The organism is Leclercia sp. 29361 (genome assembly GCF_011290365.1).
Classification (GTDB): Bacteria; Pseudomonadota; Gammaproteobacteria; order Enterobacterales; family Enterobacteriaceae; genus Enterobacter; species Enterobacter tamurae.
In genome coordinates this window covers 3,322,457-3,380,127 of record NZ_CP049786.1, presented here as the reverse complement: position 1 = coordinate 3,380,127, position 57,671 = coordinate 3,322,457, and the positions used below count along the sequence as shown (strand labels likewise).

Annotated in this window: 56 protein-coding genes (2 of these 56 running past the window's edge); 45 read left to right on the top strand and 11 right to left on the bottom strand. The window is 56.9% G+C overall.

The features are described from left to right. The 15 genes from pdxB to hisP form a co-directional block, all read left to right on the top strand. On the top strand, nt 1–785 hold the 3' portion of the coding sequence (gene pdxB, locus G7090_RS16135) for a 4-phosphoerythronate dehydrogenase PdxB (protein ID WP_106994720.1). The gene continues 352 nt to the left of window position 1, outside the view; 785 of the gene's 1,137 nt are visible here — the last part of the coding sequence; its start codon lies off the left edge, out of view; its stop codon occupies nt 783–785. A gap of 67 nt (nt 786–852) precedes the next feature. Further along, complete coding sequence (locus G7090_RS16130) at nt 853–1,866, top strand: aspartate-semialdehyde dehydrogenase (RefSeq protein ID WP_166183074.1); 1,014 nt, start codon at nt 853–855, stop codon at nt 1,864–1,866. After that, nucleotides 1,866–2,678, top strand: a complete 813-nt coding sequence (truA, locus tag G7090_RS16125) for a tRNA pseudouridine(38-40) synthase TruA (RefSeq protein ID WP_166183072.1) — start codon at nt 1,866–1,868, stop codon at nt 2,676–2,678. The genes G7090_RS16130 and truA overlap by 1 nt, the downstream gene beginning before the upstream one ends. Before the next feature lie 27 nt (nt 2,679–2,705). After that, on the top strand, nt 2,706–3,365 hold the full coding sequence (locus tag G7090_RS16120; protein WP_106994723.1) for a DedA family protein: 660 nt from the start codon (nt 2,706–2,708) through the stop codon (nt 3,363–3,365). 142 nt (nt 3,366–3,507) lie between these two features. Then, nucleotides 3,508–4,413: an acetyl-CoA carboxylase, carboxyltransferase subunit beta gene (gene accD, locus G7090_RS16115; RefSeq protein ID WP_039030948.1), complete on the top strand. Its 906-nt coding sequence runs from the start codon at nt 3,508–3,510 to the stop codon at nt 4,411–4,413. A gap of 68 nt (nt 4,414–4,481) precedes the next feature. Then, nucleotides 4,482–5,750: a bifunctional tetrahydrofolate synthase/dihydrofolate synthase gene (gene folC, locus G7090_RS16110; RefSeq protein ID WP_166183070.1), complete on the top strand. Its 1,269-nt coding sequence runs from the start codon at nt 4,482–4,484 to the stop codon at nt 5,748–5,750. Continuing rightward, nucleotides 5,740–6,435, top strand: a complete 696-nt coding sequence (gene dedD / locus G7090_RS16105) for a cell division protein DedD (protein WP_166183068.1) — start codon at nt 5,740–5,742, stop codon at nt 6,433–6,435. The genes folC and dedD overlap by 11 nt, the downstream gene beginning before the upstream one ends. 185 nt (nt 6,436–6,620) lie before the next feature. Further along, complete coding sequence (gene cvpA, locus G7090_RS16100) at nt 6,621–7,109, top strand: colicin V production protein (protein ID WP_106994725.1); 489 nt, start codon at nt 6,621–6,623, stop codon at nt 7,107–7,109. A 33-nt stretch (nt 7,110–7,142) separates the two neighbouring features. Continuing rightward, complete coding sequence (gene purF, locus G7090_RS16095; RefSeq protein WP_106994726.1) at nt 7,143–8,660, top strand: amidophosphoribosyltransferase; 1,518 nt, start codon at nt 7,143–7,145, stop codon at nt 8,658–8,660. Between the two features lie 88 nt (nt 8,661–8,748). Further along, nucleotides 8,749–9,318, top strand: coding sequence for a UbiX family flavin prenyltransferase (locus G7090_RS16090; RefSeq protein WP_106994727.1), 570 nt, complete (start codon nt 8,749–8,751; stop codon nt 9,316–9,318). 297 nt (nt 9,319–9,615) lie between these two features. Continuing rightward, nucleotides 9,616–10,398, top strand: coding sequence for a lysine/arginine/ornithine ABC transporter substrate-binding protein ArgT (gene argT / locus G7090_RS16085; protein WP_166183066.1), 783 nt, complete (start codon nt 9,616–9,618; stop codon nt 10,396–10,398). A 242-nt stretch (nt 10,399–10,640) separates the two neighbouring features. Further along, nucleotides 10,641–11,423, top strand: coding sequence for a histidine ABC transporter substrate-binding protein HisJ (gene hisJ / locus G7090_RS16080; protein ID WP_032612831.1), 783 nt, complete (start codon nt 10,641–10,643; stop codon nt 11,421–11,423). A gap of 88 nt (nt 11,424–11,511) precedes the next feature. Further along, nucleotides 11,512–12,198, top strand: a complete 687-nt coding sequence (locus G7090_RS16075; RefSeq protein WP_106994729.1) for a histidine ABC transporter permease HisQ — start codon at nt 11,512–11,514, stop codon at nt 12,196–12,198. After that, a complete protein-coding gene (gene hisM / locus G7090_RS16070) occupies nt 12,195–12,908 on the top strand; it encodes a histidine ABC transporter permease HisM (RefSeq protein ID WP_106994730.1) in 714 nt (237 codons plus the stop codon). Before G7090_RS16075 ends, hisM begins: the two co-directional genes overlap by 4 nt. An 8-nt stretch (nt 12,909–12,916) precedes the next feature. Then, nucleotides 12,917–13,690, top strand: coding sequence for a histidine ABC transporter ATP-binding protein HisP (gene hisP, locus G7090_RS16065; protein ID WP_106994731.1), 774 nt, complete (start codon nt 12,917–12,919; stop codon nt 13,688–13,690). 98 nt (nt 13,691–13,788) lie between these two features. Here hisP and G7090_RS16060 read toward each other — a convergent pair whose 3' ends face one another. From G7090_RS16060 to yfcG, 4 genes are read right to left on the bottom strand one after another with little or no spacing between them, the layout of a single operon-like run. Next, nucleotides 13,789–14,298 carry a GNAT family N-acetyltransferase gene (locus G7090_RS16060; RefSeq protein WP_166183064.1) on the bottom strand — a complete coding sequence of 170 codons (510 nt, stop codon included), beginning with the start codon at nt 14,296–14,298 and terminating at the stop codon, nt 13,789–13,791. A gap of 57 nt (nt 14,299–14,355) precedes the next feature. Beyond that, nucleotides 14,356–15,249 (bottom strand): TIGR01777 family oxidoreductase, encoded by an 894-nt coding sequence (locus G7090_RS16055; RefSeq protein ID WP_166183062.1) that lies wholly within the window; start codon nt 15,247–15,249, stop codon nt 14,356–14,358. A 13-nt stretch (nt 15,250–15,262) separates the two neighbouring features. After that, nucleotides 15,263–15,631 (bottom strand): dihydroneopterin triphosphate 2'-epimerase, encoded by a 369-nt coding sequence (gene folX, locus G7090_RS16050; protein WP_166183059.1) that lies wholly within the window; start codon nt 15,629–15,631, stop codon nt 15,263–15,265. 51 nt (nt 15,632–15,682) lie between these two features. Continuing rightward, nucleotides 15,683–16,312 carry a GSH-dependent disulfide bond oxidoreductase gene (gene yfcG / locus G7090_RS16045; RefSeq protein ID WP_166183057.1) on the bottom strand — a complete coding sequence of 210 codons (630 nt, stop codon included), beginning with the start codon at nt 16,310–16,312 and terminating at the stop codon, nt 15,683–15,685. Between the two features lie 144 nt (nt 16,313–16,456). Here yfcG and yfcF point away from each other — a divergent pair, with 144 nt between their 5' ends. The 3 genes from yfcF to yfcD are packed head-to-tail and all read left to right on the top strand — an operon-like array spanning nt 16,457 to nt 18,295. Further along, complete coding sequence (yfcF, locus tag G7090_RS16040) at nt 16,457–17,101, top strand: glutathione transferase (RefSeq protein ID WP_106996037.1); 645 nt, start codon at nt 16,457–16,459, stop codon at nt 17,099–17,101. Between the two features lie 44 nt (nt 17,102–17,145). Next, nucleotides 17,146–17,697, top strand: a complete 552-nt coding sequence (gene yfcE / locus G7090_RS16035) for a phosphodiesterase (protein WP_166183055.1) — start codon at nt 17,146–17,148, stop codon at nt 17,695–17,697. 55 nt (nt 17,698–17,752) lie between these two features. Then, nucleotides 17,753–18,295 (top strand): NUDIX hydrolase YfcD, encoded by a 543-nt coding sequence (gene yfcD, locus G7090_RS16030; protein WP_106996036.1) that lies wholly within the window; start codon nt 17,753–17,755, stop codon nt 18,293–18,295. A 55-nt stretch (nt 18,296–18,350) separates the two neighbouring features. Here yfcD and pta read toward each other — a convergent pair whose 3' ends face one another. Both pta and ackA read right to left on the bottom strand, forming a co-directional pair. Next, on the bottom strand, nt 18,351–20,489 hold the full coding sequence (pta, locus tag G7090_RS16025) for a phosphate acetyltransferase (RefSeq protein WP_106996035.1): 2,139 nt from the start codon (nt 20,487–20,489) through the stop codon (nt 18,351–18,353). Nucleotides 20,490–20,565: 76 nt separating this feature from the next. Beyond that, nucleotides 20,566–21,768, bottom strand: a complete 1,203-nt coding sequence (ackA, locus tag G7090_RS16020; protein WP_166183053.1) for an acetate kinase — start codon at nt 21,766–21,768, stop codon at nt 20,566–20,568. A gap of 336 nt (nt 21,769–22,104) precedes the next feature. Between ackA and yfbV the strand changes: the two genes are divergently transcribed. The 4 genes from yfbV to G7090_RS16000 all read left to right on the top strand — a co-directional run bounded on the left by yfbV (nt 22,105) and on the right by G7090_RS16000 (nt 25,727). Continuing rightward, a complete protein-coding gene (yfbV, locus tag G7090_RS16015) occupies nt 22,105–22,560 on the top strand; it encodes a terminus macrodomain insulation protein YfbV (RefSeq protein ID WP_106996033.1) in 456 nt (151 codons plus the stop codon). Between the two features lie 91 nt (nt 22,561–22,651). Further along, complete coding sequence (locus tag G7090_RS16010) at nt 22,652–23,146, top strand: YfbU family protein (RefSeq protein ID WP_106996032.1); 495 nt, start codon at nt 22,652–22,654, stop codon at nt 23,144–23,146. An 11-nt stretch (nt 23,147–23,157) separates the two neighbouring features. Continuing rightward, nucleotides 23,158–23,817, top strand: a complete 660-nt coding sequence (locus tag G7090_RS16005; RefSeq protein ID WP_166183052.1) for a sugar phosphatase — start codon at nt 23,158–23,160, stop codon at nt 23,815–23,817. Between the two features lie 77 nt (nt 23,818–23,894). Further along, nucleotides 23,895–25,727: an SLC13 family permease gene (locus G7090_RS16000; protein WP_166183051.1), complete on the top strand. Its 1,833-nt coding sequence runs from the start codon at nt 23,895–23,897 to the stop codon at nt 25,725–25,727. A gap of 57 nt (nt 25,728–25,784) precedes the next feature. On the opposite strand, the gene yfbR is transcribed toward G7090_RS16000, so the two are convergent. Further along, entirely contained in the window at nt 25,785–26,384 is a 600-nt protein-coding gene (gene yfbR, locus G7090_RS15995; RefSeq protein WP_166183050.1) for a 5'-deoxynucleotidase, read from the bottom strand. 95 nt (nt 26,385–26,479) lie between these two features. Further along, nucleotides 26,480–27,694, bottom strand: a complete 1,215-nt coding sequence (locus G7090_RS15990) for a pyridoxal phosphate-dependent aminotransferase (RefSeq protein ID WP_032612793.1) — start codon at nt 27,692–27,694, stop codon at nt 26,480–26,482. A gap of 947 nt (nt 27,695–28,641) precedes the next feature. Between G7090_RS15990 and lrhA the strand changes: the two genes are divergently transcribed. The 14 genes from lrhA (at nt 28,642) to nuoN (ending at nt 45,153) form a co-directional block, all read left to right on the top strand. Beyond that, nucleotides 28,642–29,580: a transcriptional regulator LrhA gene (gene lrhA / locus G7090_RS15985; protein ID WP_106996028.1), complete on the top strand. Its 939-nt coding sequence runs from the start codon at nt 28,642–28,644 to the stop codon at nt 29,578–29,580. Between the two features lie 631 nt (nt 29,581–30,211). Beyond that, on the top strand, nt 30,212–30,652 hold the full coding sequence (gene nuoA, locus G7090_RS15980) for an NADH-quinone oxidoreductase subunit NuoA (protein ID WP_166183049.1): 441 nt from the start codon (nt 30,212–30,214) through the stop codon (nt 30,650–30,652). Nucleotides 30,653–30,667: 15 nt separating this feature from the next. After that, nucleotides 30,668–31,342, top strand: coding sequence for an NADH-quinone oxidoreductase subunit NuoB (nuoB, locus tag G7090_RS15975; protein WP_032612787.1), 675 nt, complete (start codon nt 30,668–30,670; stop codon nt 31,340–31,342). Nucleotides 31,343–31,431: 89 nt separating this feature from the next. After that, complete coding sequence (gene nuoC / locus G7090_RS15970; RefSeq protein ID WP_166183048.1) at nt 31,432–33,234, top strand: NADH-quinone oxidoreductase subunit C/D; 1,803 nt, start codon at nt 31,432–31,434, stop codon at nt 33,232–33,234. 2 nt (nt 33,235–33,236) lie between these two features. Further along, a complete protein-coding gene (gene nuoE, locus G7090_RS15965) occupies nt 33,237–33,737 on the top strand; it encodes an NADH-quinone oxidoreductase subunit NuoE (RefSeq protein WP_014071107.1) in 501 nt (166 codons plus the stop codon). Beyond that, entirely contained in the window at nt 33,734–35,071 is a 1,338-nt protein-coding gene (gene nuoF, locus G7090_RS15960; protein WP_166183047.1) for an NADH-quinone oxidoreductase subunit NuoF, read from the top strand. The genes nuoE and nuoF overlap by 4 nt, the downstream gene beginning before the upstream one ends. Before the next feature lie 55 nt (nt 35,072–35,126). Beyond that, nucleotides 35,127–37,850 (top strand): NADH-quinone oxidoreductase subunit NuoG, encoded by a 2,724-nt coding sequence (gene nuoG, locus G7090_RS15955; protein WP_166183046.1) that lies wholly within the window; start codon nt 35,127–35,129, stop codon nt 37,848–37,850. Then, the gene (nuoH, locus tag G7090_RS15950; RefSeq protein ID WP_142486547.1) at nt 37,847–38,824 is read left to right on the top strand and encodes an NADH-quinone oxidoreductase subunit NuoH; all 978 of its coding nucleotides are present in this window, start codon (nt 37,847–37,849) and stop codon (nt 38,822–38,824) included. Before nuoG ends, nuoH begins: the two co-directional genes overlap by 4 nt. A 13-nt stretch (nt 38,825–38,837) precedes the next feature. Continuing rightward, nucleotides 38,838–39,380 (top strand): NADH-quinone oxidoreductase subunit NuoI, encoded by a 543-nt coding sequence (gene nuoI / locus G7090_RS15945; protein ID WP_003861491.1) that lies wholly within the window; start codon nt 38,838–38,840, stop codon nt 39,378–39,380. An 11-nt stretch (nt 39,381–39,391) separates the two neighbouring features. Then, nucleotides 39,392–39,946: an NADH-quinone oxidoreductase subunit J gene (gene nuoJ, locus G7090_RS15940; protein WP_106996022.1), complete on the top strand. Its 555-nt coding sequence runs from the start codon at nt 39,392–39,394 to the stop codon at nt 39,944–39,946. Then, a complete protein-coding gene (gene nuoK, locus G7090_RS15935) occupies nt 39,943–40,245 on the top strand; it encodes an NADH-quinone oxidoreductase subunit NuoK (protein WP_032612773.1) in 303 nt (100 codons plus the stop codon). Before nuoJ ends, nuoK begins: the two co-directional genes overlap by 4 nt. After that, nucleotides 40,242–42,083, top strand: a complete 1,842-nt coding sequence (gene nuoL / locus G7090_RS15930; RefSeq protein ID WP_166183045.1) for an NADH-quinone oxidoreductase subunit L — start codon at nt 40,242–40,244, stop codon at nt 42,081–42,083. The genes nuoK and nuoL overlap by 4 nt, the downstream gene beginning before the upstream one ends. Nucleotides 42,084–42,159: 76 nt before the next feature. Further along, complete coding sequence (gene nuoM, locus G7090_RS15925; RefSeq protein ID WP_106996020.1) at nt 42,160–43,689, top strand: NADH-quinone oxidoreductase subunit M; 1,530 nt, start codon at nt 42,160–42,162, stop codon at nt 43,687–43,689. Nucleotides 43,690–43,695: 6 nt separating this feature from the next. Further along, entirely contained in the window at nt 43,696–45,153 is a 1,458-nt protein-coding gene (gene nuoN / locus G7090_RS15920; protein ID WP_106996019.1) for an NADH-quinone oxidoreductase subunit NuoN, read from the top strand. Nucleotides 45,154–45,246: 93 nt separating this feature from the next. On the opposite strand, the gene G7090_RS15915 is transcribed toward nuoN, so the two are convergent. After that, the gene (locus G7090_RS15915) at nt 45,247–46,251 is read right to left on the bottom strand and encodes a chemotaxis protein (RefSeq protein WP_166183044.1); all 1,005 of its coding nucleotides are present in this window, start codon (nt 46,249–46,251) and stop codon (nt 45,247–45,249) included. A 66-nt stretch (nt 46,252–46,317) separates the two neighbouring features. Next, nucleotides 46,318–47,235 carry a ribonuclease Z gene (gene rnz, locus G7090_RS15910; RefSeq protein WP_166183043.1) on the bottom strand — a complete coding sequence of 306 codons (918 nt, stop codon included), beginning with the start codon at nt 47,233–47,235 and terminating at the stop codon, nt 46,318–46,320. A 73-nt stretch (nt 47,236–47,308) separates the two neighbouring features. Between rnz and G7090_RS15905 the strand changes: the two genes are divergently transcribed. The 9 genes from G7090_RS15905 (at nt 47,309) to G7090_RS15865 (ending at nt 56,271) form a co-directional block, all read left to right on the top strand. After that, nucleotides 47,309–47,770 (top strand): GNAT family N-acetyltransferase, encoded by a 462-nt coding sequence (locus tag G7090_RS15905; RefSeq protein ID WP_166183042.1) that lies wholly within the window; start codon nt 47,309–47,311, stop codon nt 47,768–47,770. A 62-nt stretch (nt 47,771–47,832) separates the two neighbouring features. Then, the gene (elaB, locus tag G7090_RS15900; protein ID WP_106995417.1) at nt 47,833–48,138 is read left to right on the top strand and encodes a stress response protein ElaB; all 306 of its coding nucleotides are present in this window, start codon (nt 47,833–47,835) and stop codon (nt 48,136–48,138) included. Nucleotides 48,139–48,234: 96 nt separating this feature from the next. Further along, nucleotides 48,235–49,530 (top strand): isochorismate synthase MenF, encoded by a 1,296-nt coding sequence (gene menF / locus G7090_RS15895; RefSeq protein WP_166183041.1) that lies wholly within the window; start codon nt 48,235–48,237, stop codon nt 49,528–49,530. Between the two features lie 88 nt (nt 49,531–49,618). Continuing rightward, complete coding sequence (menD, locus tag G7090_RS15890; protein WP_166183040.1) at nt 49,619–51,289, top strand: 2-succinyl-5-enolpyruvyl-6-hydroxy-3-cyclohexene-1-carboxylic-acid synthase; 1,671 nt, start codon at nt 49,619–49,621, stop codon at nt 51,287–51,289. After that, nucleotides 51,286–52,062, top strand: a complete 777-nt coding sequence (gene menH, locus G7090_RS15885; protein ID WP_166183039.1) for a 2-succinyl-6-hydroxy-2,4-cyclohexadiene-1-carboxylate synthase — start codon at nt 51,286–51,288, stop codon at nt 52,060–52,062. The genes menD and menH overlap by 4 nt, the downstream gene beginning before the upstream one ends. Next, nucleotides 52,059–52,916: a 1,4-dihydroxy-2-naphthoyl-CoA synthase gene (gene menB, locus G7090_RS15880; protein WP_106995413.1), complete on the top strand. Its 858-nt coding sequence runs from the start codon at nt 52,059–52,061 to the stop codon at nt 52,914–52,916. Before menH ends, menB begins: the two co-directional genes overlap by 4 nt. After that, nucleotides 52,916–53,881, top strand: a complete 966-nt coding sequence (menC, locus tag G7090_RS15875) for an o-succinylbenzoate synthase (RefSeq protein WP_166183038.1) — start codon at nt 52,916–52,918, stop codon at nt 53,879–53,881. Before menB ends, menC begins: the two co-directional genes overlap by 1 nt. Beyond that, on the top strand, nt 53,878–55,245 hold the full coding sequence (gene menE, locus G7090_RS15870) for an o-succinylbenzoate--CoA ligase (RefSeq protein WP_166183037.1): 1,368 nt from the start codon (nt 53,878–53,880) through the stop codon (nt 55,243–55,245). Before menC ends, menE begins: the two co-directional genes overlap by 4 nt. Nucleotides 55,246–55,338: 93 nt before the next feature. Then, nucleotides 55,339–56,271 (top strand): Rpn family recombination-promoting nuclease/putative transposase, encoded by a 933-nt coding sequence (locus G7090_RS15865; RefSeq protein ID WP_166183036.1) that lies wholly within the window; start codon nt 55,339–55,341, stop codon nt 56,269–56,271. A gap of 41 nt (nt 56,272–56,312) precedes the next feature. Here G7090_RS15865 and G7090_RS15860 read toward each other — a convergent pair whose 3' ends face one another. After that, on the bottom strand, nt 56,313–57,671 hold the 3' portion of the coding sequence (locus tag G7090_RS15860) for a catalase (RefSeq protein ID WP_166183035.1). Its footprint extends 90 nt past the window's final position; 1,359 of the gene's 1,449 nt are visible here — the last part of the coding sequence; its start codon lies beyond the right edge, outside the window — the gene reads right to left on this strand; its stop codon occupies nt 56,313–56,315.

Here is a 57,671-nt window from a genome sequence, read left to right as displayed (position 1 = left end):
CCGTCGGTATTGTCGGGGTAGGTAACGTCGGCGGTCGCCTGCAAAAGCGCCTCGAGGCGTTAGGTATCCGCACGCTGCTGTGCGATCCCCCGCGTGCCGACCGTGGCGATGAGGGCGATTTCCGCAGCCTGGACGAGCTGGTGGCCGAATGTGACGTGCTCACCTTCCATACGCCGCTGTTTAAAGACGGGCCCTATAAATCCCTGCATCTGGCCGATGAGGCCCTGATTAGCCGCCTGAAGCCGGGCGCTATTCTGATCAACGCCTGTCGTGGCCCGGTCGTGGATAACGCCGCGCTGCTGAAGCGTCTGGATGCCGGTCAGGATCTCAGCGTGGTGCTGGACGTCTGGGAGCCGGAGCCGGATCTCAACGTGGCCCTGCTGAATAAAGTGGATATTGGCACCGCGCACATCGCGGGCTACACCCTGGAAGGTAAAGCACGCGGCACCACTCAGGTGTTCGAGGCCTACAGCGCCTTTATTGGCAAATCGCAGCAGGTGGCGCTGGATACCCTGCTGCCGACCCCGGATTTTGGCCGCATTACTCTGCATGGCCCGTTGGATCAGGCAACGCTGAAAAGGCTGGTGCATTTAGTGTATGATGTGCGCCGCGATGACGCGCTGCTGCGAAAAGTAGCGGGTATGCCGGGTGAGTTCGACAAGCTGCGCAAGCACTATGTGGAGCGCCGCGAATGGTCTTCCCTGTATGTGATGTGTGATGACGCTGCGGCGGCATCACTGCTGCATAAGCTGGGCTTCAACGCCACTCATCACCCGGTACGTTAATGTCTTCTTAATGCTCCCTGGCGGATAACCCGCCGGGGACGCTTTTTTATTTCTGGAGTAAACCACCATGTCTGAAGGCTGGAACATTGCCATACTGGGCGCAACGGGCGCCGTGGGCGAAGCCCTGCTCGAAACCCTTGCTGAGCGTCAGTTCCCGGTGGGGGAGATCTTTGCCCTGGCGCGTAATGAGAGCGCAGGTGAACATCTGCGTTATGAGGGCAAATCGGTACGCGTGCAGGATGCGGCTGACTTTGACTGGACTCAGGCGCAGCTGGCCTTTTTCGTCGCCGGGGCTGAAGCCTCCGCAACCTATATTGAAGAAGCCACCAACGCGGGCTGTCTGGTGATTGATTCCAGCGGCCTGTTCGCCCTTGAGCCGGACGTACCGCTGGTGGTGCCGGACGTCAACCCGTTCGTACTGGCCGACTACCGTAACCGTAATATCATCGCCGTCCCGGACAGCCTCACCAGCCAGCTGCTGACCGCCCTGAAACCGCTGATCGATGAAGGCGGTTTATCCCGCATCACCGTGACCAGCCTGCTGTCGGCCTCCGCCCACGGTAAAAAAGCGGTGGATGCGCTGGCCGGGCAGAGCGCGAAGCTGCTGAACGGTATTCCGGTGGATGAAGAGGACTTCTTTGGTCGTCAGCTGGCCTTCAACATGCTGCCACTGCTGCCGGATCGTGAAGGCAGCGTGCGTGAAGAGCGCCAGATCGTCGATCAGGTGCGTAAGATCCTGCAGGATGAAGGCCTGATGATCTCCGCCAACTGCGTGCAGTCGCCGGTGTTTTACGGTCATGCCCAGATGGTGAGTTTTGAAGCGATGCGTCCACTGGCGGCGGAAGAGGCGCGCGACGCCTTTGCCCGCGTCGAGGAGATCGAGCTGTCTGAAGAGAGCGAGTTCCCGACCCAGGTGGGTGACGCAACGGGCAACGCCCGTCTCTCCATCGGTTGTGTGCGTAACGATTACGGCATGCCGGAGCAGATCCAGTTCTGGTCGGTGGCCGATAACGTCCGCTTCGGCGGCGCGCTGATGGCGGTAAAAGTCGCTGAAAAACTGGTGCAGGAGTATCTGTACTGATGTCAGAAGTGGAACAAAAGCCGGTCCATAAAATTGCCCTCGGGATTGAGTACGATGGCAGTAAATATTATGGCTGGCAGCGACAGAATGAGGTGCGCAGCGTCCAGGAGAAGCTGGAGAAAGCGCTCTCTCAGGTGGCGAATGAGCCCATCAATGTCCTGTGCGCGGGGCGTACCGATGCCGGTGTCCATGGTACCGGGCAGGTGGTTCACTTTGAAACCACTGCGGTGCGTAAAGACGCGGCCTGGACGCTGGGGGTAAATGCGAATTTACCTGGAGACATCGCGGTGCGTTGGGTCAAAACTGTGCCCGATGATTTTCACGCGCGTTTCAGCGCCACCGCGCGCCGCTACCGCTATATCATCTATAACCAGCGCCTGCGTCCGGCTGTATTGGGCCAGGGCGTAACGCATTTTTACGCGCCGCTGGATGCCGAACGTATGCAACGCGCCGCGCAGGCGCTGATTGGCGAAAACGACTTTACCTCGTTTCGCGCGGTTCAGTGCCAGTCGCGCACGCCGTGGCGCAACGTGATGCACATTAACGTCAGCCGGTATGGCGCGTATGTGGTGGTTGATATCAAAGCCAATGCCTTTGTACATCATATGGTGCGGAATATTGTTGGCAGCCTGATGGAAGTGGGCGCCGGACACCAGCCGGAGAGCTGGATTGCAGAGTTGCTGGCAGCGAAGGACAGAACCCTGGCAGCAGCAACGGCGAGAGCGGAAGGGCTCTATCTGGTCTCGGTCGATTACCCGGATCGTTTTGACCTTCCAAAACCGCCAATGGGCCCGCTGTTTTTAGCGGACTGATAGCCGTGCAATAAAGGTTTAGACAATATGGATTTTATTCGCTTTGTAATTGATTTTATTCTGCATATTGATGTTCACCTGGCCGAGCTGGTCGCTGATTATGGCGTCTGGGTGTATGCCATTCTGTTCCTGATCCTGTTTTGTGAAACCGGGCTGGTGGTGACGCCGTTCTTACCGGGCGATTCGCTGCTGTTCGTGGCGGGGGCGCTGGCCTCCCTCGAAACCAACGACATCAACGTTCACCTGATGGTGGTCCTGATGCTTATCGCCGCGATCCTTGGCGATGCGGTGAACTACACTATTGGTCGGCTATTTGGCGACCGGTTGTTCAGTAATCCGGACTCGAAGATTTTCCGTCGCAGCTATCTGGATAAAACCCATACGTTTTATGAGAAGCACGGCGGTAAAACCATTATCCTCGCGCGCTTTGTGCCCATCGTCAGAACCTTTGCCCCCTTTGTTGCGGGAATGGGTCATATGTCGTACCGTCAGTTCGCGCTTTATAACGTGACGGGTGCGCTGTTATGGGTGCTCAGCTTTACCTACGCGGGCTATTTCTTCGGTACTATTCCCATGATTCAGGAAAACCTCAAGTTACTGATCGTAGGGATTATTGTGGTCTCCATTCTGCCGGGCGTGATCGAAATTATTCGTCACCGGCGCGCGGCGGCAAAACAGGCAAAATAAAAGCACGACTGCGGTTCGACCACTTTTTTATCCAAAGTTTCGGGCTGTTATGTTTTAATGTGCAACATTCATGGTCTGTCGGGGGCAAAAATGGCATTATGCGCCCCTTACAGCAAACCTGGTTCAGGCAGAAAGGTTATCAATGAGCTGGATTGAACGAATTAAAAGCAACATCACCCCAACCCGCAAAGCGAGTATTCCTGAAGGGGTGTGGACCAAATGTGACAGCTGTGGCCAGGTCCTGTACCGTGCCGAGCTGGAGCGTAATCTGGAAGTTTGTCCGAAGTGCGATCACCACATGCGTATGTCGGCGCGTAACCGCCTGCATAGCCTGCTGGATGAAGGTTCTCTGGTTGAACTGGGCAGCGAGCTTGAGCCGAAAGATGTGCTGAAGTTCCGCGACTCCAAAAAATACAAAGACCGTCTGGCCTCTGCACAGAAAGAGACCGGCGAGAAAGACGCCCTGGTGGTGATGAAAGGCACTCTGCACGAGATGCCGGTTGTCGCAGCAGCGTTTGAGTTCTCCTTTATGGGCGGCTCAATGGGTTCCGTGGTCGGCGCGCGCTTCGTGCGTGCGGTAGAGCAGGCGCTGGAGGACAACTGTCCGCTGATCTGCTTCTCCGCCTCCGGTGGTGCCCGTATGCAGGAAGCGCTGATGTCGCTGATGCAGATGGCGAAAACCTCCGCAGCGCTGGCGAAAATGCAGGAACGCGGTCTGCCGTACATCTCCGTACTGACCGACCCGACCATGGGCGGCGTATCGGCAAGCTTTGCGATGCTGGGCGATCTGAACATCGCTGAACCGAAAGCGCTGATCGGCTTTGCCGGCCCGCGTGTTATCGAACAAACGGTTCGTGAGAAACTGCCGCCGGGCTTCCAGCGCAGTGAGTTCCTTATCGAGAAAGGCGCTATCGACATGATCGTTCGCCGTCCGGAAATGCGCCTGAAACTGGCAAGCGTTCTGGCGAAGCTGATGAATCTGCCGTCGCCGAGCCCGGATGAGCCGCGCGAAGGCGTGGTAGTACCGGATCAGGAACCCGAGGCCTGATAACTGAAAAGGGCAGGGCCAATGGCGCTGCCCTTTTGCTTTCTAACCGTAACTGAAAAGCGCGCAACATGGAAAATATCACTCTTCCCCAAGCCACGTCGCCCCTGGCCGCGTGGCTTTCTTATCTGGAAAACCTGCACAGTAAAGCCATCGACATGGGACTTGAGCGCGTCAGCCAGGTAGCGGCGCGCCTTGACGTTCTGAAACCGGCTCCTTTTGTCTTTACGGTGGCGGGCACCAACGGCAAGGGCACCACCTGCCGCACGCTGGAATCCATGCTGATGGCGGCGGGCTACAAAGTGGGTGTCTACAGTTCGCCCCATCTGGTGCGCTACACCGAGCGTGTGCGGGTACAGAACACCGAACTCGCTGAATCGGCCCATACCGCCTCGTTCGCAGAGATCGAAGCCGCGCGTGGCGACACGTCGCTGACCTATTTCGAATACGGCACGCTGTCGGCGCTGTGGCTGTTTAAGCAGGCGCAGCTGGACGTGGTGATCCTCGAGGTCGGGTTAGGCGGGCGGCTGGACGCCACTAACATCGTGGATCCGGACGTGGCGGTGGTTACCAGCATCGCGCTGGATCATACCGACTGGCTGGGGCCCGATCGCGAAAGCATTGGCCGTGAGAAAGCGGGTATTTTCCGCGCCGGTAAAGCGGCGATTGTCGGCGAGCCCGATATGCCGCACACCATCGCTGACGTGGCCCGGGAGAAAGGGGCGCTGTTGCAGCGTCGTGACGTCGACTGGCGCTACAGCGTGACGGAGAGCGGCTGGCGCTTTGAAGATGCCAGAGGCGCGCTGGACAACCTGCCGCTGCCGCAGGTGCCGCAGCCGAACGCCGCTACGGCACTGGCCGCCCTGCGCGCCAGCGGTCTGACGGTGAACGAGCAGGCCATTCGCGACGGCATTGAGCAGGCAATCCTTGCCGGACGTTTCCAGATTGTCAGCGACTCACCGCGTCTGATTCTGGATGTGGCGCACAACCCCCATGCCGCGGCTTACCTCGCCGGACGTCTCAAATCATTGCCAAAAACCGGGCGCGTACTGGCGGTTATCGGTATGCTTCATGATAAAGATATTGGCGGCACGCTGGCCTGCATGGAGACTGTGGTCGATAGCTGGTATTGTGCACCTCTGGAAGGCCCACGCGGGGCGACGGCTGAACAGCTGATGGAACATCTCGGCGAGGGCCAGAGCTTTGCCAGCGTCGAGCTGGCATGGCGTGCGGCGATGGCGGATGCCAGACCAGAAGATACCGTGCTGGTGTGTGGATCTTTCCACACGGTGGCACATGTCATGGACGTAATGGATGCGGGGAGAACCGGTGGCAAGTAAGTTTCAGAACCGTTTAGCAGGCACCATTGTGCTGGTGGCGCTGGGAGTGATTATTCTCCCCGGGCTGCTTGATGGACAGAAAAAACATTATCAGGATGAGTTTGCGGCGATCCCGCTGGTGCCGAAACCTGGCGACCGGGATGAGCCGGATATGCTGCCGGCGGCGACGCAGGCGTTACCTGCTCAACCGCCTGAAGGCGCGGCTGAAGAGGTGCAGGCGGGCGATGCCGCGGCACCGTCCTTAGACCCTACGCGTCTCGCGACCGGGAATAACAACGAACTGGATCCGGCGCCGGTGGAGCAGTATGCGCCAAAACCGGTGCAAAAACCAAAACCGGTTGAGAAGCCGAAACCGCAGCGCGATAACACCAGCCAGCAGCTGGCGGCGGCGACGGAAACCCCTCCGGCCAAACCGACGGCAGAAGAGAAACCTGCGCCAACCGGTAAAGCTTATGTCGTGCAGCTCGGCGCGTTGAAAAATGCCGACAAGGTCAACGAGGTGGTGGCTAAACTCCGTGGCGCGGGGTATCGCGTTTACACTTCACCTACGACGCCGGTACAGGGTAAAATCACCCGTATTCTCGTCGGCCCGGATGCATCGAGAGATAAGCTGAAGGGGTCGCTTGGCGAGTTGAATCAACTCTCCGGTCTGAGCGGCGTAGTGATGAACTACAGCGTGAACTGAGTTTTTCGCTGACTAAAAAACAGGCGCAGCAGATTGCCTGAGAAGGTAACCCGCCTGGGGCGCTGAATATTTTTTCAGCGCTTTTTTTATTTACGCGCGGGAAGGAAATCCCTACGCAAACGTTTTCTTTTTCTGTTAGAATTCGCCCCGAACTGGATGACAGGGCGTTTAATCGTGGGACGTATATGGTCTGGATTGATTACGCCATCATTGCGGTGATAGGTTTTTCCTGTCTGGTTAGCCTGATCCGTGGCTTTGTTCGTGAAGCGTTATCGCTGGTAACCTGGGGCTGTGCCTTCTTTGTTGCCAGTCATTACTACACTTACCTGTCTGTCTGGTTCACGGGCTTTGAAGATGAACTGGTCCGAAACGGAATCGCCATCGCGGTGCTGTTTATCGCGACGCTGATTGTAGGCGCCATTGTTAACTTCGTGATTGGCCAGCTGGTTGAGAAAACCGGTTTGTCAGGAACGGACAGGGTGCTCGGGATCTGTTTCGGTGCATTGCGAGGAGCGTTGATTGTAGCCGCGATACTGTTCTTCCTTGATACCTTTACCGGGTTTTCAAAAAGTGAAGACTGGCAGAAGTCGCAGCTGATCCCGCAGTTCAGCTTCATCATCAGATTGTTCTTCGACTATCTGCAAAGCTCGTCGAGTTTTTTGCCCAGGGCATAAACCCTGAGATGTGGCTTAACGAGGAAATGACGAATGTGCGGTATTGTCGGTATCGCCGGTTTCATGCCGGTAAACCAGTCTATTTATGACGCATTATCGGTGCTTCAGCACCGTGGGCAGGATGCTGCGGGTATCATCACCATTGATGCACACAACTGCTTCCGTTTACGTAAGGCCAACGGCCTGGTAAACGATGTGTTTGAAGCCCGCCATATGCAGCGTCTGCAGGGTAACATGGGTATTGGTCACGTTCGTTACCCTACCGCAGGCAGTTCCAGCGCCTCTGAAGCGCAGCCTTTCTACGTTAACTCTCCGTATGGCATCACGCTTGCCCACAACGGTAACCTGACCAATGCCCACGAGCTGCGTAAAAAGCTGTTTGAAGAGAAGCGTCGCCACATTAACACCACTTCTGACTCTGAAATTCTGCTTAACGTCTTTGCCAGCGAACTGGATAATTTCCGTCACTATCCGCTGGAAGCCGACAACATTTTTGCTGCCGTGGCGGCGACGAATCGTCTGATTCGCGGGGCCTATGCCTGCGTGGCGATGATTATCGGCCACGGTATGGTCGCGTTCCGCGATCCGAACGGTATTCGTCCGCTGGTACTGGGTAAACGCGATATTGGCGATGGCCGCACCGAGTATATGGTGGCCTCCGAAAGCGTGGCCCTGGACACCCTGGGCTTTGAGTTCCTGCGCGACGTGGCCCCGGGCGAAGCGGTCTACATCACTGAGAAAGGCCAGCTGTTTACCCGCCAGTGTGCGGAAAACCCGGTCACTAATCCGTGCCTGTTCGAGTACGTCTACTTTGCTCGTCCGGACTCCTTCATCGACAAGATCTCCGTCTACAGCGCCCGTGTGAATATGGGTACCAAGCTCGGGGAGAAGATTGCCCGCGAGTGGGAAGATCTGGACATCGACGTGGTTATCCCGATCCCGGAAACCTCCTGCGATATCGCGCTGGAGATGGCGCGTATTCTGGGTAAACCGTACCGTCAGGGCTTTGTGAAAAACCGCTACGTTGGCCGTACCTTCATTATGCCAGGCCAGCATCTGCGCCGTAAATCGGTACGCCGCAAGCTGAACGCTAACCGCGCTGAGTTCCGCGACAAGAACGTTCTGCTGGTGGATGACTCCATCGTGCGTGGCACCACCTCAGAGCAGATTATCGAGATGGCCCGTGAAGCGGGTGCGAAGAAGGTCTACCTGGCCTCTGCGGCACCGGAAATTCGCTTCCCGAACGTGTACGGCATCGACATGCCGACCGCCAACGAGCTGATTGCTCACGGTCGTGAAGTGGACGAGATCCGCCAGATCATCGGCGCCGATGGCCTGATTTTCCAGGATCTGAACGATCTGATCGACGCGGTGCGCGCCGAGAACCCGGATATTCAGCAGTTTGAGTGCTCGGTGTTTAACGGTATCTACGTCACCAAAGATGTGGATCAGCAGTATCTCGACTATCTCGACTCTCTGCGTAACGACGATGCGAAAGCCGTGCAGATGGCGAACGATCTCGAAAGCTTAGAGATGCATAACGAAGGTTAATCCTTATCGCAGGCGAGGGCGTCCGCCCTCGCTTGCAACTCCCGCCAAAATCCTGCACAGTCTGCCCTGTTACAGTAAGGGCGATAATATGAAACGATTGATAGTTGGGCTTTCAGGGGCCAGCGGCGCGATTTACGGCGTCCGTTTGCTGCAGGTATTACGCGACGTCGCTGACGTTGAAACCCATCTGGTGATGAGCCAGGCCGCGCGTCAGACCCTCTCTCTCGAAACCGATTACTCCCTGCGTGACGTTCAGGCGTTGGCCGATGTGGTGCACGATGCCCGCGATATCGCCGCCAGCATCTCCTCCGGGTCGTTTAAGACCGCGGGGATGGTGATCCTGCCCTGTTCCATCAAAACTCTCTCCGGCATCGTCAACAGCTATACCGATACCCTGGTGACCCGCGCCGCCGACGTGGTGCTGAAAGAGCGCCGCCCGCTGGTGCTCTGCGTGCGTGAAACCCCGCTCCATCTGGGCCACCTGCGGCTGATGACCCAGGCTGCCGAGCTGGGGGCGGTGATCATGCCGCCGGTGCCGGCATTTTATCACCGCCCACAAAGCCTGGATGACGTTATTAATCAAACCGTGAACCGGGTGATTGACCAGTTCGATATTGAACTGCCGGACGATCTCTTCGCCCGCTGGCAGGGCGTCTGACGGCAAAGTTGTCCTGCTCTGGGGCAGGTCAGCGCAACGTGCCCTGTTTCAGGGCAATTCTGCAACCGCGATCATATCCTCAACATTTAATTCCTTTTTTCCTTTCTTCCCACTGCGGTTCGTTTGGCAGACCTGCTATCTTTCACCATTAAGGCAATCTTGCAACCTTTCGTTAACATATTTAACGCCGTAATTTTGCACTAATTGCAATCTGGCATAAGACCTGCAAGGGATCGCCTGCAACAACACACAACATCATCTATTACAAAATAAAATCACGACACTTGAGGGTAATGTATGAAGAAGACGGTTCTGGCTCTGTCTTTGCTGGTGGGATTAAGTGCAGCGGCAAGCAGCTATGCGGCGCTCCCACAGACCGTACGTATCGGTACTGACGCGACCTATGCGCCGTTCTCATCGAAAGATGCGAAAGGCGACTTTGTCGGGTTTGATATCGACCTGGGGAAGGAAATGTGCAAACGCATGTCCGTGAAATGCACCTGGGTGGGCAGCGACTTTGATGCGCTGATCCCCTCCCTGAAAGCCAAAAAAATCGACGCGATTATCTCCTCGCTCTCCATTACCGAGAAGCGTCAGCAGGAGATCGCCTTCTCTGAAAAACTGTACGCAGCGGATTCACGCCTGATTGCGGCGAAGGGCTCGCCGATCCAGCCGACCATTGATTCGCTGAAAGGTAAGCACGTTGGTGTCCTGCAGGGCTCCACCCAGGAAGGCTTTGCCAATGCCAACTGGCGTGAAAAAGGCGTCGATGTGGTGGCCTACCAGAACCAGGATTTAATCTATTCCGATCTGGCGGCAGGGCGTCTGGATGCTGCTTTCCAGGATGAAGTCGCGGCGAGCGAAGGCTTCCTGAAACAACCTGCAGGGAAAGAGTTTGTCTTTGCGGGTCCGTCGGTCAAAGACAAAAAATACTTTGGTGACGGTACCGGGATCGGCCTGCGCAAGGACGATGCCGAGCTGAAAGCGGCATTTGATAAAGCCTTTACCGAACTGCGTAAAGACGGCACCTACGACAAACTGGCGAAGAAATACTTCGACTTCAATGTCTACGGCGACTAACCGTTACTGACGGGTGCGCACCATAATGGCTCCCTGTTATGGTGCGCCAGTAACAATTGCGAACCACAACGGTGCATATCCTGTGCCGCATTGGTTATAAAGTGAATAGTTAAGCACTCGCAATGCACTTTTTCGCGCGCGCGGGGCATAATCTTTTGCCTTGCCGCGGCGATTAATGGCACATTAAGAGCACCCCCGTCGGCGTTAAAATCCCGTAAGAAGACAGTCTGTTGAGGATAGATATGAAAAAACTGGTGTTGTCACTTTCTCTGGCTCTGGCATTTTCCAGCGCTACTGCGGCATTCGCAGCAATTCCGCAAAAAGTACGTATTGGTACTGACCCGACTTATGCCCCCTTCGAATCAAAGAATGCGCAGGGTGAACTGGTAGGATTTGATATCGATTTGGCGAAAGAGCTGTGCAAACGTATCAAAACAGAGTGTACCTTCGTTGAAAACCCACTGGATGCGCTGATCCCTTCGCTGAAAGCGAAAAAAATCGACGCCATTATGTCTTCTCTCTCCATCACCGAAAAGCGCCAGCAGGAGATTGCCTTCACAGACAAACTTTATGCAGCGGATTCCCGTCTGGTGGTAGCAAAATCCTCCGATATCCAGCCAACCCTGGAGTCACTGAAAGGTAAACGTGTGGGCGTGCTGCAGGGCACCACCCAGGAGACCTTTGGTAACGAGCACTGGGCACCGAAAGGGATCGAAATCGTCTCTTATCAGGGCCAGGAGAATATCTACGCTGACCTGACTGCGGGCCGCATCGACGCCGCTTTCCAGGACGAAGTTGCTGCCAGCGAAGGCTTCCTGAAGCAGCCGGTAGGTAAAGATTACAAGTTCGGCGGTCCGTCCATCAAGGACGAGAAACTCTTTGGCGTGGGCACCGGTATGGGGCTGCGTAAAGAGGACAACGAACTGCGTGAAGCGCTGAATAAAGCCTTTGCCGAGATGCGTGCGGACGGGACTTACGAAAAACTGGCGAAGAAATACTTCGACTTTGATGTCTACGGTGGCTAAACGCCCCACTCAATAACGTGCGACCCCTCCCGTTAGGGGAGGGGAAAAGACACGGCGTCACCACTCACGACACGACAGGGCAGGCGGTATGCTGTACGGATTTTCTGGCGTAATTTTACAAGGCGCACTCGTCACCCTTGAACTGGCTCTCAGTTCGGTAGTGCTGGCGGTGTTAATAGGCCTGGCGGGCGCGGGCGCGAAGCTTTCGACCAATCGGGCGCTGGCTCTGCTGTTTGAAGGCTATACCACCCTGATCCGCGGAGTGCCTGACCTGGTGCTGATGCTGCTGATCTTCTACGGTCTGCAAATCGCCCTTAACGGCCTGACGGATGCCATCGGTATGGCACAGATTGATATCGATCCGATGGTGGCTGGTATCATCACCCTGGGCTTTATCTACGGGGCCTACTTTACGGAAACCTTCCGTGGCGCCTATATCGCGGTGCCGAAAGGGCATATCGAAGCGGCCACGGCCTTCGGTTTTACCTCCTCTCAAACCTTCCGCCGGATTATGTTTCCGGCCATGATGCGCTTTGCGCTGCCGGGCATCGGCAACAACTGGCAGGTTATCCTCAAAGCGACGGCACTGGTCTCGTTACTGGGGCTGGAAGATGTGGTGAAAGCCACGCAGCTGGCGGGTAAAAGCACCTGGGAACCGTTCTATTTCGCCATCGTCTGCGGGGTGATTTATCTGGTGTTTACCACCGTTTCCAATGGTGTGCTGCTGCTGCTCGAGCGTCGCTACTCCGTGGGTGTGAAGAGGGCTGACCTGTGATCGAGATTATTCAGGAATACTGGAAATCGCTGCTGTGGACCGACGGATACCGCTTTACCGGTGTGGCGATCACCCTCTGGCTGCTGATTTCTTCCGTAGTGATGGGTGGCATTCTGGCGGTGTTTCTCGCCATTGGTCGCGTCTCCAGCAATAACTACATTCGCTTCCCCATCTGGCTGTTTACCTATATTTTCCGTGGGACGCCGCTGTATGTGCAGCTGCTGGTCTTCTACTCCGGGATGTACACGCTGGAGATCGTCAAAGGCACCGAGATGCTGAACGCGTTCTTCCGCAGCGGGCTAAACTGTACCGTGCTGGCGTTAACGCTGAACACCTGCGCCTACACCACCGAGATCTTTGCCGGGGCGATCCGCTCCGTGCCACACGGTGAAATTGAGGCGGCGCGGGCCTACGGCTTCTCTTCCGTGAAGCTCTACCGCTGCATTATCCTGCCGTCGGCGCTGCGCATTGCGCTGCCTGCCTACAGCAATGAAGTGATATTAATGCTGCACTCCACCGCGCTGGCCTTTACCGCCACCGTGCCGGATCTGCTGAAAATCGCCCGCGACATTAACTCGGCGACCTATCAGCCGTTTACCGCCTTCGGCATCGCGGCAGTGCTCTATTTAATCATTTCTTACGTCCTGATTAGCCTGTTCCGCAAAGCGGAAAAACGCTGGTTGCAGCATGTCAAACCTTCGACGCACTGAGAATTAAGATGGCTGAGAACAAATTAAACGTTATCGATTTGCACAAACGCTACGGCGAACATGAAGTGCTGAAAGGGGTGTCGCTGCAGGCAAATGCGGGCGATGTGATCAGTATTATCGGCTCGTCGGGGTCGGGTAAAAGTACCTTCCTGCGCTGCATCAACTTCCTCGAAAAGCCGAGCGCCGGCAAGATTGTGGTCAGCGGCGAGAACATTAATCTGGTGCAGGACAAAGACGGTCAGCTGAAGGTAGCGGACAAGCACCAGCTGCGGATGTTGCGTACCCGACTGACGATGGTGTTCCAGCACTTCAACCTCTGGAGCCACATGACGGTGCTGGAGAACGTGATGGAAGCGCCGGTGCAGGTGCTGGGCTTAAGCAAGCAGGAAGCCCGTGCCCGTGCGGAGAAATACCTGGCGAAAGTGGGTATCGACGCGCGCCAGCAGATTAAGTATCCGGTGCATCTCTCCGGCGGTCAGCAGCAGCGTGTCTCCATCGCCCGTGCGCTGGCGATGGAGCCGGAAGTGCTGCTGTTCGACGAACCCACCTCCGCGCTCGACCCTGAGCTGGTAGGCGAAGTGCTGCGCATCATGCAGCAGCTGGCCGAAGAGGGAAAAACGATGGTGGTGGTGACTCACGAGATGGGCTTCGCCCGTAACGTCTCCAACCACGTGATTTTCCTGCATCAGGGCGTAATCGAAGAGCAGGGCCACCCGGATGAGGTGCTGGCGAACCCGAAGAGTCCACGCCTGCAGCAGTTCCTGAAGGGGTCGTTAAAGTAGTTTTTGCCCGGTGGCGCAAGGTAAAAGCAAAACGGCAACCTGTTGCCGTTTTTTGTGTTTGTTCCCTCTCCCTGTGGGAGAGGGCCAGGGTGAGGGCATCAGGCCGCACCGTACTCAAGCCGGTAAACCCAGTCGTCATAGCGCACGCCGTTAATCTCATACGCCTGTTCCAGCACCTGGGTACGCACAAAGCCCGCTTTCTCTAACACCCGCACCGAACCACCATTATCCGCCAGCACATACGCGTTAACCGCCTTTACGCCCACCCGAATAAAAGCATATTCACAGACGGCCTGCAGCGCCTCGCTGGCAATCCCCCGGCCCTGCGCAGCGGCGATCACCGTATAACCAATATCGGCTTCTTCAGGATATTTAGCGCTGATTTGCAGCCCAATATCCCCCAGCGGGGTGTCGTCATCCTGGGCTCGAATGACAAAGGTGTGCGGAGCCGTCAGGCGGGCAGCAAACAGGCGGCGGGTCTCTTTTTCTGCGGCAATAGCGGCCATATAGCGCATGATTTCAGGCGATTCGCGAAGCCGCAGGAAGAAGGGCCAGTCAGCGGGCTCAAAAGGGGAAAGTGTCAGCCTGGGAGTGGTAATTGTGGCCATCGTAACGCCTTACTATGAGAACGGGCGGACCAATTTAACACAGCCGATCGGGTAGATTTAACCTACCACATCTCCCAGGGCTTCTTCTAAGTCGTACCACCTGAAGGCAAACCCGGCCGCCTCCAGACGCTTCGGCAGCGCGCGCTGACCGCCCAGCACCAGCACCGAGGATTCTCCCATCAGCAGGCGGATAGCGGAGGCCGGAGCGCGAACCACGGCCGGGCGATGTACCGCATGCCCCAGGGCATGGGCGAACTGCTCGTTGCGAACCGGGTAGGGGGAGACCATATTGAACGGGCCGCGCAGATCGTTATCCAGCAGCCAGAGAATACCATTCACCATATCGTCGATATGGATCCACGCCAGATACTGACGACCATTGCCCATCGGGCCGCCGAGACCCAGCTTAAACACCGGCAGCATCTTCGCCAGAATCCCGCCTTTTGGCGCCAACACTACGCCGGTGCGCAGCAGGCAAACCCGGGTCTGCTCGCTCTGCGCCCCGCAGGCGATCTGCTCCCAGCGGGCGCACAGCTTATGGGTAAATTCGTTGTGCGGCGGCTCCTCTTCGGTGACCACCACTTCGCCTAAATCGCCGTAATAACCCGAGGCTGAACCAGAGATAAACACCGACGGCGGCGTGTCGCTGGCCTTGAACATATCCACCAGGCGCTGGGTGATGTTCCAGCGGCTGTTGCACAGCCGCTGCTTATGTTCTTCCGTCCAGCGTTTGTCGGCGATGGGTTCTCCCGCCAGATTGATGACGGCATCAAAGCCGTTCAGATCCTGATGCTCGGTGAGCCCTTTCCAGATATTGATGCCGGAACCGAGTGCCTGACGCGCTTTCTCGGGACTGCGCGTCACCACCGTAAGCTCATGGCCGAGCGTCTGCAAACGAGGGATCAGATGCCGGCCTATCAGGCCAGTACCGCCGGTTATCAGGATCTTCATACAACCTCCAGGGTTACGCCTGGCGTTGCCAGCTTAACGTCATTGAGACGGAGTCGGCATAGCGCAGGGCGTGAAGTTTATCGATCTCTACTTCAGCATAGGTGACCCAGTGATGTTCACGTGCGATATCCAGCACATCCTGAGTTAATTTTTCCAGTAAAGAGAAGCGGTTACTCTCGACATGTTGAATGATGCTTTTGGTGACGGTGCGATAGTTCAGGGCGTCATTGATATCTTCACTGTCCCGGGCCTTGTCGGCCGGGTAGTGGATCACCACATTAACGACGATATCCTGACGGTTGGCGCGCTCCTCCTCTTTGATGCCGATATAGGTGCGCAGGCGTAAATTTTTAATACGAATAATCGCGTCGTGCTGGGACATTGCAGGCTTCCTCGGTGTCATTATTGCCACCATGATACATGAGGAAACCGTTTATATCTGCTGCACTTTTTGCATCGCGCGCTCGGTTGCCGGGCGGGTGCGGATGCGCTCAAACCAGTTGTTCACCGCAGGCCACGACGCCAGGTCGACGCGATGCTTTTCATGGGTATTGACCCACGGCCAGCAGGCGATATCCGCGATGCTGTAGTGCTCCCCTCCCAGCCACGGCGATCTCTCCAGACGTTTATTCAGCACGTTATAGAGTCGCTGCGTCTCAACCTGAAAACGTTCGATGGCGTAGGGGATGGGCTGCGGTGCAAAGTGGTTAAAATGATAGTTCTGACCAATCATCGGCCCCAGCCCGCCCACTTGCCAGAAGAGCCACTGCAGGGTGACGTGGCGCTCCCGTAACTCGCCGCTCAGCAGCTTGCCGCTTTTTTCCGCCAGGTAGAGCAGGATCTCACCGGACTCAAACAGGCTCAGCGGGGCACCGCCATCGTCCGGGTCATGATCGACGATGGCGGGGATTTTATTGTTAGGCGAAATGGCGAGAAACTCAGGGCGGAACTGTTCGCCTTTGCTGATCTCAACCGGCAGGATGCGGTAATCCAGCTGGGCCTCCTCCAGAAAAAGCGTGATCTTATGCCCGTTGGGGGTGGGGGCGTAGTAAAGGTCAATCATCGCAACTCCTGTCATAACGATTATTGCGGCATAGGATCGAGTATAGGTGGTGATGATAAATCGTGAGTTTTCATCAAGTGACAGCTGGGGCAGGAGGTTATATTTTGGATAGATACCCACCTTCCGAAGCGTTACGAGGATTTTATGAGCCAACCTGCGATTACCCTGTGGTCAGATGCCGATTATTACTCCCCTTACGTCATGAGCGTGTATGTCGCGCTGGCCGAGAAGGGATTGCCTTTCACCCTGAAGACCGTGGATCTCAGCCGGGGTGAAAATCGACAGCCGCAGTGGCGAGGCTATGCCCTGACCCGCCGCGTGCCGGTGCTGGAGATCGACGGCTTTGAACTCAGTGAATCCTCGGCCATTGCCGAATATCTGGAGGAGCATTTTGCCCCGCCGGAGTGGGAGCGGATCTTCCCTCACGATCGGCAAAAGCGCGCTCGCGCACGCCAGATCCAGGCGTGGCTGCGCAGCGATCTGGTGCCGATCCGTGAGGAGCGCTCTACCGACGTAGTGTTTGGCGGGGTGAAAAAACCGGCCCTCAGCGAAAATGCGCAGCGGGCGGCAAACCAGCTCTACGATGTCGCCTCGTCGCTGCTTGCCCACGGCCAGCAAAACCTCTTCGGAGAGTGGTGTATTGCCGATGCGGATCTGGCCCTGATGCTCAACCGTCTGGTGCTCAATGGCGACGACGTGCCCCAGCAGCTGGTGGATTACGCTAATTTCCAGTGGCAGCGGGCGTCCGTGCAGCGGTACGTGGCGTTGTCAGCGAAGCGGGCGGGCTAATATTCCGGTATAATGGGGCAGCTTTTCGACACAAGGAATTACTGATGAAGCTGATGTTTGCATCGGACATCCACGGCTCGCTGCCGGCGACCGAACGGGTGCTTTCGCTGTTTAACCAGAGCGGGGCGCAATGGCTGGTGATCCTCGGGGATGTACTGAACCACGGCCCGCGCAACCCGCTGCCCGAAGGCTACGCGCCTGCTGAGGTCGCCGATCGGCTCAACGCCTACGCGTCGCGGATTATCGCCGTGCGCGGTAACTGCGACAGCGAAGTTGACCAGATGCTGCTGCACTTTCCCATCACCGCCCCCTGGCAGCAGATCCTGCTGGAGAACTGTCGGCTGTTTGTGACCCACGGTCATCTGTTTGGTCCGGATAACCTGCCCGCGCTGAATGCTGGCGATGTGCTGGTTTACGGCCATACTCATATTCCGGTAGCCGGGAAACAGGGCGACCTCATACACTTTAATCCTGGCTCGGTCAGCCTGCCCAAAGGCGGTTTTTCCCCCAGCTACGGCATGCTGGATGGAAACCATTTGTGCGTTATGACGCTGAATGATGGCCAGGTTATTGCGCAGTCAGAGATTAATCCGTAATTTACTCCTTAACAGTAAACGCGCCGCGAGAGCGCTTTAAAGAGAAGGTTTCCCGATGGTGGAGCAGAGTCATTTGGCAAGTACGGAATGGGTGGATATTGTCAACGAAGACAATGAGGTAATCGCACAGGCGAGCCGCGAGCAGATGCGGGCGCAGCGCCTTCGTCATCGCGCGACCTATATCGTCGTGCATGATGGAATGGGCAATATTCTGGTTCAGCGTCGTACCGAAACGAAAGACTTTATGCCCGGCATGCTCGATGCTACCGCCGGTGGCGTGGTGCAGGCCGATGAGCAGTTACTCGATTCCGCTCGCCGCGAAGCGGAAGAGGAGCTGGGAATTGCCGGCGTGCCGTTTGCCGAACATGGCCAGTTCTACTTTGAAGATAGCCACTGCCGCGTCTGGGGAGGCCTTTTCAGCTGTGTCTCCCACGGTCCGTTTGCGCTGCAGGAGGAAGAGGTGAGTGAAGTCTGCTGGATGACCCCGGCGGAGATCACCGCCCGTTGCGACGACTTCACGCCAGATTCGCTGAAAGCACTGGCCCTGTGGATGAGCCGCAATGCCAGCAACGAGCCGGTTAAGCACGAAGAAGCTTAATCGCAACCATAAAAAAAGGCGACCCGCAGGTCGCCTTTTTACGTTGGGGTGCTGCTTACTGCTGGGAAGACTGGATCGCGGTCAGGGCGATGGTGTAGACGATATCGTCTACCAGCGCGCCACGAGACAGGTCGTTCACCGGCTTGCGCATACCCTGCAGCATCGGCCCGATGGAGATCAGGTCGGCTGAGCGCTGTACCGCTTTGTAGGTGGTGTTACCGGTGTTCAGATCCGGGAAGATGAACACGGTAGCGCGACCCGCAACCGGCGAGTTCGGCGCTTTGGATTTCGCTACGTCAGCCATAACTGCGGCGTCGTACTGCAGCGGGCCATCGATAACCAGATCCGGGCGTTTTTCCTGAGCAATACGGGTCGCTTCACGTACTTTCTCTACGTCGCTACCTGCACCAGAGGTACCGGTGGAGTAGGAGAGCATCGCTACGCGCGGTTCGATACCGAAGGCAATCGCGGAGTCAGCAGACTGGATTGCGATCTCGGCCAGCTGTTCAGCAGTTGGATCCGGGTTGATCGCACAGTCACCGTACACGTAAACCTGTTCCGGCAGCAGCATGAAGAACACAGACGAAACCAGCGAGCTGCCTGGTGCAGTTTTGATCAGCTGCAGCGGCGGACGGATGGTGTTCGCAGTAGTGTGAACCGCACCGGAAACCAGACCGTCAACTTCGTCCTGCTCCAGCATCAGCGTACCGAGAACCACGTTGTCTTCCAGCTGTTCGCGGGCAACGGCTTCAGTCATGCCCTTGCTCTTACGCAGCTCGACCAGACGGGCAACGTAGCTTTCGCGCACCACTTCCGGGTCCACGATTTCGATACCAGAACCCAGCTCAACGCCCTGAGAAGCAGCAACGCGGGTGATCTCATCCGGGTTACCCAGCAGCACACAGGTAGCGATACCGCGCTCGGCACAGATGGCTGCGGCTTTAACGGTACGCGGTTCGTCGCCTTCTGGCAGCACAACGCGTTTGCCCGCTTTACGCGCCAGCTCGGTGAGCTGATAACGGAAGGCTGGTGGAGAGAGACGACGGCTGCGCTCGGAGGTCGCGGTCAGGGATTCAATCCAGTCGGCATTGATGCAACCGGCAACGTATTCCTGCACTTTCTCGATACGCTGATGGTCATCAACCGGCACTTCCAGGTTGAAGCTCTGCAGGCTCAGTGAGGTCTGCCAGGTGTTGGTGTCCACCATGAAGACCGGCAGGCCGGTGGCAAATGCGCGTTCGCACAGTTTGCTGACGCGTGGGTCCATTTCATAGGCACCGGTCAGCAGGATCGCACCGATTTCCACGCCGTTCATCGCCGCCAGGCAGGCTGCAACCAGCACGTCAGGACGGTCAGCGGAGGTCACCAGCAGGGAACCTGCACGGAAGTGTTCCAGCATGTGCGGAATGCTACGCGCACAGAAGGTCACGGACTTCACGCGACGGGTGTTGATATCGCCTTCGTTAACGATGGTGGCGTTCAGGTGACGCGCCATATCGATTGCACGGGTGGCGATCAGATCGAAGCTCCACTGCACCGCGCCCAGCACTGGCAGGGAGCTATACTCCTGCAGTTTAGCCGGATCGATTTTCACGACTTTCGCTTTGGACGAGTCGTCGAAAATTTCAGACAGGTCAGGGCGAGTACGGCCTTGCTCATCAACCGGGGCGTTCAGTTTGTTAACGATAACGCCGGTGATGTTGGCGTTTTTCGCGCCGCCGAAGCTGCTGCGGGTCAGCTCAATACGCTCTTTCAGCTGTTCCGGGGTATCGGTACCCTGGGACATGACGAACACGATTTCCGCGTTCAGCGTTTTGGCGATTTCGAAGTTCAGGGACTGAGCAAACTGATGCTTGCGCGTCGGAACCAGGCCTTCTACCAGCACCACTTCCGCATCCTGGGCGTTAGCGTGATAGTTAGCGATGATCTCTTCCATCAGCACGTCTTTCTGGTTGCTGGAGAGCAGAGACTCAACGTGGCTCATCTTCAGCGGTTCAGCGGCTGGCAGGTTAGAGTTCGCACGAACGATAGTGGTGGTCTGGTCTGGGGCATCGCCACCAGCACGTGGTTGAGCGATTGGCTTAAACACGCTCAGACGAACGCCTTTGCGTTCCATCGCACGGATCACACCGAGGCTGACGCTGGTCAGGCCTACGCTGGTTCCGGTCGGGATCAGCATAATAGTACGGGACACGATTTATCCTCTTTCGTTACCGCCGAAATCAGGCGGGCTACAAAACAGCACCGCCAGCATTGCTGGCGGTGTGGAATCAGGCAGTCAGACGGTTCGCGTCTTGCGCGATAACCAGCTCTTCGTTGGTTGGGATAACCATTGCCAGAGTGGTGCCTTCTTTGTTGATGAAGCCAGACTTACCGAAGCGCGCAGCCAGGTTACGTTCATGGTCAACGTCAAAGCCCAGCACGCCCAGTTTGCCCAGGGACAGCTCGCGCACCATTGCTGCGTTCTCACCGATACCACCGGTGAAGACCACGCCATCCAGACGACCGTCCATCAGTGCAGTGTAAGAACCGATGTACTTCGCCAGACGGTGGCAGTAAACGTCCATTGCACGTTTAGCGTCTTCTTTCTCGGCATAGTTGTCTTCAACGTAGCGGCAGTCGCTGGTGACTTCGGTCAGACCCAGCAGGCCAGACTCTTTAGTCAGCATTTTGTTGATATCTTCAACGCTCATGCCCAGGGTATCGTGCAGATGGAAGATGATCGCCGGATCGATATCACCGGAGCGAGTACCCATCACCAGGCCTTCCAGCGGGGTCAGACCCATAGAGGTATCAACGCATTTGCCGTTACGGATAGCAGAAACGGAACCGCCGTTGCCCAGGTGGCAAGTGATGATGTTCACTTCTTCAACCGGCTTGTTCAGCATTTTCGCAGCTTCTTGCGTCACGTAGAAATGGCTGGTGCCGTGTGCGCCGTAACGACGAACGCCGTGCTCTTTGTACAGTTTGTACGGCAGGGCATAGAGGTAAGACTCTTCCGGCATGGTCTGATGGAACGCGGTGTCGAATACAGCCACGTTTTTGTCTTTCAGATGCGGGAAGGATTTCAGTGCTTCAGCGATACCGATCAGGTGAGCCGGGTTATGCAGCGGTGCAAAAGAGGCGGAGTCTTTGATGCCCTGAATAACGGAGTCGTCGATGATTACAGATTTGGTGTACTTCTCGCCACCATGAACGATACGGTGACCGATAGCAGTCAGCTGAGCGGACAGTTCTGGTTTTTGTGCCAGAATAGTGTTAACGATAAAGTTCAGCGCTTCGCTGTGAGCGGCGCCTGCACCTAAAGCCGCTTCCTGTTTGCTGCCGTCCATTTTCCACTTAAGACGTGCTTCAGGAAGATGGAAACATTCGGCCAAACCAGAAAGGTACTCTTCACCGTTGATCGCATCGATGATAGCGAATTTAAGTGAGGAGCTACCGCAGTTCAGAACCAGTACTAACTTACTCGACATGGAAGTACCTATTATTGATACGTGGCTAAAAAAACGTCAGTGAGTCAAGGATCGTAGCGCAAGATATCGCTGACATTTATGATTAACATCATGCCCGAAGTACATTTCGGCATGACGAAAGGAATACATATGATTTTATGCCATTTTGCGCATTTTTCCGGCAATGGCATAATGTGCGATAATTTGACGAGTGAACATTCCTCGTCTAAGGCCTTTGCAGGCCGGCACAGGATACCCGATACTGGGTAGCGCTGACAAAAGTTTTTGAACGATGTCATGACCAGTTGTGGTTTTGCACGAATTTTTTAATCTTTATATGTGAAGTTGAGGTAAGCCATGTCGACACCCGTGAACCCTTCCGTGAGCTTTTTTAGCCTGTTTCGCCGGGGACAGCATTATTCGAAGACGTGGCCACTGGAAAAGCGGCTGGCACCCGTCTTCATTGAAAACCGCGTGATCCGCGCGACCCGCCACGCTATTCGGTTGATGCCGCCCCTCGCCGTTTTTACCCTGTGCTGGCAGATTGCACTGGGTGGGCAACTCGGGCCTGCGGTGGCTACCGCGCTGTTCGCCCTGAGCCTGCCGATGCAGGGATTGTGGTGGCTGGGTAAACGTTCTGTCACACCACTGCCGCCGTCGGTGTTGTCCTGGTTCTATGAAGTTCGCGGCAAGTTGCAGGATGCCGGTCAGGCGCTGGCTCCGGTCGAGGGTAAACCCGACTATCAGGCGCTGGCCGATACCCTGAAGCGGGCATTCAAGCAACTTGATAAAACATTCCTCGATGACTTGTGATTGATCATCGAAACGATCGCTAAAAGAAGGCACAGTAACCCACCGTTACCGTGTCTTTTTTTACGCTGCCATGTGCAACAGGAGTCGAAAGATGGAAATGACCCACGCTCAACGTCTGATTTTATCTAACCAGTACAAAATGATGACGATGCTTGATCCCGACAACGCCGAGCGCTATCGCCGCTTGCAGACTATCGTCGAACGTGGTTTCGGTTTACAGATGCGCGAGCTGGATCGCGAGTTTGGCGAACTTAAGGAAGAGACCTGTCGTACCGTTATCGACATCATGGAGATGTACCACGCCCTGCATGTTTCATGGACTAACCTGAAAGATGCCCAGACCATCGACGAACGTCGTGTCACCTTCCTGGGCTTTGATGCGGCCACCGAATCCCGTTACCTGAGCTATGTCCGCTTTATGGTTAATGTGGAAGGGCGCTACACCCATTTCGATGCCGGTACCCATGGCTTTAACGCCCAGACCCCGATGTGGGAAAAGTATCAGCGCATGCTCAGCGTATGGCACGCCTGCCCGCGTCAGTACCATCTGAGCAGCAATGAGATCCAACAAATTATTAACGCCTGACGGAGGTTGATGTGCAGTGTAAAGGTTTTCTGTTTGATCTGGACGGTACGCTGGTCGATTCGTTACCGGTGGTGGAGCGCTCCTGGTGTCGCTGGGCCGACCGGCATGGCATCGACCATCAGGAGGTGCTGAATTTTATCCATGGCAAACAGGCCATAACCTCTTTACGGCACTTTCTCCAGGGGAGAAGCGAAGCAGAGATCCAGGCGGAGTTTACCTGGCTTGAGCAGGTTGAAGCCACCGATACCGACGGTATCACCGCGCTGCCGGGGGCGATTGAACTGCTCAAACACCTGAATGAAGCGGGGATCCCGTGGGCTATCGTCACCTCCGGCTCGGTTCCTGTGGCCCATGCGCGACACAAAGCGGCAGGGTTGCCGGTGCCGGAGGTGTTTATCACCGCAGAGCGGGTAACGCGCGGCAAGCCGGAGCCCGATGCCTTTTTACTCGGCGCGAAGCTGCTGGGGCTGGCGCCGGAAGCGTGCGTGGTGGTGGAAGATGCCGCCGCTGGTGTGCTGGCAGGTCTTAATGCCGGCTGCCATGTCATCGCCGTCAATGTTCCCGCCAACTCGCCGCGTCTGGAGGAGGCCGACCTCGTGCTCAGCACGCTGGAGGCCGTCGCCGTCAGCCGTACAGCCGACGGGAATGTAACCGTCTCCCAAAAAATGTAATCCCATGATATAGCCCCACATTGTTGGGGCTTTTTTATGGCACTATCGGCTTCACTCTCTTCTGACAAGGATCTGTTTTGAACGGTGAACTTATTTGGGTCTTAAGCCTGCTCTTTATCGCGATTATTCTGTTTGCGACCGGCAAAGTCCGCATGGATGCCGTGGCCCTGCTGGTGATCGTGGCCTTTGTGCTCAGCGGCACCTTAACCCTCCCGGAAGCCTTCTCTGGCTTTAGCGATCCCAACGTTATTTTAATTGCCGCCCTGTTTATCATCGGCGACGGCCTGGTGCGCACCGGCGTGGCGACCAGTATGGGCTCCTGGCTGGTCAGCGTGGCGGGCAACAGCGAAACCAAAATGCTGATCTTTTTGATGCTGACCGTCGCCGGGCTGGGGGCGTTTATGAGCTCCACCGGGGTGGTGGCAATCTTTATTCCGGTGGTGCTGAGCGTCTCGATGCGCATGCAGATCTCGCCCTCGCGCCTGATGATGCCGCTTAGCTTCGCCGGGCTTATCAGCGGCATGATGACGCTGGTGGCCACGCCGCCGAACCTGGTGGTCAACAGTGAACTGCTGCGTGAGGGGCTGGAAGGCTTTGGCTTCTTTAGCGTGACGCCGCTGGGGCTGGTGATCCTCGTGCTGGGCATTATCTATATGCTGCTGACCCGCTTTGCCCTGAAGAGCGATAAGCAGGATAAGCCTCGCGACGGCTGGAAGCGCCGCACCTTCCGCGATCTGATCAAAGAGTATCGCCTCACCGGACGGGCGCGTCGTCTGGCGCTCCGACCCGGCTCACCGCTGATTGGTCAGCGTCTGGACGACCTGAAACTCCGCGAACGCTACGGGGCGAACGTTATTGGTGTGGAACGCTGGCGTCGTTTTCGCCGGGTGATTGTGAACGTTAACGGCGTATCGGAGTTTCGCGCCCGGGACGTGCTGCTGATTGATATGTCCTCGGCGGATGTCGATCTGCGCGACTTTTGCAGCGAACAGCTGCTGGAGCCGATGGTCCTGCGCGGGGAGTACTTCTCCGATCAGGCGCTGGATGTGGGGATGGCGGAGGTGTCGTTGATCCCCGAGTCGGAGCTGCTCGGCAAAACCATCCGCGAAATAGGCTTTCGTACCCGTTACGGTCTGAACGTGGTGGGGTTAAAACGCGACGGCGTGGCGATGGACGGCTCGGTGGTGGACGAGCCGCTGGAACTGGGGGATATCTTCCTGGTGGTGGGCAACTGGAAGCTGATCACTCAGTTGGGCCAGAGGGGTCGCGATTTTGTGGTGCTCAATTTACCCATCGAAGTGAGCGATGCCTCTCCCGCCCACAGCCAGGCGCCGCACGCCATTTTTTGTCTGGTGCTGATGGTCGCCCTGATGCTGACCGACGAAATCCCTAATCCGGTGGCAGCGATCGTGGCCTGCCTGCTGATGGGCAAATTCCGCTGTATCGACGCTGAAAGCGCTTACAAAGCGATTCACTGGCCGAGCATCATTTTGATTGTCGGCATGATGCCCTTTGCGCTGGCGCTGCAAAAAACCGGTGGGGTCGATTTGGTGGTGAAAGGGTTGATGGAGCTGGGGGGCGGCTACGGCCCTTACATGATGCTGATGTGTCTGTTTGTCATGTGCGCCACCATCGGGCTGTTTATCTCCAACACCGCAACCGCGGTACTGATGGCACCCATTGCGCTGGCGATGGCGAAATCGATGGGGGTATCGCCTTATCCCTTTGCGATGATGGTGGCGATGGCCGCGTCAGCCGCCTTTATGACGCCGGTCTCGTCACCGGTTAACACCCTGGTGCTGGGACCCGGTAAATACAGCTTCAGCGACTTCGTGAAGCTCGGCGTGCCCTTTACCATTCTGGTGATGGTGGTGTGCGTAGTGATGATCCCGATGTTGTTCCCGTTTTAAAGCAGCGGGATACGGTTTTGTAGGCCGGGTAAGGCGCAGCCGCCACCCGGCAACACATTACAACGGTGAATCCTGGCTGATCTCATCCAGCGACAGCTGGAAGCTCGGGACAAACACTTCCATAAAGTAGTCCATCTCCTCACTGCGGCGCGACTCGAGGGTCTTTTCGAGGCGGGTTTTCGCCAGTAAAAACTCATGATTGCCGGCTGAAAGCTCTTCCAGACATTTCAGGTAGGCGCAGAGCGCGTCCGCCTGCTTGACGATCGATCGATCCTCTTCGCTGTAGCTCTGCTCGTCAATCAGCGGCTCGAAGATATCCCGCAGCTCTTCCGGCACCATATCGACCAGTTTTTGCTGAGCGATTTTCTCGATCGCTTTGTACTCCTGGGCAATTTGCGAATTGAAGTACTTCACCGGGGTCGGCAGATCGCCCGTCAGCACCTCGGAGGCATCATGGTACATCGCCAGCAGGGCGATACGTTCGGCATTGACCTGGCCGTTAAACTTGCGGTTTTTGATGGCTGCCAGCGCGTGGGCCACCATGGCAACCTGCAGACTATGCTCGGAGACGTTCTCGGTACGCACGTTACGCATCAGCGGCCAGCGGTTAATCAGTTTCAGGCGGGAAAGATGGGCGAAGAAATGACTCTGACTCATAAGTTACCTTTGGTCTTGCACAGCGACAGGTTTCATTGTGAGGGGAGGGGCGGTGAGATGCAAATCGGGCTGCCAGTGGCAGCCCGGGGGTCATATTACTGATGGTATCCGCCGAGGAATCGCCCGAAGCGGCTGATGGCCATCTCCAGCTCATCCTCACGCGGCAGGGTAACGATGCGCACATGGTCCGGCCATGGCCAGTTAAATGCGGTGCCCTGCACCAGTAACACCTTTTCCTGCAGCAGGAAGTCGAGGACCATCTTCTGATCGTCAAAGATGTTGAAGCGTTTGATATCGATTTTCGGGAACATATATAGCGCGCCGTTTGGCTTCACGCAGGAGACGCCCGGAATATCGTTAATCAGCTCCCAGGCGCGTTGACGCTGCTCATACAGACGCCCGCCAGGCACGATAAATTCACTGATGCTCTGATAGCCGCCCAGTGCCGTCTGGATCGCGTGCTGGGCCGGTACGTTGGCGCACAGACGCATGGAGGCCAGCATCTCCAGACCTTCGATATAGCCTTTGGCGTGTTTTTTCGGCCCGTTCAGCACCATCCAGCCCTGACGGAAACCGGCGACACGGTAGGTTTTGGAGAGCCCGTTAAAGGTGACGGTCAGCAGATCCGGTGCCAGCGCTGCAATGGAGTGGTGCTGCGCCGCGTCGTACAGGATTTTGTCGTAAATCTCGTCCGCGAAGATGATCAGGTTATGCTGGCGGGCCAGCTCGACAATCTCCAGCAGCAGCTCTTTAGAATAGACGGCACCGGTTGGGTTGTTCGGGTTGATGATGACGATCCCGCGGGTGCGGGGGGTGATTTTGGCACGAATGTCATCCAGGTCCGGGAACCAGTCAGCGGATTCATCACACAGGTAGTGCACCGCTTTACCGCTGGAGAGCGATACCGCCGCGGTCCACAGCGGATAATCCGGTGCCGGGACCAGCATTTCGTCACCGCTGTTCAGCAGGGCCTGCATCGCCTGGACGATCAGCTCGGAAACACCGTTACCAATGTAGATATCTTCTACGGTGACATCGCGCATGCCCTGCGCCTGATAGTGCTGCATGATGGCTTTACGCGCAGAGTAGAGACCTTTGGAGTCGCTGTAGCCTTGCGCCGTCGGCAGGTTGCGGATCACATCAACCAGAATTTCATCCGGTGCATCAAAACCAAATGGCGCCGGGTTGCCGATATTGAGCTTAAGTACTTTATTACCTTCTTCTTCGAGACGTTTAGCCTCTTTAAGAACCGGGCCACGAATGTCGTAACAAACGTTATCTAACTTGCTGGATTTTTCGATGGGTGACATGAATCTTTAACCTTTTCGCTGTTATTGCTACTTCCTGCCGTGGAAGTTAGCACGGAACAATGTACTCCTCGCTTGGCCGATTTTGAAGCGTTGGCAGAAGAAGATTTTGTCCATTCCCCGAAAGTGATATTGAAATTTTTAACTGTTTTTTAACTTTGCTTACATTTTATGGGCCATATTTTTATTGTTATTTGGTGATTTATTTTGGTTGTTGCGTATTAAAATGGATTTTACGCTGTAAAAAAGCCGCGTATTGAGCGACTTAGGCTGGCAGTGCTACAGTTTCCTACAGGAACATTTCGTAAAAGCTGAATGAAATGCAGTAGCGTTTACTTCCCTGCCTTTTTATATAAAGGTTGCCCGTGTGAATTTAATGTTAAGTATTATTAATCATTAAGTCTTGATCGAATTATTAGTTATTTCCAAATAAAGGCGAAATCGCAACTTTCGTTAATATAAATAAAATTAGTTTAGCGAGTTATCAATCAGGTTAAATCACTGGAAACGCAATAAGGCTTATAAATAAAAAGGTTTTAGGGTAAGATGTCACTGAGTTTAGCGAAGAAAGATAACAGGTCACTCCAGGCCTTGATACGTTAACCTTTAATAGTTTATTGTAATTGTTAGAATTATCTCTGCCTTGAGAAGTTAAGTGACACCATTGCTGCTTAACCTGTACTGCGATAAAGTTGACGTTGGAAATGCATCTTCTTTTATGGAATTTACATCATCCGGCAAACATCTATATATCTCGAACGTTGTTGAGAATAAAAATATCGTCAGATAAGTTGTTTCTGACCACTGATATACCCAGCACAATTACATTACGCAGGCACAATGCCAGACCGGGACGTCAGAGGATTTTTTTCAGAAGGAACTGTATTACTTTTACGCACACAGCTTAAACCCGGGGCAGCTCCGTACGAGCAACCTGTAAGTGAAAAGATATGATTAATGCAAATCGTCCGATACTGAATCTCGACCTCGATCTGCTGAGAACCTTTGTGGCGGTCGCCGATCTGAACACCTTTGCTGCTGCCGCGGCCGCAGTTTGCCGTACCCAATCTGCGGTCAGTCAACAAATGCAACGACTGGAGCAACTGGTGGGTAAAGAGCTTTTTGCCCGTCATGGCCGCAATAAGCTGTTAACGGAACACGGGATTCAGCTGCTGGGTTATGCCAGAAAAATCCTACGTTTCAATGATGAAGCATGTACATCCTTAATGTTTAGTAATCTGCAGGGTGTCTTAACTTTAGGTGCGTCTGATGAGTCGGCGGATACTATTCTGCCGTTCCTGCTCAACCGCATCAGTTCGGTTTATCCGAAACTTGCGCTGGATGTCAGGGTTAAACGCAATGCCTATATGGTCGATATGCTGCAAGAGCAGGAGGTCGATCTGGTGGTCACTACTCACCGTACCGGCCAGTTTGACAGTCTGACGCTGCGTACTTCGCCGACGCACTGGTACTGTGCCGCAGAATTTTCTCTGCAGCGCGGGGAGCCGGTTCCGCTGGTGCTGCTGGACGATCCCAGCCCGTTCCGCGACATCGTGCTGGCCACGCTCAATGCCGCCAACGTGCCATGGCGACTCGCCTATGTAGCCTCAACGCTGCCTGCGGTTCGCGCAGCGGTAAAAGCCGGGCTTGGCGTCACGGCACGCCCGGTTGAGATGATGAGTCCCGATTTACGGGTGTTAGGGAAAGCGGATGGATTGCCTGCGCTGCCGGATACGGAGTATATGCTGTGCCACAACCCGCTCAGCAAGAATGAACTGGCGCAGACCATTTTTAACGCCATGGAAAACTATGACAACCCCTGGCAGTACAACAATGTTACTCCGGAAGGGGGGGACGACTCCCTGGTGACAGAGCGCGATTTCGAGTAAACGAATCACTCATAATTTGATAACAATTGTTCCAACCAAAAAGAACCACTGCGGCTGAAGACCAGCAAAGTGGTTCTTTTTTTGCATCTGCCCCCTGCGGTTTACTTTACGTTTACGACAATCTTTTGCGATATCAATCGGATAGTTGTCCATCCTGCCTTGCAAAAATCGCTTCCCCGCTTCTCTCTAATGTCAATGGGCATGTTAAAAAAGCAGCAAAGATGTTGCCGTTTTTTTGATTGAATTAACAAAAGCGTGTCACAGATCAAGAAAATACTCCTCTTTGGGGGGAGGAATCAGCGGCAAATCCTGTCAAAATAGACGGGTAATCTTTGTATTAGATTGCTACGGACTCGATTCAACACCCCCACGCCGGAACGCGCCTCACACTTTTTGAGGGTAAAGGGCATTAAATGTTAATGAAGATCGAACGATGTAATCTAATGTGAAGAAACTTTTGTTAAAGTTGACAAAAGGTTATAGAAAGGAGTAAAAAACCACATCATTTTGCTGTCTATGTCTCATTTTTCGACAGTTAGTGTACGGTTATTTGTTCCTCCCCATGAATCGATGTGATGCCCATCTGCCAGAAAGAGCAGGGTTTTCAGGTATCACTTTTGATGAGTAAGCAATGAGTATGTCAACATCCACAGAAGTCATCGCTCATCACTGGGCATTCGCAATCTTTCTTATCGTTGCCATTGGCCTGTGCTGCCTGATGCTTATCGGCGGCTGGTTCCTCGGCGGTCGCGCCCGGGCAAGGCACAAAAACACGCCATTTGAATCGGGTATCGATTCGGTAGGTACCGCGCGTTTACGCCTGTCCGCCAAGTTCTATCTGGTGGCCATGTTCTTCGTCATCTTTGACGTGGAAGCGCTTTACCTGTTCGCATGGTCGACCTCCATTCGTGAGAGTGGCTGGGTAGGCTTTGTCGAGGCCGCAATTTTCATTTTAGTGTTACTGGCCGGTCTGGTTTATCTGGTGCGTATCGGCGCGCTGGACTGGACACCTGCACGTTCACGCCGTGAACGTACCAACCCGGAAAACAGTATCTCTAATCGTCAGCAGTAACAGCGAGGCAATAAGATGGATTATACGCTCACCCGCATAGATCCTAACGGTGAGAATGACCGTTACCCCCTGCAAAAGCAGGAGATCGTAACCGACCCCCTGGAGCAAGAAGTCAACAAAAGCGTGTACATGGGCAAGCTCGAAAATGCCATGCACGATATGGTCAACTGGGGTCGTAAGAACTCCATCTGGCCATACAACTTTGGCCTTTCTTGCTGCTACGTTGAAATGGTGACGTCATTCACTGCGGTGCATGACGTTGCGCGTTTTGGTGCAGAAGTACTGCGTGCCTCTCCGCGTCAGGCTGACCTGATGGTGGTAGCGGGAACCTGCTTTACCAAGATGGCGCCGGTCATTCAGCGTCTGTACGACCAGATGCTCGAGCCTAAATGGGTTATCTCCATGGGTGCTTGTGCAAACTCTGGCGGTATGTACGACATTTATTCTGTTGTGCAAGGTGTAGATAAGTTCATCCCGGTGGACGTTTACATCCCGGGCTGCCCACCGCGTCCAGAAGCCTATATGCAGGCTCTGATGCTGTTGCAGGAGTCGATTGGCAAAGAACGCCGTCCGCTCTCCTGGGTCGTGGGCGACCAGGGCGTGTACCGCGCTAACATGCAGTCCGAACGCGAGCGTAAACGCGGCGAACGTATTGCAGTGACCAATCTGCGTACACCGGACGAAATTTAATTTGCGCCTGTGGGCATGGAGATAACCTTCGCATATCACTATTCAAATAGCGCGAAGCCACGCCCGACAGTCACCACGGACCTTTTGCAATGGTGAACACTATGACCGACTTAACCGCGCAAGACGCCGCCTGGCAAACACGGGATCATCTGGATGACCCGGTCATTGGCGAACTGCGCAACCGTTTTGGGCCGGATGCCTTTACTGTTCAGGCCACCCGCACCGGGGTACCCGTTGTTTGGGTGAAGCGTGAGCAGTTACTGGAAGTGGTTGATTTCTTAAAGAAACTGCCTAAACCTTACGTTATGCTGTTTGACTTACACGGCATGGACGAACGTCTGCGTACTCACCGCCAGGGTTTACCCGCGGCGGATTTTTCCGTTTTCTACCACCTGCTCTCAATAGACCGCAACACGGATATCATGCTCAAGGTGGCGTTGTCTGAAAACGACATGCATCTGCCGACGATCACCAAACTTTTCCCGAACGCCAACTGGTATGAGCGTGAGACCTGGGAAATGTTCGGCATGACCTTTGACGGTCACCCGCACCTGACGCGCATCATGATGCCGCCAACCTGGACCGGTCACCCGCTGCGTAAAGACTACCCGGCGCGCGCCACCGAATTCGACCCGTTTGAGCTGACCAAAGCCAAACAGGATCTGGAGATGGAAGCGCTGACCTTCAAGCCGGAAGACTGGGGCATGAAGCGCGGTACCGACAACGAGGACTTCATGTTCCTCAACCTCGGTCCGAACCACCCGTCCGCGCATGGTGCATTCCGTATTATTCTTCAGCTTGATGGCGAAGAGATTGTCGACTGCGTTCCGGATATCGGTTACCACCACCGTGGTGCTGAGAAGATGGGCGAGCGTCAATCCTGGCACAGCTACATTCCGTATACCGACCGTATCGAGTACCTCGGCGGCTGCGTAAACGAAATGCCATACGTGCTGGCCGTTGAGAAACTGGCGGGTATCACCACCCCGGATCGCGTTAACGTGATCCGCGTGATGCTGTCAGAACTGTTCCGTATTAACAGCCACCTGCTGTACATCTCCACCTTTATTCAGGACGTCGGCGCGATGACCCCGGTCTTCTTCGCCTTTACCGATCGTCAGAAAATCTACGATCTGGTGGAAGCGATTACCGGTTTCCGTATGCACCCGGCCTGGTTCCGTATCGGCGGGGTGGCACACGATCTGCCGCGCGGCTGGGACCGTCTGCTGCGTGAATTCCTCGACTGGATGCCGAAACGTCTGGCGTCGTACGAGAAAGCCGCGCTGCGTAACACCATCCTGATTGGCCGTTCTAAAGGCGTTGCTGCCTATGGCGCGAAAGAGGCGCTGGAGTGGGGTACAACAGGTGCAGGTCTGCGTGCCACCGGTATTGATTTCGACGTGCGTAAAGCCCGTCCTTACTCTGGCTACGAGAACTTCGACTTTGAAGTCCCGGTTGGCGGCGGTGTATCCGACTGCTACACCCGCGTGATGCTGAAAGTGGAAGAGCTGCGTCAGAGCCTGCGCATCCTTGAGCAGTGCCTCAATAACATGCCGGAAGGCCCGTTCAAGGCGGATCACCCGCTGACCACGCCGCCACCGAAAGAGCGCACGCTGCAGCATATCGAAACCCTGATCACGCACTTCCTGCAGGTTTCCTGGGGCCCGGTCATGCCGGCGCAAGAATCCTTCCAGATGATCGAAGCGACCAAGGGTATCAACAGTTACTACCTGACCAGCGACGGCAGCACCATGAGCTACCGTACTCGTGTGCGTACGCCGAGCTTCGCGCACCTGCAGCAGATCCCGGCCGCCATTCGCGGCAGTCTGGTCTCCGACCTGATTGTGTATCTGGGTAGTATCGATTTTGTTATGTCAGATGTGGACCGCTAATTATGCACGAGAATCAACAACCACAAACCGAGGCTTTTGAGCTGAGTGAAGCAGAACGTGCCGCCATTGAGCACGAGATGCACCACTACGAAGACCCGCGTGCGGCGTCCATTGAAGCGCTGAAAATCGTACAGAAACAGCGTGGTTGGGTGCCGGATGGGGCGATCTATGAGATCGCAAAAGTACTGGGCATTCCGGCAAGTGACGTAGAAGGCGTAGCCACGTTCTACAGCCAGATCTTCCGTCAGCCGGTTGGCCGCCATGTGATCCGCTACTGTGACAGCGTCGTTTGTCACATCACCGGTTATCAGGGCATTCAGGCCGCTATCGAGAAAAAGCTCGATATCAAGCCAGGGCAGACTACCTTTGATGGTCGCTTTACCCTGCTGCCAACCTGCTGCCTGGGCAACTGCGACAAGGGGCCGACCATGATGATTGATGAGGACACTCACAGCCATCTGACGCCGGAAGCCATTCCTGACCTGCTGGAGCAGTACAAATGAAAACTGTAATTCGTACTGCTGAGACTCATCCGCTGACCTGGCGTCTGCGCGATGACAAACAGCCGGTATGGCTTGAAGAATACGAGAGCAAAAACGGCTACGCCGGGGCGCGCAAAGCCCTGAGCGGTATGGCGCCGGACGAAATCGTTAATGCGGTAAAAGACGCTGGCCTGAAAGGGCGCGGCGGCGCAGGCTTTTCCACCGGTCTGAAGTGGAGCCTGATGCCGAAAGACGAATCCATGAACATCCGTTACCTGCTGTGTAACGCCGATGAAATGGAGCCAGGCACCTATAAAGACCGCCTGCTGATGGAGCAGCTGCCGCACCTGCTGGTGGAAGGCATGCTGATCTCCGCGTTCGCGCTGAAAGTCTACCGCGGCTACATCTTCCTGCGTGGCGAGTACATCGAAGCAGCAGAAAACCTGCGTCGCGCGATTGCCGAAGCCACTGAAGCGGGCCTGCTGGGCAAAAACATTCTCGGCACCGGTTTTGACTTCGAGCTGTTCGTGCATACCGGGGCAGGGCGTTATATCTGTGGTGAAGAGACCGCGCTGATTAACTCCCTCGAAGGCCGCCGTGCTAACCCGCGTTCCAAGCCACCGTTCCCGGCAAGCTCCGGCGTATGGGGTAAACCGACCTGCGTTAACAACGTCGAAACCCTGTGTAACGTTCCGGCCATCCTCGCTAACGGCGTGGAGTGGTATCAGGGCATCTCTACAAGTAAAGATGCCGGTACCAAGCTGATGGGCTTCTCCGGTCGCGTGAAGAATCCTGGCGTCTGGGAACTGCCGTTTGGCACTACCGCCCGTGAGATTCTGGAAGACTACGCCGGTGGCATGCGTGATGGCCTGAAATTCAAAGCCTGGCAGCCGGGTGGGGCAGGGACGGACTTCCTGACTGAAGCCCATCTCGATCTGCCGATGGAATTCGAAAGCATTGGTAAAGCAGGCAGCCGTCTGGGTACGGCGCTGGCGATGGCCGTCGACCACGAGATCGGCATGGTACCGCTGGTGCGTAACCTGGAAGAGTTCTTCGCCCGTGAGTCCTGCGGCTGGTGTACACCGTGCCGTGATGGTCTGCCGTGGAGCGTGAAGATCCTGCGTGCTATCGAGCGTGGCGAAGGCCAGCCTGGTGATATCGAGACACTTGAGCAACTGTGTCGATTCCTGGGCCCGGGCAAAACCTTCTGTGCGCATGCGCCAGGTGCGGTTGAGCCGCTGCAGAGCGCAATTAAATATTTCCGCGACGAATTCGAAGCAGGCATCAAGCAGCCGTTCAGCAATACCCATTCAATCAATGGTATTCAGCCGAACCTGTTGAAAGCGCGCTGGTAAAAACAGAATTTTGATTAACGCTCGGAGTTAATTCGAGCCAACTGGAAGCATGCTAATGGCTACGATTCATGTAGACGGCAAAGAATACGAGGTCAATGGCGCGGACAACCTGCTGGAAGCTTGTCTGTCCCTCGGCCTTGATATTCCGTATTTTTGCTGGCATCCGGCGCTGGGGAGCGTCGGTGCTTGCCGCCAGTGTGCGGTGAAGCAATATCAAAACGCGGAAGACACGCGTGGTCGCCTGGTGATGTCCTGTATGACGCCAGCCACCGAAGGTACCTTTATTTCTATCGACGATACGGAAGCGAAACAGTTCCGTGAAAGCGTGGTGGAGTGGTTGATGACCAACCACCCGCACGATTGTCCGGTCTGCGAAGAGGGCGGTAACTGCCACCTTCAGGATATGACCGTGATGACCGGGCACAGCTTCCGTCGTTACCGTTTCACCAAGCGTACCCACCGTAACCAGGATCTGGGGCCGTTCATCTCTCACGAAATGAACCGCTGCATCGCCTGCTACCGCTGCGTGCGTTACTACAAAGACTACGCCGACGGCGAAGATCTGGGCGTCTATGGCGCACATGACAACGTCTACTTCGGTCGTCCGGAAGACGGTGTGCTGGAGAGCGAATTCTCCGGTAACCTGGTCGAAATCTGTCCGACCGGCGTCTTCACCGATAAAACGCACTCCGAGCGTTACAACCGTAAGTGGGACATGCAGTTTGCGCCAAGCATCTGCCAGCAGTGCTCCCTCGGCTGTAACACCAGCCCGGGTGAACGCTATGGCGAACTGCGTCGTATCGAAAACCGTTACAACGGTACCGTTAACCACTATTTCCTCTGCGACCGCGGTCGTTTCGGCTATGGCTATGTGAACCTGAAAGACCGTCCGCGTCAGCCGGTTCAGCGCCGTGGCGACGACGTCATCACCCTGAACGCCGAGCAGGCGATGCAGGGCGCGGCGGATATTCTGCGCCAGTCGAAGAAAGTGATCGGTATCGGCTCCCCGCGTGCCAGCGTCGAAAGCAACTTCGCGCTGCGTGAGCTGGTGGGTGCGGATAACTTCTACACCGGTATCGCTCAGGGCGAGCAGGAACGTCTGCAGCTGGTGCTGAAAGTACTGCGCGAAGGCGGGGTTCATACTCCGGCCCTGCGCGAAATCGAATCCTATGATGCGGTTCTGGTATTGGGTGAAGATTTAACTCAGACCGGCGCTCGCGCTGCCCTGGCGGTTCGTCAGGCGGTGAAAGGGAAAGCGCGTGAAATGGCAGCGGCCCAGAAAGTGGCTGACTGGCAGATCGCAGCGATCCTCAACATCGGTCAGCGCGCCAAGCATCCGCTGTTTGTCACTAACGTCGACAATACCCGTCTGGACGACATCGCGGCCTGGACCTACCGTGCCCCGGTTGAAGATCAGGCGCGCCTCGGCTTTGCTATCGCCCACGCGCTGGACAACAGCTCCCCGGCCGTTGAACTGGATCGCGATCTGCAAAACAAGGTTGACGTGATCGTGCAGGCGCTGGCCGGTGCGAAGAAACCGCTGATCATTTCCGGTACTAACGCCGGTAGCGCAGCGATCATTGAAGCGGCTGCCAACGTGGCTAAAGCTCTGAAAGGTCGCGGTGCGGACGTTGGCGTGACCATGATTGCCCGTGCGGTAAACAGCATCGGTCTGGGCATGATTGGCGGCGGCTCTCTGGAAGAAGCGTTAAGCGAACTGGAATCCGGTTCTGCTGACGCGGTGGTGGTGCTGGAAAACGACCTGCATCGTCATGCTTTTGCTGCCCGCGTGGATGCCGCTCTGTCTAAAGCGCCGCTGGTGATGGTTATCGACCATCAGCGCACGGCAATCATGGACAAAGCGCATCTGGTGCTCTCTGCGGCAAGCTTCGCTGAAAGCGACGGCACCGTGGTGAACAACGAAGGCCGCGCCCAGCGCTTCTTCCAGGTTTATGACCCGGCTTACTACGACAGCAACATTGTGATGCTGGAAAGCTGGCGCTGGCTGCACTCCCTGCACAGCACCGTGCTGAGCCGTGAAGTGGACTGGACCCAGCTTGACCACGTGATCGACGCTGCCGTGGCACAACTGCCGCAGCTGGCAGGCATTAAAGATGCGGCGCCGGAAGCCAGCTTCCGTATTCGCGGCCAGAAACTGGCCCGTGAACCGCACCGCTACAGCGGTCGTACCGCGATGCGTGCCAACATCAGCGTGCATGAACCGCGTCAACCGCAGGACAAAGACACCATGTTCGCCTTCTCGATGGAAGGGAACAACCAGCCGTCTGCACCGCGTTCGCAGATCCCATTCGCATGGGCGCCAGGCTGGAACTCCCCGCAGGCATGGAACAAGTTCCAGGCGGAAGTGGGCGGTTCTCTGCGTCACGGCGATCCGGGCGTACGTCTGTTTGAAGCAAGCGAAACCGGTCTTGAGTTCTTCTCCACCGTGCCGGCACGCTTCCAGGCGGAAGAGGGCAACTGGCGTATTGCACCGTACTACCATCTGTTTGGTAGCGACGAAATGTCCCAGCGTTCCCCGGTCTTCCAGACCCGTATGCCGCAGCCGTACATCAAGCTCAATCCGGCAGATGCCGCGAAGCTTGGCGTCAACGCAGGCGCGAACATCAGCTTTAGCTACGAAGGCCAGACAATCAGCCTGCCGCTGATTATCTCTGAAGGTCTGACAGCAGGGCAGGTGGGTCTGCCGATGGGTCTGCCTGGCATCGCGCCAGTGCTGGCGGGTGCGCGCCTTGATAACCTGCAGGAGGCAAAAGCATGAGTTGGTTTACGCCCGATCTTATCGACATCCTGCTGAGCATCCTGAAAGCGGTTGTTATTCTGCTGGTGGTCGTTACCTGCGGCGCGTTCATGAGCTTTGGTGAACGTCGTCTGCTCGGTCTGTTCCAGAACCGTTACGGACCGAACCGCGTGGGCTGGGGTGGTTCACTCCAGCTGGTCGCGGACATGATCAAGATGTTCTTTAAAGAGGACTGGGTTCCGCGCTTCTCGGATCGCGTGATCTTTACTCTGGCACCGATGATCGCCTTTACCTCGCTGCTGCTGGCGTTTGCTATCGTTCCGGTCAGCCCGACCTGGGTTGTGGCGGATCTGAACATCGGGATCCTCTTCTTCCTGATGATGGCAGGCCTCGCGGTCTACGCGGTGCTGTTCGCCGGCTGGTCCAGTAACAACAAATACTCCCTGCTGGGTGCGATGCGTGCGTCTGCGCAGACCCTGAGCTACGAAGTGTTCCTGGGTCTCTCCCTGATGGGCGTGGTGGCGCAGGCAGGTTCATTCAACATGACCGACATCGTCAACAACCAGGCCGACATCTGGAACGTGATCCCGCAGTTCTTCGGTTTTGTGACCTTTGCTATCGCGGGCGTGGCGGTGTGTCACCGTCACCCGTTTGACCAGCCAGAAGCCGAGCAGGAACTGGCCGACGGTTACCACATTGAATATTCCGGCATGAAATTCGGTCTGTTCTTTGTGGGCGAGTACATCGGTATCGTCACCATTTCCGCGTTGATGGTAACGCTGTTCTTTGGTGGCTGGCATGGCCCGTTCTTACCGCCGTTCATCTGGTTCGCGCTGAAAACCGCGTTCTTCATGATGATGTTCATTTTGATTCGCGCAGCATTACCGCGTCCGCGTTATGACCAGGTAATGTCCTTCGGCTGGAAAGTGTGCCTGCCGCTGACGCTCGTCAACTTGTTGGTAACGGCGGCTGTCATTCTCTGGCAGCAGCCATAAGGGGCTTTAGACCATGACCTTGAAAGAATTATTGGTAGGTTTCGGCACCCAGGTACGCAGTATCTGGATGATCGGCCTGCACGCGTTTGCCAAACGCGAAACCCGGATGTACCCGGAAGAGCCGGTATATCTGCCGCCGCGCTACCGTGGCCGTATCGTGCTGACGCGCGATCCGGACGGTTCGGAGCGCTGCGTTGCCTGTAACCTGTGTGCGGTAGCCTGTCCGGTCGGCTGTATCTCTCTGCAAAAAGCCGAGACGGTAGACGGTCGCTGGTACCCGGAGTTCTTCCGCATCAACTTCTCACGCTGCATCTTCTGCGGTCTGTGTGAAGAAGCGTGCCCGACCACGGCGATTCAGTTGACCCCGGACTTCGAGCTGGGCGAATACAAGCGTCAGGATCTGGTGTACGAAAAAGAGGATCTGCTGATTTCCGGTCCGGGCAAATACCCGGAATATAACTTCTACCGGATGGCGGGTATGGCAATCGACGGCAAAGATAAGGGCGAAGCAGAGAACGAAGCCAAGCCTATCGACGTCAAGAGCCTGTTACCGTAAGGAGAGGGGCAATGGAATTCGCTTTTTATATCTGTGGCCTGATCGCCATCCTGGCTACGCTGCGAGTGATTACGCACACCAACCCGGTGCATGCGCTGCTCTATTTAATCATTTCGCTGCTGGCCATCTCCGGGGTGTTCTTTGCGCTGGGCGCACACTTTGCGGGTGCGCTTGAAATCATCGTTTACGCCGGGGCCATTATGGTTCTGTTCGTCTTCGTGGTGATGATGCTGAACCTCGGCGGCTCGGAAATAGAACAGGAACGTCAATGGCTGAAACCGCAGGTGTGGATTGGCCCGGCAATTTTGTCGGCCATCATGCTGGCGGTGATCGTTTACGCCATTCTGGGCGTTAACGACCAGGGTATCGACGGTACGCCAATCAGCGCCAAAGCGGTGGGTATCACCCTGTTCGGGCCATACGTACTGGCGGTTGAACTGGCCTCGATGCTGCTGCTGGCAGGCCTGGTCGTGGCATTCCACGTCGGTCGCGAAGAGCGCGCTGGCGAGGTGCTGAGCAACCGCAAGGACGACAGCGCGAAAAGAAAAACGGAGGAACGCGCATGATCCCTTTACAACACGGACTGATCCTCGCAGCGATTTTATTCGTGCTGGGCTTAACCGGTCTGGTTATCCGCCGCAATCTGCTGTTTATGCTGATTGGCCTGGAGATCATGATCAACGCTGCCGCGCTGGCCTTTGTGGTCGCCGGTAGCTACTGGGGCCAGACCGATGGTCAGGTGATGTACATTCTCGCCATCAGCCTTGCGGCTGCCGAAGCGAGTATTGGCCTGGCGCTGTTACTGCAGCTCCACCGTCGCCGCCAGAACCTGAACATCGATTCAGTAAGTGAGTTGCGTGGATGAACATGCTTGCCTTAACCATTATTTTTCCGCTGATCGGCTTCCTGCTGCTGGCGTTTTCTCGCGGCCGCTGGTCTGAGAATCTGTCTGCAACCATCGGGATGGGCTCAATCGGTCTGGCTGCGCTGGTCACAGCGTATGCGGGTATCGACTTCTTTAGTAACGGACGTCAGGCCTACAGCGTGCCGCTGTGGACCTGGATGTCGGTCGGTGATTTCAACATCGGTTTCAACCTGGTGCTGGATGGTCTCTCTCTGACCATGCTCTCCGTGGTGACCGGCGTGGGCTTCCTGATCCACATGTTCGCCTCCTGGTATATGCGCGGTGAAGAGGGTTACTCCCGCTTCTTCGCCTACACCAACCTGTTTATCGCCAGCATGGTGGTTCTGGTGCTGGCCGATAACCTGCTGCTGATGTATCTCGGCTGGGAAGGCGTAGGTCTCTGTTCTTACCTGCTGATCGGTTTCTACTATACCGATCCGAAGAATGGCGCAGCGGCAATGAAAGCGTTCGTCGTGACCCGTGTGGGTGACGTCTTCCTCGCCTTCGCGCTGTTCATTCTCTACAACGAACTGGGCACGCTGAACTTCCGCGAAATGGTGGAACTGGCGCCAGCGCACTTCGAAGCAGGCAACAACATGCTGTGGTGGGCAACCCTGATGCTGCTGGGTGGTGCTGTGGGTAAATCCGCACAGCTGCCGTTGCAGACCTGGCTTGCTGACGCGATGGCGGGTCCAACCCCTGTCTCCGCGCTGATCCACGCCGCGACCATGGTGACCGCCGGTGTCTACCTGATTGCACGTACCCACGGTCTGTTCCTGATGACCCCGGAAATCCTGCATCTGGTGGGTATCGTAGGTGCGATAACGCTGGTGCTGGCAGGCTTTGCTGCGCTGGTGCAAACCGACATCAAACGCGTTCTCGCTTACTCCACCATGAGCCAGATCGGCTACATGTTCCTGGCACTGGGCGTCCAGGCGTGGGATGCGGCGATTTTCCATCTGATGACGCATGCGTTCTTTAAAGCGCTGCTGTTCCTCTCGTCCGGTTCGGTGATCCTCGCCTGCCACCACGAGCAGAACATCTTCAAGATGGGCGGTCTGCGCAAATCCATTCCGCTGGTTTACGTCTGCTTCCTGGTGGGCGGCGCGGCGCTGGCGGCACTGCCGCTGATCACCGCGGGCTTCTTCAGTAAGGACGAAATCCTTGCGGGCGCCATGGCAAATGGTCATATCAATCTGATGGTTGCGGGTCTGGTCGGTGCATTCATGACCTCTCTGTATACCTTCCGTATGATTTTCATCGTCTTCCACGGTAAAGAACAAATTCACGCTCACGCAGGGAAGGGGATCACCCACCACCTGCCGCTGATTGTGCTGCTGGTACTCTCCACCTTCGTTGGCGCGATGATTGTGCCACCGCTGCAGGGCGTACTGCCGGACACCACCGAGCTTGAGCACGGTCGCGTTCTGACGCTTGAAATCACCTCGGGTGTGGTCGCTATTGCGGGCATCCTGATTGCTGCATGGCTGTGGCTCGGTAAACGTACGCTGGTAACTGCCGTTGCCAACAGTGCGCCGGGCCGTCTGCTGGGCACCTGGTGGTACAACGCGTGGGGCTTCGACTGGCTGTACGACATGATCTTCGTGAAACCTTTCCTCGGCATTGCGTGGCTGATTAAACGCGATCCGCTGAACTCACTGATGAACACCCCAGCAATCCTCTCCCGCTTTGCAGGTAAAGGCCTGCTGTTCAGCGAGAACGGGTATCTGCGCTGGTATGTGGCGTCCATGAGCATCGGTGCGGTTGTGGTGCTGGCGCTGCTGATGGTGTTGCGTTGATCGTTAAGTGAATTTAATTCGAATTCGTTGAAAATCAGGCCCCTTCCGGGGGCCTTAAAAAGGAATGCAAATCGCCATGTTACTACCCTGGCTAATATTAATTCCCTTTATCGGTGGGTTCCTGTGCTGGCAGACCGAACGCTTTGGCGTGAAGATGCCGCGCTGGATTGCGCTGATCACCATGGGATTGACGCTTGCGCTTGGCCTGCAACTCTGGTTGCAGGGCGGCTACTCTCTGACCCAGTCCGCAGGTATTCCGCAGTGGCAGTCTGAATTCATTCTGCCGTGGATCCCGCGTTTTGGTATCACCATTCACCTGGCGATTGATGGTCTGTCGCTGCTGATGGTGGTGCTGACCGGTCTGCTCGGCGTTCTGGCGGTACTGTGCTCCTGGCGAGAAATCGAAAAATACCAGGGCTTCTTCCACCTGAACCTGATGTGGATCCTGGGCGGCGTTATCGGCGTGTTCCTTGCCATCGACATGTTCCTGTTCTTCTTCTTCTGGGAGATGATGCTGGTGCCGATGTACTTCCTGATCGCGCTGTGGGGCCATAAGGCGTCCGACGGTAAAACGCGTATCACGGCGGCAACCAAGTTCTTCATCTACACCCAGGCGAGTGGTCTGGTGATGTTGATTGCCATCCTGGCGCTGGTGTTCGTGCACTACAACGCAACTGGTGTCTGGACCTTCAACTATCAGGACCTGCTGAAGACCCCGATGTCCCACGGCGTTGAATACCTGCTGATGCTGGGCTTCTTCATCGCGTTTGCGGTGAAAATGCCGGTGGTGCCACTGCACGGCTGGCTGCCGGATGCACACTCTCAGGCACCAACGGCCGGTTCCGTTGACCTGGCGGGCATCCTGCTGAAAACGGCGGCCTACGGCCTGCTGCGTTTCGCCCTGCCGCTGTTCCCGAATGCCTCCGCAGAATTCGCCCCGATTGCCATGTGGCTCGGCGTGATCGGTATCTTCTACGGTGCCTGGATGGCCTTCACCCAGTACGACATCAAACGTCTGATTGCTTACACCTCCGTCTCCCACATGGGCTTCGTGCTGATTGCTATCTACACCGGTAGCCAGCTGGCGTACCAGGGCGCGGTGATCCAGATGATTGCTCACGGTCTGTCCGCAGCCGGTCTCTTCATCCTGTGCGGCCAGCTGTATGAACGTCTGCATACCCGTGACATGCGTCAGATGGGTGGCCTGTGGGGCAAAATGAAATGGCTGCCAGCGATGTCGATGTTCTTCGCGGTGGCTACCCTGGGGATGCCGGGCACCGGTAACTTCGTCGGCGAATTCATGATCCTGTTCGGCAGCTTCAAAGTGGTGCCGCTGATCACCGTGGTCTCTACCTTCGGTCTGGTGTTCGCTTCGGTTTACTCCCTGGCGATGCTGCACCGCGCTTACTTCGGTAAAGCGAAGAGTGAAATCGCTGCCAAAGAGCTGCCGGGGATGTCGCTGCGCGAGCTGTTCATCATCCTGCTGCTGGTCGTACTGCTGGTGCTGCTGGGCTTCTATCCGCAGCCGATTCTGGATACCTCGCACTCCGCGATGGGTAACATCCAGCAGTGGTTTGTTAATTCTGCTTCTACTACAAGGCCGTAAATCGCCATGACAATAACTCCACAACAACTGATTGCGCTGCTACCGCTGCTGATCGTCGGATTGACGGTGGTGGTTGTGATGCTCTCCATTGCGTGGCGACGCAATCACTTCCTGAATGCCACGCTGGCGGTTCTGGGTCTGAACGCTGCGTTAGTCTCCCTCTGGTTTGTTGGCCAGGCGGGCGCGATGGATGTCACTCCGCTGATGCGCGTTGACGGCTTCGCCATGCTGTACACCGGGCTGGTGCTGTTAGCCAGTCTGGCGACCTGTACCTTTGCTTACCCGTGGCTGGAAGGCTACAACGACAACAGAGAAGAGTTTTACCTGCTGGTTCTGATTGCTGCCCTCGGCGGTATTCTGCTGGCGAATGCGAACCATCTGGCGGCGCTGTTCCTCGGTATTGAGCTGATCTCTCTCCCGCTGTTCGGCCTGATCGGTTATGCCTTCCGTCAGAAGCGCTCTCTGGAAGCGAGTATCAAGTACACGATCCTGTCTGCTGCTGCGTCGTCCTTCCTGCTGTTCGGTATTGCGCTGATCTATGCTCAGTCCGGGAACCTCTCCTTCATGGCGCTCGGCAAGAGTCTCGGCGACGGCATGCTGCACGAGCCGCTGCTGCTGGCAGGTCTGGGCATGATGATTGTTGGCCTCGGATTTAAACTCTCTCTGGTGCCGTTCCACCTGTGGACGCCAGACGTTTACCAGGGCGCGCCGGCACCGGTATCCACCTTCCTGGCGACGGCGAGCAAAATCGCTATCTTTGGTGTGGTGATGCGTCTGTTCCTGTACGCACCGGTAGGCGAGAGCGAAGCGGTGCGTGTGGTGCTGGGTATTATTGCCTTTGTTTCCATCATCTTCGGTAACCTGATGGCGCTGAGCCAGACCAATATCAAGCGTCTGCTCGGTTACTCCTCCATCTCGCACCTGGGCTATCTGCTGGTGGCGCTGATTGCGCTGCAAAGCGGCTCTATGTCGATGGAAACCGTGGGCGTTTACCTGGCCGGTTATCTGTTCAGCAGCCTTGGCGCGTTCGGCGTGGTAAGCCTGATGTCCAGCCCGTACCGTGGCCCGGATGCGGATTCACTGTTCTCCTACCGTGGTCTGTTCTGGCACCGTCCGATCCTCTCTGCGGTGATGACGGTGATGATGCTCTCCCTGGCGGGTATCCCGATGACGCTCGGCTTTATCGGTAAGTTCTACGTGCTGGCCGTGGGTGTGCAGGCGGGTCTGTGGTGGCTGACGGCGGGTGTCGTTATTGGCTCTGCGATTGGTCTCTACTACTACCTGCGCGTTGCCGTGAGCCTGTACCTGAGCGCACCTCAGCAGCTCAACCGCGATGCGCCAGGTAACTGGCAGTACAGCGCCGGGGGTATTGTGGTGCTGATCTCTGCGCTGCTGGTACTGATCTTCGGTATCTATCCGCAGCCGCTGATTACCATCGTGCAGCACGCGATGCCGCTGATGTAGAAAACAAAAAACCCGCCTCGGCGGGTTTTTTTATGGTTTGCGCCCTCTCCCTGTGGGAGAGGGACGGGGTGAGGGCACCAGCCCGCAGCAGACTTAAGCCAGCTGCTTACGACTAATCAACGGCCCATCAATCTTCTTCGTTGAACGCTCCAGCACCTCTTCAATCACCGATGACAGCTCGTTCAGCTCGAACTTCGCCACATAGCCATCGGCTTTCACCTTACGGATATGGTCTTCGTTGGCGTTGCCGGACAGGGAAGAGTGGATCACCACCGGAATGTCTTTCAGGATCGCATCGGATTTGATTTTACGGGTCAGGGTAAAGCCGTCCATCTCCGGCATCTCGAGGTCGGTCAGCACCAGGGCGATCTTATCGGTGATCGGCACCCCTTCCGCCTGAGCTTGTGCCGCGAGAACGCCAATCTTTTCCCACGCCTCTTTGCCAGTGATATGCATCAGCGCCGGGATCGCCATCGCCTGCAAGCCTTTCTCCAGCATCGAGCGCGCCACTTTGGAGTCTTCCGCCACAATCGCCACGGCACCCAGCTTGATGTTGAACTGGGTGGTCTTCAGGTCGGTGGCATGCAGGTCGTGATTGGCCGGGGTGATGTCATACAGGATCTGCTCCACGTCCAGCACCATCGCCAGATCGTTGGTATCGGTCTTCTCGTCCAGACAGGCAATGCTGGTGATGTAGCGACCGCTGACCGCGGTTTCCGCCGCATGCACCTGCTTCCAGTCCAGTCGCATAATGTTCTCCACCGACTCGACGGCAAAAGCCTGCACGCTGCGGGCATACTCGGTGATCAGCAGAATGTTCAGACCCGTTGTCGGCTTGCAGCCTGCCACGGCGGCGAGGTCGATAACCGGGATCACCTGGTCACGAATATTAACCATCCCCATCAGGGGTGATTTCATGCCCGCCGGTTTGGTGAACGCTGGCATAGGCACAATCTCGCGAAGCTTAAAGACGTTGATGCCGAACAGCTCAGATTTGTTTTCGTTCATTGAGGTGCCGAGACGGAACAGCAACAGCTCAAAACGGTTCGACAGGGTCAGATTTGCCCTGTCATCAATGTCTTTCTGGAAATTATCCATTCTACCCTCGAGTGAAAAATACCTGCCTGTTAGGGGTTATCGGCAGACTCGGGGAAAACCAGAGCATTAAACACGCATCGCGGCAAAATCTTCTGCCAGCTGACAGTCGGCAAACAGGGCGCGGCACTCTGCCAGCAGCATGGTGCAGCCCTCTGCGTCATAGCGGGAGCTGACATGGGTAATGACCAGTTTCTTCACCTGCGCGTCGCAGGCAAGCCTGGCCGCCTGACGCGTTGAACTGTGACCGCGGCTGTTGGCCTTCTCCTCCATCGCGGCCTCAAGCGTGGCCTCATGCACCAAGAGATCGACACCCTGAGCCAGCGCGAGAGCGCTCTCGCAGGGAGCGGTATCGCCGAAAATAGCCAGCTTCTTGCCCGGGCGCGGTGGGGAGAGATAGTCTGCGCCATCGATCGTCCGTCCATCCTCGAGGGTAATGCGTTCCCCGCGCTTCAGTTGCTGGAACAGCGGGCCAAAAGGCACCCCGGCGGCAACCAGCGCCGCGCCATCGAGGGCGCCGGGTTTATCCTGCTCCTCAATGCGATAGCCGTAACACTCCACGGGGTGATTCATCGCCGCGGCGGTCACGGTATATGCCTCATCGCTGAACACCACCCCGGCGCTTATCTCGACAATCTCGAGGGGATAATCGGTCCAGGATCCGCTGATGCGCAGGCTGGTTTCGACAAACTCACGGATACCGGATGGGCCGTAAATGGTCAGCGGATGGATATTGCCCGCCATCGAGCGGCTGCACAGCAGCCCCGGCAGGCCAAAGAGGTGATCGCCATGCAGGTGGGTAATAAAGATTTTATCCAGCTTGCCGGGATGGCTGGCGGTGCGCAGCAACTGGTGCTGCGTCCCTTCGCCGCAGTCAAACATCCACAATCCGCCGCGGGTCGGGTGCTGTAAATCCAGCAGAATTGAGGTGACGTTGCGCGACCGGGTTGGCACGCCAGCGGATGTTCCTAAAAAAAGCAGCTCCATAATGTATTCAGCCTCTGTGCCGGGGACGAAAAGTCATTAGTATAACGGCTACCGACACGATAAGGAGACCCCGATGATCCAGTGGCAAGATCTGCACCATAGCGAGCTGACCGTTCCTGTTCTCTACGCTTTACTTCAGCTGCGCTGCGACGTCTTTGTGGTGGAACAAACCTGCCCTTACCAGGACATAGACGGCGACGACCTGGTGGGGGAGAACCGCCATATCCTCGGCTGGAAAGATAACCAGCTGGTGGCTTATGCGAGGATTCTGAAAAGCGACGACGATTTTTCCCCCGTTGTGATTGGCCGGGTGATTGTCAGCGGTCAGGCCCGGGGCGAAAAACTGGGCTATACCCTGATGGAGCAAACGCTGCGCTCCTGCGAAAAGCACTGGCCGAACAAGGCGTTATACCTGGGGGCTCAGGCGCATTTGCAGGCGTTTTATGCCCATTTTGGCTTTGCGCCAGTGACCGAAATCTACGATGAAGATGGCATCCCGCATATCGGAATGGCCAAAGAGACGGAACAAGCGTAGCAGGCAGAATCGGCAAGGATTGTCTATAGTTAGCGGACTGATGCAACCACAAGGAGAAAACTATGTCCTTCCAATCTTCGGAAACGCATGTTGATGATGATCTGACGCTGTTAAGTGAAACGCTGGAAGAAGTCCTTCGTTCTTCAGGCGATCCGGCCGATCAAAAGTACATTGAGCTGAAGGCGCGTGCCGAACAGGCGCTTCACGACGTGAAAACGCGCGTGAGCCATGCGTCGGATACTTACTATTATCGCGCTAAAAAAGCGGTCTATCGTGCAGACGATTATGTCCGTGAAAAGCCATGGCAGGGTATTGGAGTAGGTGCCGCCGCCGGTCTGGTGCTCGGTCTGCTGCTCGCCCGCCGTTAATTCAACACGCACGCTTCTCCCTGCCAAATCGTGGGTACTGCTTTTTCAGTCAACTACCCCGTATAATGTGAGGTTTTTGAGCCGGGAGAAGTTCGCGTGCACTCGATTTCCACCGCACTGGCAGGTCTTTGCCATCAGTTAGCAGACGATTTTCCTGATGCGCCTGGTCTGCATCACCTTGATGTCTCCTTTGCGCTCAACGACGCGTTTGACCCTCTCGCCTGGCTGAATGCCCAGCAGATTTTCCCTCAGTTTTACTGGCAGCAGCGTAACGGCGATGAAGAGTACGCCGCGCTGGGCGCGACGAAACACTTCTCCTCTCTCAACACTGCCCGCCAATTTTTACAGTGTTATCCGCAATGTCCTGACCTTCGGGCGGTGGGTATGAATGCGTTCGATCCGCACAAGGGCAACCTGTTCCTGCCGCGTCTGCTTTGGCAACGCCACGGCGGAACCGCGACGCTGCGGTTGATCCTCTGCAGCGCTACCTCGCTGAAAAACGATGCGCAATGCGCGCGCGAATTCATAGGCTCCCTCCAGGAGAGTCAGCCCGTTGACGCCGTTATCCAGCCGGTAGTGAGCGAAACCCACCGGCCTGAGAAATCCGGCTGGCTGGCGTTGGTCACCCGGGCAACCGACGCCATTGCCCGGGGCGAGTTCGACAAAGTGGTGCTGGCCCGGGCAACGGATCTGCAGTTCAAACTGTCGGTTAATCCTGCCGCCCTGATGGCCGCCAGCCGCCGGGTGAATTTCCAGTGCTACCACTTCTTTATTCGTTTTGATGCGACTCATGCCTTTCTCGGTTCGTCGCCGGAACGGCTGTGGCGGCGACGCGGAACCTTGCTGCGCACCGAGGCGCTGGCCGGTACGGTCGCCAGCCATCCTGATGATACCCAGGCCGCCCGCCTGGGCGACTGGCTGATGAATGACGATAAAAACCAGCGGGAAAATATGCTGGTGGTCGAGGATATCTGTCAGCGCCTGCAGCGCGATGGCGGGGTGCTTGACGTCCTGCCGCCGCAAATCGTGCGCTTGCGTAAGGTTCAGCATCTGCGCCGCTGCATCTGGACGGCGCTGCAACAGCCGGACGATGAACAGTGCCTGATGCGGTTGCAACCTACCGCGGCCGTTGCCGGTCTGCCGCGACATATTGCGTGGGAGTTTATCGCCCGCAATGAGCCTTTCGATCGGGAGTGGTATGCCGGTTCTGCCGGATATCTGTCATTAGCGCAAAGCGAGTTCTGCGTGGCGTTACGCTCGGCAAGCGTGCAGGGGAGCAGCGTGCGCCTGTACGCCGGCGCGGGAATTGTGAGTGGTTCCGACCCTGAACAGGAGTGGCAGGAGATTGAAAATAAAGCCGCCGGACTGCGCTCTCTGCTCCTAAAGGATTAATACTGAGTCGTACTTACCCGATTCATATCAAAATTACATCTTTTTCTATTATTTATACTACGTCGTAATATTGATACCGGACAATTCCATGTCAGTGAGTTCCTTTAACCGGCGCTGGGCGGCGGTGATCCTTGAAGCCCTGACCCGCCATGGCGTCAGGCACGTTTGCATCGCACCCGGTTCGCGTTCAACGCCACTGACCCTGGCTGCTGCGGAGAACCGCGCCTTTATTCATCACACCCACTTTGATGAGCGCGGTCTTGGGCATCTGGCGCTGGGGCTGGCGAAAGCCAGTAACGTCCCGGTGGCGGTGATTGTCACCTCCGGTACGGCGGTGGCGAACCTCTATCCGGCGCTGATTGAGGCCGGGCTGACCGGCGAAAAACTGGTCCTGCTGACGGCGGATCGTCCCCCGGAGCTGATCGACTGTGGCGCAAACCAGGCCATTCGCCAGCCGGGGCTTTTTGCCTCTCACCCCACGGAAACGCTCGCCCTGCCGCGCCCGACCCGGGATATCCCCGCCCGCTGGCTGGTCTCCACGGTGGATAACGCCCTTGGTGCCCTGCGTGCGGGCGCGCTGCACATTAACTGTCCCTTTGCCGAGCCGCTGTATGGCGAAATGGACGAAACCGATCTTGCCTGGCAGCAGGCGCTGGGCGACTGGTGGCAGAGCGATAAACCCTGGCTGAGCGCCCCGGCAGAACTCTCAAGCCCTAAACAGCGCGACTGGTTCTTCTGGCGGCAAAAACGCGGCGTGGTGCTCGCGGGCAGGATGAGCGCGGCGGAAGGTAAAAAGGTGGCGGAGTGGGCAAAAACCCTCGGCTGGCCGCTGATTGGCGACGTGCTCTCCCAGACCGGGCAGCCGCTGCCGTGCGCCGATCTGTGGCTTGGCAATGCGAAAGCCGTCACCGAGCTGGAGCAGGCGCAGATTGTGGTCCAGCTGGGCGGCAGTCTGACGGGGAAACGGCTGCTGCAGTGGCAGGCCACCTGCACGCCGGAAGAGTACTGGCTGGTGGACCCGCGGGAAGGTCGGCTGGATCCAGCCCACCATCGCGGCCGTCGGCTGGTGTCGAATGTGGCCGACTGGCTGGAACTGCATCCGGCGGAAAAACGTGCCCCCTGGGCCGCGGCTATCCCGGAGCTCTCCCGTCAGGCCTGGCAATTGACGGCGCAACACAGCGAAGAATTTGGCGAGGCGCAGCTGGCGCACCAGATTCGTCGCTATTTGCCCGAGCAGGGGCAGCTGTTTGTCGGCAACAGTCTGGTGGTGCGACTGATTGATGCGCTTTCCCGCCTGCCGGCAGGCTATCCGGTGTTCAGTAACCGTGGCGCCAGCGGCATTGACGGGCTGATCTCCACCGCAGCCGGCGTCCAGCGAGCCAACGCCCGGCCGACGCTGGCGATCGTTGGCGATCTGTCGGCGCTGTACGATCTCAACGCTCTGGCGCTGTTACGCCAGGCCTCGGCGCCCTTTGTGCTGCTGGTGATTAACAATAACGGCGGGCAGATTTTCTCCCTGCTGCCGACACCCCAGAGTGAGCGGGAGCGCTTCTATCTGATGCCGCAGAACGTGCAGTTTGAACATGCCGCGGCGATGTTCAGCCTCCGCTATCAGCGCCCGACGAACTGGGCCGAGCTGGAGAGCGCCCTGAATACGGCGTGGAGCAAACCTCGCGCCACGCTTATCGAAGTGATGGTCAACGACAGCGACGGCGCGCAGATGCTGCAGAGCCTGCTGGCGCAGGTAAGCCATCTATGATCCTGCAAGGGACGCCCTGCGCCGGTGCGCCAGGAAAACCCTGGCTGGTGTTCCTGCACGGATTTTCCGGCGATCGCCGTGAATGGCTGCAGGCGGGAGAGAGGCTGGGTGATTACCCCCGGCTGTATCTCGATCTGCCGGGCCACGGTGAATCGGCGTCCATTGCGGTGAGCGGATTCAGCGACCTGAGCGATCTGCTGAATCGCACCCTTGTTAGTTACAACATACTCAATTATTGGCTGCTGGGGTACTCTCTCGGCGGCCGCATTGCGATGTATCACGCCTGCCAGCGCCCAACAGGGCTGCAGGGGCTGATTGTTGAAGGGGCGCATCCGGGGTTACGAGATGACCAGGAAAAAGCAAGCCGCCGCGCCTCAGATGCCCAATGGGCCGCGCGTTTTCGGCATGAACCCTTAGAAGCGGTGTTTGCCGACTGGTATCAACAGCCGGTCTTCGCGTCGTTAACCGACCTGCAGCGTCAGGCGCTGGTGGCCCTGCGCAGCCGCAACAACGGCACGACCCTCGCCGCGATGTTGCAGGCGACCTCTCTGGCCGAACAACCCGATTTACGGCCTGCGCTCGCTGAGTGCGTAATCCCTTTTTTTTACCTGTATGGCGAGCGGGATGAGAAGTTCAGGGCGATTGCCCGGGAACTGCCCGCGACAGGCCATCAAATTTCCCATGCCGGACATAACGCCCATCGGGAAAACCCCGATGCGGTGGCCGAGCGTCTGGCCCAGATACTCCGTCTACCCATAAAGGACACTCTATGATCTACCCTGATGAAAACATGCTCTACGCACCGGTGGAATGGCAGGACTGCTCCGAAGGTTACACCGACATTCGTTACCACAAATCGGCGGACGGGATCGCCAAAATCACCATCAACCGTCCCGAAGTGCGTAACGCGTTTCGTCCGGTCACCGTCAAGGAGATGATCAATGCTCTGGCGGATGCCCGTTACGACGACAACATCGGCGTGATTGTTCTCACCGGGGAAGGCGAAAAAGCGTTCTGCGCCGGGGGCGATCAGAAAGTGCGTGGCGACTACGGCGGATACCAGGATGACTCCGGCGTGCATCACCTGAACGTCCTCGACTTCCAGCGCCAGATCCGCACCTGCCCGAAACCGGTAGTGGCGATGGTTGCTGGTTTCTCCATCGGCGGGGGGCACGTGCTGCACATGATGTGCGACCTGACGATTGCCGCAGAGAACGCCATCTTCGGCCAGACCGGCCCGAAAGTCGGCTCCTTCGACGGCGGCTGGGGCGCGTCCTACATGGCCCGCATCGTCGGTCAGAAAAAAGCGCGTGAGATCTGGTTCCTGTGCCGTCAATACAACGCTCAGGAAGCGCTGGATATGGGCCTGGTTAACACCGTGGTGCCGATTGCCGACCTCGAAAAAGAGACCGTGCGCTGGTGTCGTGAGATGCTGCAAAACAGTCCGATGGCGCTGCGCTGCCTGAAGGCGGCGCTGAACGCCGACTGCGACGGCCAGGCCGGGCTGCAGGAGCTGGCGGGCAATGCCACCATGCTGTTCTACATGACCGAAGAGGGTCAGGAAGGACGCAACGCCTTCAACGAGAAGCGCCAGCCGGACTTCAGTAAATACAAACGGAATCCGTAATGCGCAGCGTACAGATCTACCGCTGGCAGCTACCGATGGACGCGGGTGTGGTGCTGCGCGAACGGCGGTTAAAAACCCGCGACGGTCTGTTCGTTCATCTGCAGCAGGGCGATCGGCACGGGTGGGGAGAAATCTCCCCTCTGCCGGGCTTCAGCCGCGAATCGCTGGAGGAGGCCGAAGCCGCCCTGCGGGCGTGGACTCTCGCCTGGCGCGACGGCGAAGCGCCTCTGCTGCCTGGTCTGCCTGCGGTGGACTTTGGCCTCAGCTGCGCGCTGGCGGAGCTGGACGGTTCCCTGCCGGAAGAGGCGGATTATCGCGCGGCCCCGCTTTGCACCGGGGATCCTGACGAACTTTTTGCCGTGCTCGCCGCTATACCGGGCGAAAAGGTGGCGAAGATCAAGGTGGGTCTGTACGAAGCGGTGCGCGACGGGATGGTGGCGAATCTGCTGCTGGAGGCTATCCCGGATCTGCGTCTGCGCCTGGATGCCAACCGCGCCTGGACCCCGCTGAAAGCGCAGCAGTTCGCGAAGTACGTTAACCCGGCCTACCGGGACCGCATTGCCTTTCTCGAGGAGCCCTGCAAAACGCGGGCGGACTCGCTGGCATTTGCCCGGGAGACAGGGATCGCCATCGCCTGGGATGAAAGCCTGCGTGAAGACGATTTTGAATGGATTGCCCAACCGGGCGTTCGCGCGGTGGTGATCAAACCCACCCTCACCGGCAGTATCGCGAAGGTGCGCGAGCAGGTAGAAGCGGCTCATGCCCTTGGGCTGACGGCGGTGATCAGCTCCTCGATTGAGTCGAGCCTCGGCCTGACCCAGCTGGCGCGGATTGCCGCGCAGTTCACGCCGGGCACCGTTCCCGGCCTGGATACCCTGAACCTGATGCAGGCGCAGTTACTGCGGCCCTGGCCAGGCAACTCCTTGCCGTGTCGGGATCGCGAGGCGCTGGAGCCGCTGCTATGACCTTTTCCGACTGGCCGTGGCGGCACTGGTGCGCGCGTAAGGCTGAACACCAGGCGCTGCGGCTTAACGGCGAATGCCTGACCTGGCGCGAACTCTGCCAGCGTATCGATGCGTTGGCGAGCGGTTTTGTCCTGCAGGGGGTAAGGGAAGGGGATGGGGTAATGCTGCAGGCGCATAATCATCCCGACACGTTGCTGGCGTGGCTGGCGCTATTGCAGTGCGGGGCGCGGATCCTGCCGGTGAACCCGCAGCTGCCGCGTTCCGTTGTGGAGATCCTGCTCCCGCCCCTGACGCTGCGCTTTGCGCTGGTGCTTAACGGCGAGGGCGGTTATGCCAGCCTGTCTGCCCTGAAAATGGATCGGCATAAGGGGAGTACTGGCGCGGCCTGGCAGCCTGAACGACTGGCGACCATGACCTTAACTTCGGGTTCGACGGGGCTGCCGAAAGCGGCGGTGCACACCTGTGCTGCGCACCTTGCCAGCGCTGAAGGCGTGCTGGCCCTTCTGCCCTACGCCGGGGAGGACGACTGGCTGCTCTCCCTGCCGCTGTTCCATGTCTCCGGACAGGGGATCCTGTGGCGCTGGTTGCTGGCGGGCGCCCGCCTGACCGTGTTTGAAAAACAACCTCTGGAGCAGATGCTGCAGGGCTGTACCCATGCCTCGCTGGTGCCGACGCAGCTCTGGCGCCTGCTCAACGGTGAGGAAAAGGTGGCGCTAAAAGCGGTGCTGCTGGGCGGCGCGGCGATCCCGGGGGAGTTAACCCTGCGGGCTGCCAGCCGGGGCATTCGCAGCTGGTGCGGCTATGGTCTGACGGAGTTTGCCTCCACGGTCTGCGCCAAAGAGGCGGATGGCCAGACGGATGTCGGCTATCCGCTGCCGGGCCGGGAAGTGAAGCTAGTGGAGGGGGAAGTGTGGTTAAAGGCCGCCAGCATGGCCAGCGGCTACTGGCGTGATGGCCAGCTTGTCCCCGTCGCCAATGCGCAAGGCTGGTTCGCCACCCGCGATCGCGGTGAGATAGTGGACGGACGGCTGACGATCCTCGGTCGCATGGATAACCTCTTTTTCAGCGGCGGAGAGGGGATCCAGCCGGAAGAGCTGGAGCGGGTGATCGGCACCCATCCTCAGGTCAGTCAGGTGTATGTCGTTCCCCTCGATGACGTCGAGTTTGGACAGCGGCCCGTAGCGGTCGTCGAGTGCGAAGCGGGAGTGGATATCGCGCAACTGCCACTCTGGGTCGGCGATAAGCTGGCACGCTTTCAGCAGCCGGTGCACTGGCTGGTCCTCCCGGCCGAACTGAAAAACGGCGGGATTAAGATCTCCCGACGCGCTTTGCAACAGTGGGTATATCAGTCGTTGAAAGGTTGATTTGCGAGCCTGCTCGGGAAAGGAAATCAACACGCTTACCAGCAGCGCGCGCTGTGCTATTTTCCGGCGAAAGGAACTGGCGCAAGGGAAAATATGCACAGCCCATCAACACCTACGCCGCATGATGCGGTCTTTCGTCATATTCTGTCGCAGCCGGAAACGGCGCGTGATTTTTTAGCGATTCACTTGCCTGAAAAATTACGCGCGCTCTGTGATTTATCGTCGTTGCGGCTGGAGTCGGGCAGCTTTGTCGAAGAGGATCTTCGTCTCAGTTACGCCGATCTCCTCTGGTCCGTTAATACCGCTTCCGGCGAGGGGTATATTTATGTGCTGATCGAGCATCAAAGCTCCCCGGATCGGCATATGGCCTTTCGCCTGATGCGTTACGCGATTGCCGCCATGCAGCGACATCTCGACAAAGGGCATCGTGAACTGCCGCTGGTGATCCCTCTGCTGTTTTATCATGGCCGGATTTCGCCTTATCCCTGGTCGCTGCGCTGGCTCGACGGCTTTCAGGTGCCTGAGCAGGCCGAATCCCTCTACACAGGGCCCTTTCCCCTGATTGACATCACCTGCCTGCCCGACGAAAGCATCATGCAACACCGCCGGATTGCGATGCTGGAACTGCTGCAAAAGCATGTCCGACAGCGGGACATGCTGGAACTCCATGAGCAACTGGTCAGGCTGTTGGCGCTGGGATACACTGGCAACGCCCAGCTCAAAACGTTGCTCAACTATCTTCTCAAGGCCGGTCATACCGCCGATCCCGCAGCGTTTTTGCAGGCATTAGCAAACAGGACTAAGGATCATCAGCATAAGGAGACGTTAATGAATATTGCGCAATATCTCCGGGAAGAGGGCATGGCCCAGGGATTAAATCAGGGGCTGAGTCAGGGCAGAGCGGAAGGCATCGAACAGGAGGCGCTTCGCATCGCGAAGGTGATGCTGGAAAAGGGCCTGCCGCCGGAGACTGTCACTCAACTGACCGGGCTGGCACCCGAGATTGTCGAGCAGGCCAGTCATTAATCCTGCAACAAAAAACGGGAGCCTGAGCTCCCGTTCTGTTTTTACTTCTCTTCGGCTAAGCGCATCAGCGCTGCCTGAACCCCCGCCCCGTAGTCAGGATGAACCTCGCTGAACAGGGCAATCTGGCGCGCCTGAATAAATGCCGGCACATCCCGCATATCCCCGGCGATACGTGCAAACATCCGCTGGTGCTCTTCCGGGCTCAGCAGTTCAAACAGCTTGCGCGGCTGGCTGAAGTAGTCAGTATCCTCACGATGATTCCAGTGGTCAGCGGCACCCTCAAGCGACAACGGCGGCTCGCTGAAGTCCGGCTGTTCCTGGAAGAGACCAAAGCTGTTTGGCTCATAGGTAGCACCGTTGCCGCTGTTGCCATCCACACGCATCGCGCCGTCGCGATGGTAGTTATGGAACGGACAGCGCGGGGCGTTCACCGGGATCTGATGATGGTTAACGCCTAAACGGTAGCGGTGGGCATCGCCGTAGGAGAAGAGGCGACCCTGCAGCATGCGATCCGGTGAGAAGCCAATCCCCGGCACCACGTTAGCAGGCGACATCGCCACCTGCTCAACTTCCGCAAAGTAGTTATCCGGGTTACGGTTCAGCTCCAGCACGCCCACTTCCATCAGCGGATAGTCGCCGTGCGGCCAGACCTTGGTCAGATCGAAGGGGTTGTACGGCACCTTCGCAGCATCGCTTTCTGGCATGATCTGCACGTAAAACGTCCAGCGTGGGAAATCGCCTTTTTCGATAGAGGTAAAGAGATCGCGCTGGGAACTCTCACGATCTTCTGCGACCAGGCGTTTGGCTTCATCATCCTGCAGGTTAGCAATACCCTGTTGGGACTTGAGGTGGAATTTCACCCAGAAGCGTTCGTTGTTGTGGTTAATAAAGCTAAAGGCGTGGCTACCAAAGCCGTGCATGGTGCGATAGGAGCACGGCAGGCCGCGATCGCTGAAGTCAATGGTGAGCTGGTGCAGCGTTTCCGGCAGTTGAGAGAAGAAATCCCATTTGTAAGTCGGATTACGCAGGTTGGTACGCGGATCGCGTTTTACCACGTGATTGAGATCCGGGAACTTCAGCGGATCGCGCAGGTAGAAGACGGGCGTGTTATTTCCGACCAGATCCCAGTTGCCTTCTTCGGTATAAAACTTGATGGAAAAGCCGCGGATATCGCGTTCTGCATCGGCGGCGCCGCGTTCACCGGCAACGGTAGAGAAGCGCACAAAGAGATCGGTTTTTTTACCGACGGCGGAGAACAGCTTCGCCCGGCTAAAGGCGGTGATATCCTGGGTCACGGTAAAGGTACCGTAGGCGCCTGAACCTTTGGCGTGCATCCGACGTTCAGGGATCACTTCCCGGTCGAAATGCGCCAGTTTTTCCAGGAACCAGACATCCTGCAG

Coding starts and splice junctions, on each gene's coding strand:
- G7090_RS16130 (WP_166183074.1), top strand. CDS start 853: ATGTCTGAAGGCTGGAACATTGCCATACTGGGCGCAACGGGCGCCGTG.
- truA (WP_166183072.1), top strand. CDS start 1,866: ATGTCAGAAGTGGAACAAAAGCCGGTCCATAAAATTGCCCTCGGGATT.
- G7090_RS16120 (WP_106994723.1), top strand. CDS start 2,706: ATGGATTTTATTCGCTTTGTAATTGATTTTATTCTGCATATTGATGTT.
- accD (WP_039030948.1), top strand. CDS start 3,508: ATGAGCTGGATTGAACGAATTAAAAGCAACATCACCCCAACCCGCAAA.
- folC (WP_166183070.1), top strand. CDS start 4,482: ATGGAAAATATCACTCTTCCCCAAGCCACGTCGCCCCTGGCCGCGTGG.
- cvpA (WP_106994725.1), top strand. CDS start 6,621: ATGGTCTGGATTGATTACGCCATCATTGCGGTGATAGGTTTTTCCTGT.
- purF (WP_106994726.1), top strand. CDS start 7,143: ATGTGCGGTATTGTCGGTATCGCCGGTTTCATGCCGGTAAACCAGTCT.
- G7090_RS16090 (WP_106994727.1), top strand. CDS start 8,749: ATGAAACGATTGATAGTTGGGCTTTCAGGGGCCAGCGGCGCGATTTAC.
- argT (WP_166183066.1), top strand. CDS start 9,616: ATGAAGAAGACGGTTCTGGCTCTGTCTTTGCTGGTGGGATTAAGTGCA.
- hisJ (WP_032612831.1), top strand. CDS start 10,641: ATGAAAAAACTGGTGTTGTCACTTTCTCTGGCTCTGGCATTTTCCAGC.
- G7090_RS16075 (WP_106994729.1), top strand. CDS start 11,512: ATGCTGTACGGATTTTCTGGCGTAATTTTACAAGGCGCACTCGTCACC.
- hisP (WP_106994731.1), top strand. CDS start 12,917: ATGGCTGAGAACAAATTAAACGTTATCGATTTGCACAAACGCTACGGC.
- G7090_RS16060 (WP_166183064.1), bottom strand. CDS start 14,298: ATGGCCACAATTACCACTCCCAGGCTGACACTTTCCCCTTTTGAGCCC.
- G7090_RS16055 (WP_166183062.1), bottom strand. CDS start 15,249: ATGAAGATCCTGATAACCGGCGGTACTGGCCTGATAGGCCGGCATCTG.
- folX (WP_166183059.1), bottom strand. CDS start 15,631: ATGTCCCAGCACGACGCGATTATTCGTATTAAAAATTTACGCCTGCGC.
- yfcG (WP_166183057.1), bottom strand. CDS start 16,312: ATGATTGACCTTTACTACGCCCCCACCCCCAACGGGCATAAGATCACG.
- yfcF (WP_106996037.1), top strand. CDS start 16,457: ATGAGCCAACCTGCGATTACCCTGTGGTCAGATGCCGATTATTACTCC.
- yfcE (WP_166183055.1), top strand. CDS start 17,146: ATGAAGCTGATGTTTGCATCGGACATCCACGGCTCGCTGCCGGCGACC.
- yfcD (WP_106996036.1), top strand. CDS start 17,753: ATGGTGGAGCAGAGTCATTTGGCAAGTACGGAATGGGTGGATATTGTC.
- ackA (WP_166183053.1), bottom strand. CDS start 21,768: ATGTCGAGTAAGTTAGTACTGGTTCTGAACTGCGGTAGCTCCTCACTT.
- yfbV (WP_106996033.1), top strand. CDS start 22,105: ATGTCGACACCCGTGAACCCTTCCGTGAGCTTTTTTAGCCTGTTTCGC.
- G7090_RS16010 (WP_106996032.1), top strand. CDS start 22,652: ATGGAAATGACCCACGCTCAACGTCTGATTTTATCTAACCAGTACAAA.
- yfbR (WP_166183050.1), bottom strand. CDS start 26,384: ATGAGTCAGAGTCATTTCTTCGCCCATCTTTCCCGCCTGAAACTGATT.
- G7090_RS15990 (WP_032612793.1), bottom strand. CDS start 27,694: ATGTCACCCATCGAAAAATCCAGCAAGTTAGATAACGTTTGTTACGAC.
- lrhA (WP_106996028.1), top strand. CDS start 28,642: ATGATTAATGCAAATCGTCCGATACTGAATCTCGACCTCGATCTGCTG.
- nuoA (WP_166183049.1), top strand. CDS start 30,212: ATGAGTATGTCAACATCCACAGAAGTCATCGCTCATCACTGGGCATTC.
- nuoB (WP_032612787.1), top strand. CDS start 30,668: ATGGATTATACGCTCACCCGCATAGATCCTAACGGTGAGAATGACCGT.
- nuoC (WP_166183048.1), top strand. CDS start 31,432: ATGGTGAACACTATGACCGACTTAACCGCGCAAGACGCCGCCTGGCAA.
- nuoE (WP_014071107.1), top strand. CDS start 33,237: ATGCACGAGAATCAACAACCACAAACCGAGGCTTTTGAGCTGAGTGAA.
- nuoF (WP_166183047.1), top strand. CDS start 33,734: ATGAAAACTGTAATTCGTACTGCTGAGACTCATCCGCTGACCTGGCGT.
- nuoG (WP_166183046.1), top strand. CDS start 35,127: ATGGCTACGATTCATGTAGACGGCAAAGAATACGAGGTCAATGGCGCG.
- nuoH (WP_142486547.1), top strand. CDS start 37,847: ATGAGTTGGTTTACGCCCGATCTTATCGACATCCTGCTGAGCATCCTG.
- nuoI (WP_003861491.1), top strand. CDS start 38,838: ATGACCTTGAAAGAATTATTGGTAGGTTTCGGCACCCAGGTACGCAGT.
- nuoJ (WP_106996022.1), top strand. CDS start 39,392: ATGGAATTCGCTTTTTATATCTGTGGCCTGATCGCCATCCTGGCTACG.
- nuoK (WP_032612773.1), top strand. CDS start 39,943: ATGATCCCTTTACAACACGGACTGATCCTCGCAGCGATTTTATTCGTG.
- nuoL (WP_166183045.1), top strand. CDS start 40,242: ATGAACATGCTTGCCTTAACCATTATTTTTCCGCTGATCGGCTTCCTG.
- nuoM (WP_106996020.1), top strand. CDS start 42,160: ATGTTACTACCCTGGCTAATATTAATTCCCTTTATCGGTGGGTTCCTG.
- nuoN (WP_106996019.1), top strand. CDS start 43,696: ATGACAATAACTCCACAACAACTGATTGCGCTGCTACCGCTGCTGATC.
- G7090_RS15915 (WP_166183044.1), bottom strand. CDS start 46,251: ATGGATAATTTCCAGAAAGACATTGATGACAGGGCAAATCTGACCCTG.
- rnz (WP_166183043.1), bottom strand. CDS start 47,235: ATGGAGCTGCTTTTTTTAGGAACATCCGCTGGCGTGCCAACCCGGTCG.
- G7090_RS15905 (WP_166183042.1), top strand. CDS start 47,309: ATGATCCAGTGGCAAGATCTGCACCATAGCGAGCTGACCGTTCCTGTT.
- elaB (WP_106995417.1), top strand. CDS start 47,833: ATGTCCTTCCAATCTTCGGAAACGCATGTTGATGATGATCTGACGCTG.
- menD (WP_166183040.1), top strand. CDS start 49,619: ATGTCAGTGAGTTCCTTTAACCGGCGCTGGGCGGCGGTGATCCTTGAA.
- menH (WP_166183039.1), top strand. CDS start 51,286: ATGATCCTGCAAGGGACGCCCTGCGCCGGTGCGCCAGGAAAACCCTGG.
- menB (WP_106995413.1), top strand. CDS start 52,059: ATGATCTACCCTGATGAAAACATGCTCTACGCACCGGTGGAATGGCAG.
- menC (WP_166183038.1), top strand. CDS start 52,916: ATGCGCAGCGTACAGATCTACCGCTGGCAGCTACCGATGGACGCGGGT.
- menE (WP_166183037.1), top strand. CDS start 53,878: ATGACCTTTTCCGACTGGCCGTGGCGGCACTGGTGCGCGCGTAAGGCT.
- G7090_RS15865 (WP_166183036.1), top strand. CDS start 55,339: ATGCACAGCCCATCAACACCTACGCCGCATGATGCGGTCTTTCGTCAT.